The following is a 57,671-nucleotide window of genomic DNA, read 5'->3' on the forward strand; positions in this document are numbered from 1 at the left end:
ACAGAACTACCAGCGAGCGCAGCGAGCGGGACTACAGAACTACCAGCGAGCGCAGCGAGCGGGACTACAGAACTACCAGCGAGCGCAGCGAGCGAGACTACAGAACTACCAGCGAGCGCAGCGAGCGAGACTACAGAACTACCAGCGAGCGCAGCGAGCGAGACTACAGAATTACCAGCGAGCCCCCTACCCCACCACCGCCACTTCCTCCTCCTCATCGCGTTCTACCCGCAGGTTATCGATGATGAAGTTCTGGCGGGAGGGGGTGTTCTTGCCCATATAGTAGCTGAGCAGGTCGTCGATGTTGGTGTTGTCGGCCATAACGACCGGTTCGAGGCGGATGCCCTCACCGATGAAGTCTTTGAATTCGTTGGGTGAGATCTCGCCGAGCCCCTTGAAGCGGGTGATCTCGGCCTTGCCGCGCAGTTTTTTCACCGCCTCCTGCTTCTCCTCTTCGCTGTAGCAGTAGTAAGTCTTCTGCTTATCGCGAACCCGAAAGAGTGGCGTTTCCAGGATGTAGAGGTGGCCCTTTTCGACCATATCGGGAAAGAACTGCAGGAAGAAGGTCAGCAACAGCAGGCGGATGTGCATACCGTCCACGTCGGCGTCGGTGGCGATCACCACGCGGTTGTAGCGGATTTCGTCGACGTCGTCCTCGATGTTGAGGGCGTGCTGCAAGAGATTGAATTCCTCGTTCTCGTAGACGACCTTTTTGGTGAGCCCGAAGCAATTCAGCGGCTTGCCGCGGAGTGAAAAGACGGCCTGGGTCTGCACGTCACGGGCCACGGTGATCGACCCGCTGGCCGAATCGCCCTCGGTGATAAAGATAGTGGTGGCCAGCCGGGCTTCCTCGCTCTTGCTCTTGGTGCCGTCACTGAAGTGTACGCGGCAGTCGCGGAGCTTCTTGTTGTGCAGGTTGGCCTTCTTGGCGCGCTGGTTGGCCAGCTTCTTGATGCCGGCGATCTCCTTGCGCTCCCGCTCCGACTGTTTGATGCGTTTCTCCAGCGCCTGGGCGATTGTGGGATTCTTGTGGAGAAAGTTGTCCAGCTTCTCCATCAGGAAGTTCTTGAGGAAGGTCTGGACGGTAGGCCCTTTCGGTCCCATATCGGTGCTGCCGAGCTTGGTCTTGGTCTGCGACTCAAAGACGGGTTCTTCCACCTTGATGGCGATGGCCGCAATGACGCTGGCCAGGATATCCTTGCGGTCGTAGTTCTTATTGTAGTGCTTCTGCAGCGTCTCCACCAGGGCCTGCCGGAAGGCGATCAGGTGGGTACCGCCCTGGGTGGTATGCTGCCCGTTGACGAAACTGAAGTAGTTTTCCCCGTAGGCGTTGCCGTGGGTGATGGCCACCTCGATATCGTGGTCCTTGAGGTGGATGATGTCGTAGCGCAGCTGCTCCACGTTGGTCTTGCGCTCGAGCAGGTCGCGGAGGCCGTTCCTCGACATCAGGGTCTTGCCGTTGAAGTTGATCTTCAGGCCGGCGTTGAGGTAGGCGTAGTTCCACAGCTGGTTCTCAACGAAATCGTTGCGGAAGTGGTACTTTTTAAAGATGCCGGCATCCGGGACGAAACTTACGAAAGTGCCGTTCTCCTCCTTGGTGCCCACCGGCTTGTGCTCCTTGACCAGGTTGCCCCGGGAAAAGTCGGCCTGCTTGAGCTTACCTTCGCGCACGGCGTACACGCGGAAATCATCGGACAGGGCGTTGGTCGCCTTCAGTCCGACCCCGTTGAGGCCCACGGCCTTTTTGAAGGCTTTGCTGTCGTACTTACCCCCCGTATTGATCTTGGACACCACATCCACCACCTTGCCCAGGGGGATGCCCCGCCCAAAGTCGCGGATACGTACGGTGCCGTCCTCGATCACCACGTCGATCTGTTTGCCGTGGCCCATGACGTACTCGTCGATGGAGTTGTCGATCACTTCCTTGAGGAGGATGTAGATGCCGTCGTCCGGGCTGGCGCCGTCCCCCAGCTTGCCGATGTACATGCCCGGGCGCATACGGATGTGCTCCTTCCAGTCTAGGGAGCGAATGTTATCTTCCGTGTATGTGGTCTCTGCCATTTCCTTCCTGCTGTTCTTGGCAGGCAAACATACGAAATCCCCGAAATATTATCAAACAATTTGTTTGCCCGAGTGCATCGGGCATCAACCTTGCCCCGCACCCGCGCCCCGCCGCCCAACAAACATCTGTGGCGTAAGCCCGCTTTTACCGGTGATGTTCCTCACCCACCCTACCGGTCCGACGTATGGCCACTGATTCTTTCCGCTTTCGCTGGTGGTATTTGCTCTTCCTCCTGCCCGTGGTGCTCTACGTCGGGGCCCGGTGGTACGTCGGTCACCGGATCGATCGGGCCATCGCCTCGGCCAACGACTCGGGTAACGTGCTTGCCGTAGCTGATTACGACTACTCCCTGTTCCCCATCGCGCTTTCGGCCCGCGGCATCCGCTTCGAGCAGGACCGCCCCGCCTTCGCCGCCCGCGGTTCCCTCAGCCGCCTGCGGGTGAGTGGCCTCGAGGTATTCAGCCTCATCGGTTCCGACCCGATCGCCCTGAACCGCATCGAACTGTCGGGCATGGACGCCGACGTAACACGCAAACCGGTGCAAAGCAACGACAGTAGTTCTTTAAAACTGGAGGTATCGGCGATCGACCTCGACAGCATCTTCCTGCGCATCGAGGACGCCGCCAACGGGACCTCCCTGCGGCTGGCCGACCTCGGCCTTTCGCTGGAATCCTTCCACCTGCCCTTTCAGCCCACCGGCATCCGCTCGCTGCGCATCACGGCCGACTCGGCCACCTACCGAAAACCGGCGGACGATCTCTCCGTCATCGCCTCCGAACTTACCTACGCCCAAGCCGACGCCTCCACCCGCCTGCAGCGGCTGGTGCTTTCCCGCGGCGGCGACACCCGCGTGGAGGCCCGCGACGTAGCCTTTACCGGCCTCAACGCGGAAGACGTAGACGACCAGATCACCCTCGACAGCCTGACCATCGGGTACCTGGGCGGCGGAGCGCGGGTGCCGGGCGGGTCCGGAGAGGCGCAGGACACTTCCGGTTCCGGTATGCCGGCCCTTCGCGTCAACCGCCTGCACCTCCCGGATATTGACCTGCGCGTGAGTGGCGGATTCGGGACGGCGGACTACGCCGGCTCCCTGAGGGTGACCGGTGTCACCTACCGGGATAGCCTTACCGCCGAGCGGTTGGAGGTGGCGGGAGACAGCATCCGGTACGACAACGGAAAGGACCTGGCCGTGCTGCTGCACCAACTTCAACTGGAGCAGCAAGACCTCCGCTTACCCTTTGCCGGCGGGTCCCTGGGCCCCACCGACATCCGTATCCCGGACTTCAGCGTAGACCAGGGCGCACGGAACATCACCGGCCGGGAGCTCGTGTACCGAAGTACCGCGGGCGACCTGCGCATTGCGGGCGTCACCGTCACCGGCGGCAAGGTAGAGGGACAAGTCGATAGCCTGTTCCTCACCGGTATCCAGCGCGACGCCCTGCTCGGACCGCAACCCAGCCGGGCCGGTCAGCTGGTAGCCGTCGACGCCCGGACGAGGATCAACCGTCCGGACGGCGGCCACTATACCGTCCATACCCCGCGGCTAGTGGCGGACGGTCTTCGGTTCGAGGGGCAGGCCGGAGCCGAGCGGATACGGATGGAAAACGCCTCCTTCGAGCGCTTCGGCTCCGACGGGCGCAAGGATATGGAGGGCACCGGGATCTACGTGGACCAGCGCACCGTCCGCCAGCCGTTCGAGCCGAAGACCTTCGGCCCGGCCAAGGCGCGGCTGGCCCGGCTGCGGATGATCGGCGGGAACGACCTGCCGGTGGATTACGTATTCAACGCAGTAGCCTACGACAGCCGCGCGGGGCGGCTTACCCTCGACAGCCTGCGGCGCGTCAACCGGATCACGCCGGGTGAGCTGTTCGACCGCGAACTGGCGAAGTCCTTCCTGACCTTCGACATCGACGGGCTGCGGGCAACCGGTATCCGCCACGACGCCCTGGTTACCGGCGAGCTCATCTACCTGGACTCCCTGGAGGCGCAGGATATGCGGCTGTCGGTCATCGAGGACCTGTCGCTCACCCTCCCCGACCGCAAGAAGGCCATGCCGATCGAGGCCCTGCGTAAGATCGGCCCGCGCGTGGTCCTTCAGAACGCCCGTTTCAAGTCTACGGATATCTCCTACGGCGTCGTCGACTCCATCCTCGAGCCCAAGACCATTCACTTTCGGGATGCGATGATCCGGATTGCCGGACTAGATACCGAGGTCAGCCAGACCGACTCGGCCACGGCCGTCATTGACGCCACTTTCGAGGGGACGACGCCCCTGCACGCGGAATTCCGCCTGGCCCGCTCGGCCGGGGGGCGCGACTACGCGGCCACGGGCGAACTGGGCAAGTACGACCTCAGCCGGGTCAATCCGCTCATGCGGGTGGCGGCCGACGCCATCATCGACGAGGGCGTGATCGAACGGCTCACCTACCGCAGCCTGATGCAGAACGATACCGTTACCGGCACCATGGACCTGGTATACCGCAACCTGGACCTTAAGGTAGTGGGCAACGGGGCCTGGATCAAGAATCTGTTGTCAGGGGTGGTTGTCAAAAATGATAATCTCCGCGGGGAGGATTTCCGGGAAGGTCAGATCTTCTCCCCCCACGACCCGACGAAGAGTTTTTTTAACTCCTACTGGAAGGGCCTGGTGAGCGGTATGAAGAGCTCGGCGATGTCGGACATCGCGCTGCCCGAGGAACTCGACTAGCCCAGCTCGCTGCCGGCGTCGGCCAGCACATCGCTCTCGCGGGTGAGCACCTTGTCGCGTTTAAGTCGCTTGGTATCTACGTCGCCGTTGCGGCTCAGCAGGATGGCGATGGGACGGGTCTGGGGGAATTGCGCGCAGATGATAATGATGGCTACGGTGATCGGCACGCTGAGCAGCATACCCACGATCCCCCACAGCATGGACCACAGGATGAGGGTGAGCACCACCACCAGCGGACTGATGTTGAGCGAGCTGCCCATAAGCCGCGGTTCGACGATGTTGCCGACCAGGATCTGCACCGCGGTCACGCCGATCACTACCACCAGGAAGGGCGTGAGCGTATCGAACTGGACCAGGGCCAGCAGGGCGGGAAGGGCCGTGGCGGTGATGGACCCGATCGTGGGTACGAAATTGAACAGGAAGATCAAAAAGGCCCAGAACAGGGAGTAGTCGAGGCCGATGATAGAGAAGATAACGAAGCTCAGCGCCCCCGTGGCGATACTGGTGAGGGTCTTTACGCCGAGGTAGGTGCGCATGGCGGCGTTGATCTCGGCCAGTGTGCGGGTGAAGCGGGTGCTGCGGCGCATGTCGAGGCCCAGGGCTTCCATCTTCTTGGGAAAGGTGCCCTGCTCGATGAGGAAAAAGATCACGTAGAGGAGCACGAGCGCGATGCCCTTGGCGGCGCTGGTCACGCCGGCGAGTACGAGCGCGAAGTTGCCGAGGATCTGCTGTCCGAGCTCGAGGTCACCAACTGAGGGCGGCGGCCGGTTGATGCCGAGGCTTTCGTAGGCGTTGGCGATCTGGGCTTCGATCTTAGGCAAGTAGACGCCGCTCTCAAGGATGAAACCATTGACGGTGTTGACGATCATGTCCGATATGGCGTACAGCGCCAGGCCGATGAAGATGAGGGACATGGTCAGGGTGATGCCGTTGGGCAGGCGCGTACCCACGAAGGGGAGGTGGCGAAACTGGTTGTTCAGTGCGTTGACCAGGTACCACAGCACGAGCGCCATGAAGATGGGCACCAGGTAGCTTTTGCCCACCACGATGAGGGTCAGGACAAGGCCGATACTGAGCAGCCAGGCGGCGACGCGAAAAACGGACATCAACAACGGGGGGTTTTGTGCAGGGGTAACGATCAAACACCCCCGATTGTGTTGCTAAACCTCGCCCCCTTCCGGGGAGTTACTTTACACACTGAGCGATTTATCGCTATTTTCGCCGGCCGACCCCTTCGCGGGTTGCCACCAAAAATCTAAACACATACATGAGCGGATCCAAAATTACCATCTCCAACGGCAAACTAAGCGTACCTAACGACCCCATCCTACCCTTCATCGAGGGCGATGGCATCGGTCCCGATATCTGGGCCGCCGCCAGCCGCGTACTCGAAGCCGCCGTGGAGAAAGCCTACAACGGCGAGAAGTCCATCGTCTGGAAAGAAGTACTGGCCGGCCAGAAGGCCATGGACCAGACCGGAGAATGGCTCCCCCAGGCTACCCTCGACGCCATCGAGGAGTACCTCGTATCGATCAAAGGCCCCCTCACCACGCCCGTAGGCGGCGGTATCCGCTCCCTCAACGTGGCCCTGCGGCAGAAACTCGACCTCTACGCCTGCGTACGCCCCGTGCAGTACTTTACCGGCGTTCCCAGCCCGGTCAAGAACCCCCAGGACGTAGACATGATCATCTTCCGGGAGAACACCGAAGACATCTACGCCGGCATCGAATTCGCCGAAGGCACCGACGAGAACAAGAAGTTCCTCACCTGGCTGAAAGATACCTACCCCGACAAGTACGCCAAGGTCCGCTTCCCCGACACGGCCGGTATCGGCATCAAGCCCGTCAGCCAGGAAGGTACCCGCCGCCTGGTCAAGGCCGCCATCCAGTACGCCATCGACAACGGCAAGGACAGCGTGACCCTCGTCCACAAGGGCAACATCATGAAGTACACCGAGGGCAGCTTCCGCGACTGGGGCTACGAGACCGCCGCCAAGGACTTCGGTGCCACCCCGCTCGACGGCGGCCCCTGGCACGTACTGAAGACCGACGACGGTAAGGAGATCATCATCAAGGACGTCATCGCCGACGCCATGCTGCAGCAGATCATCCTACGCCCCAAGGAGTACAGCATCATCGCTACCCTGAACCTGAACGGTGACTACATCTCCGACGCCCTCGCGGCCCAGGTGGGTGGTATCGGCATCGCCCCCGGCGCCAACATCAACTACACCACCGGTATCTCGATCTTCGAGGCGACCCACGGTACGGCCCCCAAGTACGCCGGCCAGGACAAAGTGAACCCCAGCTCGGTCATCCTCTCCGGTGAGATGATGTTCCGCTACATGGGCTGGCCCGAAGCCGCCGACCTGATCATCAAGGGCATCGAAGGCGCCATCTCCAAGAAGCGCGTCACCTACGACTTCGAGCGGCAGATGGACGGGGCTACCCTCCTGAAGTGCAGCGAGTTCGGCGACGAGATCATCGCGAATATGTAAAAGTGAATCTGAGCTGATTTTTAGATTCATCGTAAGGGTCATCGTCTTTGGGCGGTGGCCCTTTTTTGGGTTGCGGGTTGCGGGTTGCGGGTTGCGGGTTGCGGGTTGCGGGTTGCGGGTTGCGGGTTGCGGGTTGCGGGTTGCAACAATATGTTTATTTGTAATATTAGTTAATATTTTTGTTTTATATTTCCCTCCCCATTGCCTACCACTTACCAGAGAAAATGAGTCAATCTTACCAGGACCTTGAGGTCTACAAGCAGTCGCTCGGGCTGTTCTTGCGCGTACATGAGTTTAGCCGCAAATTGCCTAAGCTTGAAACCTACGAATTAGGGAGTCAGGTCCGGCGGTCTGCTGATTCTGTGAATAGCAATATCGTGGAGGGATACGGACGGAGGCGGTACAAACGCGACTTCCTCCGATTTCTGGTCTTCGCCCATGCCAGTAACGACGAGACGGTAAACCACCTCAAGAAGATTGGGATGCTATACCCCGGCCTCCGGGCGGAAGCAGAGGAGTTGCAAGCCGGCTACGATACGCTTGGGCGACAGATCCATAGTTTTAGTTCGTACGTGGCGGTAAAGTGGAAAACTCCAGCTTAGCCCCGCAACCCGCAACCCATACCCTATCCCACCGAACGCCCCACCAACTCCCGCACCGTCAGCGAAATCAGCAGTTGCTCCTCCTTGTCGTTGAGGTCGTCCGGGATGAATTCGAAGGCCCGCTGGCTTAAGGGGTCGCCGGTGGTCGTGGGCAGGGTCGACAGCGCCCCTACCTCGCGGTTGCCTACGCTGACGGGCAGGTAGTTCTCTCGGGCGGTATTCTCGATGCGGGCCAGCTCCTTGCCGCTACGGGCGCCCAGAAGGGTATTGTTGGTGATGGTACCGACCGGCTGTCCGTCAATCTCCAGGCTGGTCTTGCCCTTTTCGGTCCAGTAGACATAATCGTGCTCTGCCGTACGGGCGTACAGCAATTCGTTCACCTGCTTGCCCAGGTAGCGGCGGTAGCTGTAGCTGACCACCGGTTCGTGGAAGATCGTAGTAAAGGTTCCCTTCGCGGTGGTTCCCGTACCGCGCTTGACGACCTGCTTGTCCTGGGTAAGACTGAAGAGGTCGAGTTCCTCGCGGTTCATCTTGACCAGATCGTTGCTCCAGGTATTCATATCCTCCTGAATTTCCCATAACACGCGCCCGCGCTTTTTCTTCGACGGCATGCGGTTACGGCTCCACTGGTTGAACATGTAGACAAGCAGGGACACCAAGAGGACGGAGATGATGAGAAGGACAATCATACCAGGGAAACACCGGTGGCCAGGGCTTGTGTTGAACGCTTGGTAGAATTGCCACGGCCATTCGTCGGTTCCGGGGCGCCAGCCGATACGTTAAAGCGGACTGGATTGCCGAACCCAAGTCGTCCGCCCGGCATTTGAAATACACTGAGCCCCCTAACTGATACCGACTTGAAAACCACTATTGAACAACAGGGCAACGCTACCCTGATCTACCTGACACCGTGGGAATGGATCCCCAACAGCGAACTGCCCGTCATCGTCTACCCCCGTGCCTTTTCCGACGCCAAACCCGGCATCAAGGACCGGGTCGCCAAGCGCCTGCAGACCAGCGGCTGGGGCAACACCTGGGTGGCCGGCATCTACCCCTACCCACACTACCACAGCAATACCCACGAAGTACTGGTGATCCTGAATGGTCACTGTACCGTCCAGCTCGGGGGCCCGGAAGGCTACGACCTGGAGGCCGGCACGGGTGATGTGATCGTCCTGCCCGCCGGCACCGGCCATGCGTGCTATACCCAATCCGACTATCGCGTCTTCGGGGCCTACCCCGGCGGCCGCAGTTGGGACCTGATCACCGGAGCCGCCGAGCACCGGGAACCCGACAACCTGCCGGTCCCGGAGCAGGACCCCCTCGGGGAGCGGGGCATACTTCGGCAGGCCTGGGCACGGGTCACGGCTACTGCCCCCTAACCGCGGGCAGGTTGTTGGTAGCCATTTCCGGATAGTCCGGCCGATAGTTGGAGGTCGGATAGCGGCTCTGCGCGTGTACCGCCAGGCCCCGGCACGTTCCCCGGGCGTCAAACTCAAATGACAGCCCCGTGCCAGTGTCGTAAAGACGGACCGAATCTCCGGCTACGGCGAAGGTGGACAGGGGTCCCTCCAGATTATAGCGGCTTTCCAACTCCTCCCGTTGGCTACCCACCCCGATACCGTAGGAATCGTGAAACTTCCGGGCAGTGGTGCGCGCGACCTGTAAGTCCTTGCGCATGTTATCCGTAGGCTCGAAGGTGAGAATCAGGACCAGCTCGGCGCTGTCCGCCCCGTCCGCCAGGCGGTAGGTGGAAACGGTCGTGCCCGCCCCCGAATCGCTGAACGTTGGCGTACCTATCGTATTCGCGACCGAATCCATTCGTTGCAGTACCGTGAGCGGCCCCAGGCGGTGCCCCGGCACGATCAACAGCGTGCTGTCAACCGGGCGCTCCGGTGCGGCGGTTTCCTGCGTTGCGCTGGCTACCGTGTCGGTCCCGCAGGCGGCACAAAACAGGGCAAGGCCCGCCAGCGAGGGGAAGGCTATTGATCGCATCATCCACCTACGTGTTTGACGCCGAAGTGTTCCATCACTAGGGCATGGTTGATCATGGCCCCGGCCCGCGTACCGGCACCGGTGGCAAAGCTTACGGTTCGCATCCTGGTCGTACAGTCACCGGCGGCGTATATGCCGGTGACGGAAGTCATGTCAAATTCATCGACGTGGAGCATGCCGTGTTCCGTAAGCTCGCAGCCCGCCTCCTCCGGCAACGGGCACTTTTGCCGGAGCTCGGGATGAAGGTAGAGGGCGGTGATCGCCTCCTGCGTCCCACTGGCCAGGGCCACGCCGGTAAGCTGACCACCCTCGTGGAGCAGTTCGCGCACGGGTTCTTGCACGATCCGCACCTCGCACGCCTCCAGATCGGCCGGATCGAAGGCGGCCGGCCCATTGGTGAACAGCGTCAGGTCACTCGTCCAGTTCCGGATCAGTTGCACCATGTTGACGGTATGCTCTCCATTCATCAGGATGCCGGTGGGTTGCTCCCGGATCTCGTACCCGTGGCAGTACGGGCAGTGGACGACCGACTTCCCCCAGCATTCCTGCATCCCCGGAATGTCCGGCAACCCGTCGTGCAGCCCCGTCGCAAACAGCAGCTTCTTGGCCCCGTATCGCTCGCCAGCGGTGGTGGTAACGGAAAATTTTCCGTCTTCACCGGAGAGCTCCACCGCGCGGTCCCGCACCAACGCAACCGTAGCGTAGGCCAGCACCTGGCGCCGTGCGGCGTCCGCGATCGTACCGGGCGCTTCCCCGTCGTGGGTAATGAAGTTGTGCGACGCCGGGGCGTAGCGGTTGCAGGGCTCCCCCCCGTCAATGATGAGCGTACGCCGCAGCGCGCGGCCCAGGGTCATACCGGCGGACAGTCCGGCGTAGCTGCCGCCGATGATGATTACTTCGTAGGAATTGGACATACCGTGATAGTTTCCGTAGGAACACCACTTAACGCTATTCAGTTGCATTAAGGAAAACACTGATACTGCTTCCTAACGCCGGGTCCGGTAAACGGGTGCGGCCCACCGTCACTTTCGTGCTACTGGCAGTGTACTTTCCGGGTTACCACCGCAAGCGCAGCCAGCGTTACCCTACCGTTTCCCTTCGTAAAACTGCACCACCTCGGGGTCCACCATCACGTCGCGTATCGTCAGGGGCTGACGGAGCACGATACCGTCCAGCGTACGGCAGCGGCTGAGGGCCACGTAGGTCTGCCCGTGCTCGAAGGCCCCCGAGCGGCCCAGGTCGACGATGATGCGATCGAAGGTCTTGCCCTGGGCCTTGTGAATGGTGACCGCCCACGCCAGCCGCACGGGTAGCTGCCGGTACGTTCCGAGGGTTTCGGTGGCGATCTTGCGCAGGTCTTCCCCGTCGGTGGTGTAGCGAATAATGTCCCACTCGTCGTACTCCACCTCTACCTCTACCGGGCGGCCCTGCTCCACGATCTCCAGTACGACCGACTTCGACTTACACTCACGGACCGTGCCAATGGTGCCGTTCACAAAGCGGCGGTCGCTATCGTTACGCAGGGTCATCACCTGGGCCCCCACCTTGAGGCGCAGCAGCTGGGGTACCGGAAACAACTTGTCGGGGAAGTTTCCCTTCACCTCGGCGGTATAGAGGTGTTCGGGACTGTCGAGCGCCTCCAGCGCGTTGGCGTTGATGCGGGTGACGGTGGCGTTGCGGGCGGCGAGGGTGAGGTAATTGCTACCCTCCTCGGGTTCGAAATCGGGCAGGCAGCGGGCGTTGAGGTCGGCCAACTCGTCGTGGTCGATGGTCGCGTTGCGGATACTTTCGAGCAGCCGCAGGAAGTAACGGCTGTCCTGCCGGTACACCTGCCGCAGCTCGATCATCTCCAGGTCGATGTAATCCAGGCAGTCGGCACTGAAAAAATAGGCGCTGGCGTAGCGCAGGCTGAAGAACTCCCGCTCCGTATCGCTGCTTACGACCGGAGGCAACTGAAACAGATCGCCGAAAAGAATCAGCTGTACGCCGCCAAAGGGCTCCCCGCTGCCGCGGTTCAGCCGCAGCCCGTAGTCGATGGCCTCCATCACGTCGGCCCGTACCATGCTGATCTCGTCGATCACCAGCGTCTCCAGGTTCTGAAAGACCCGGTGATTACGGCGGTTGGGCCGGATGTCCTTCGACTGCAGCAGCCGCGGCGGGAAGTTGAAGAAGCTGTGGATGGTTTGCCCGCCTACGTTGAGCGCCGCCACCCCCGTCGGGGCCAGTACCACCACGTTGCGCCGGGTACTGCGCTTGAAGATCTGCAACAGGGTCGATTTGCCCGTACCGGCCCGCCCCGTCACGAAGAGGTGGGCACCGGACTCCATGCGCTCCAGCGCGTAATTAAAATCGTCGGACAAGACCAGGGGTTCGGGCATGGCGCGAAGGTAGTGCGACGGGCAGGGATACTTCTCGGGTACGGAACCTGCCCTACCCCGGCACTGCCGGAAAGCCCGCCCGCCGGAAGCCGAGCTCATGAACAAACTAATCGATGCGTATTGATTTTTTGCTCACTACCCTCCCGGTAGCCGTATCGGCCATCCTCCTCCTGGAGAAGATACTCTGGTACGGATTACACACCTCCGCCGGACCGCTCCCGCAGGCCGGAACGTGCGCAACGGTGTTGCCATTCCTGAGTCAGGGGGATACCCTGACCTGTGGAATGCCGATCTTTGCGGCTCCTATCACAGCAGTACCATGCGTGTCCCCCCTGGTCGGCCCGGCCCTCGCCGGCGCCACGTAACGGTGGGACGCGTATCCAGCTACAGATCTTTACGGCTGGATACGCGGTAGCGAGCGATGGGTCGACGTGGGCCCTCCACGCGCCGAAACACTCTGGCGGGCATGGAAACCGGCTTCCATGCCCGCCTATACCAACCTGACCAACGTGGACATCGCGGCGCTGGTAGCCTACATTAAATTAAGCCCGCCCGTCAGGTGATGAGAAGTGGGCCGCAGGTGTCCGTCAGGTGTGTTTTATCGTCCCATTTTTACCTTCGTCCCCGTCATTGGACCGCACACCACCCAACAAACGTGTTCACTTGAACCCTCGCTAGAATTAATTTAATGTCGGCCAAACGACTCATATTACCGGTATGTGCTTATCTTTCACGAGATATCCTAAAAACAGGCCGTTTGCCGCACCGGGCTGATTTGGGCGGTTGCAGAAAATTCGTCAGCGGGTTACTTTAGTTGTCAATGTCTGACACATCGTTCAACATGCGTTTTTACACCTTACCCTACATATTCTACGCCTGCATCGCCCTGACCCTGGTCAGCATTGCCTTCCTGTCCCGGGCGGAAAATTCCTATGAATTTAGCAGATTAAGACCCTGGAGCGTTGCGGACCTGACCGAGGTTGCGTCCCATCCCAATCCGGAGCGCGGTGCCGAACTCTGGAATCGCTACGTTTGCTGCAGCTGCCAGGAAATGGCGTCACCCACCAAAAGCATCTCGCCCCCAGTGGCGGAGGTGCGATCGAACTGGCCCTACTACGAGCGGGAAGAACTACTCGCCATCCTCCTCAAGAGCGGTGAGCAGATCCGGCAGGGGAAACCCGAGGGCACCCAACTCTGGGAAGCAGTCACGCCCGCAATCCTGACCACCATCTCCGACCTGTCGTACCGCGACCTGCAGGACATGCTGGCGTACGTGTCCATCACCGGCTAGTCGCCCGACGCCGTACCTTTGCGGTATGCACACCTCACGCTTTTTCCTGCTGCTGGCCGGCGTTACGCTGCTGGCGGTAGCTGGCGTAGCCCTTAGCCACTGGTTGTTGCCCATCGGCTACGCGCTACCGTTTTCGGTGGCTACCCTGCTGCTGTTCCTGTTTCTGTGTACCGTGATCTTTTTCCTGGGCCGGCGGAGCGCGGGTGCGGCGAATCGCATGTTATTCAGCAATGTCTTTCTGGCTGCCACCATGGCGAAGATGTTCCTGTGCGGCATCCTGGTGGTGGGCTACGTGATCCTGGGCGAACCGGAAAGCAAGCTCTTCATCGTCCCCTTCTTCTGGCTGTACCTGGTGTACACCGGCTTCGAGGTCTACTTCCTTATGAAGGTGAGCGCGATCGTCGCGCGGCCTGAGCCCGCCGAATCATAGGCGGTAATTTACCCCTAGCTTCAGGAAGGTCGACGGAATAGATCCCCAGGCGCGCCGTCGTCGCAGGTCGGCCGCTACGGAGACCCCGATCCGCTCACCCTGCGAAGCCAACTGCACCGAGTAGTACCCAGTAATATTTCCGCTGACGTTGGCCCCCGAAACGTTACTCCAGATCTTCCTGTAAACGGTATACCCCAGCCCTATCCGCAGGGAGTACACCTTGGGGCGTACCGTATAGCCCGCCAGTAGCTGACCGTACAGCAGCAGGCGGTTGGATTCGCGCTGAAAGCGCTCCTTGTAGTGCGCGCGCACCACGCCGAGCCCCGTCAGCAAGCGCAGGTGACCCGCCCCCCACAATCCGTAATCCCACAGGTACCCCAATGCAGCCGACGGGGTGGTTGCATTGACATCATCCCCCGTGGCTAACACTAGGTCCAGGCCAAGCGCGTGGTAACTCGCGACGGAGGCCTTCGATCCGGCCGCAAACCGGTCTGTCACGGGGGTCCGTTGACAGTCCGCCGCCGGCCGGATCACCTCCAGCATCCCCCGGTCGTGGAAGCCGGCGCCCTTTGCCGCCGTGACGGCCGCCGCGCAATCCGCGACCACGTAGGCCAGTACATTGCGGTAGCGACGGGATACCTCCCGTTACCCGACTGGCTCACCGTCCAGCAAGTCCAGTTGGTAAAGCTCCCCGCCCTTCTCGATCAGGTAGAGGTAGGGCTTACCGCCGTCCGCCCGCATATCGTATTCGCTGGACCGCAGATCGACGCGCAGAAGAGTAAGGTGCCCGGCGAAGAGCACGCGTCCCAGTCGCTGAACGACTGGCCTCGTGCCGGTTTCATCCGCCGAAAGCTTCACCGCTACCGTTCGGTACCGCTCTCCGTTGTGAAGCCGCAGGCGGTCGATCTCGCCGATCGGGTAATGGCGGCTGCGCCGGCCCGCGCGGTTCTCCGCGACGACTTCCCGAATGTAGGAGCCGGTAACGGGCGCGCGCAGCGACGCTACGTGTACGGTCCCGTCGGTGAGAAAGAGGGTGTCCTGGGCGCACAGCCCACCCGCGCAGAGCAGGCTGACCAGCAGAAAAAATAGTCTCATGCAACAGCGTGGGTATGATTACGAATCGTTGCGGCAAATGCGGCAATCGATCACCGGGTCTGGTGTAGCACAAAAACGCGAACCCGCCGACGGTAGTGCCCCGCCCGGTCACTTTGGCACCGCCCCGCACCGGGTCGCGGCCCCAAAGCCGTACTTTGCGCCGATGCAGTACATTCTTTTGGCACTCCTGACCCTGGGCCTGACGAGCTGCGGTTCCGACGCACCGGCCCGGGCGGGACAACCCACGCCCGTAGCCCCCACCGCCGTAGACCCCGCACCCGCGGCCCCGCCCGCCTCCGCTCCCGCAGACAGCCTGTTCGGCCTCCCCATCTATACTTACATCACCGGGCAGTTCGACCCCGCCGAACAGGAAGCTTTCGTGCGGGTGGACGATACGTACACCGACGGCGACCCCTACCTGCTGCACCGCGACGCCTACGCGGCCTTCGAGCGGATGCACGCCGCCGCCCTGGCCGACGACGTACGGCTCACCATCGTCTCGGCCACCCGCAATTTTGCCCGGCAGAAGCAGATCTGGGAAGCCAAATGGAACGGTCAGCGGCTGCTCGAGGGTACCGAGCGTGCCAACGAGGTCTACCCGGACCCCGCCGAGCGGGCCCGCGCTATCCTGCGGTACTCCAGCATGCCCGGCACGAGCCGCCACCACTGGGGCACCGACATGGACCTCAATGCCCTGAACAACGGCTACTTCCGGGAGGGGAAGGGCAAGAAAATATACGACTGGCTGACCGCCCACGCCGCCGACTACGGCTTCTGCCAACCCTATACGGCCAAGGGCCCCGACCGCCCCTCCGGCTACGAAGAGGAGCGGTGGCACTGGAGCTACGTGCCCCTGGCCACCCGCCTGACCGACTACGCCGCCACCCGGCTGAACGACGCGGACATCAGCGGGTTTGCCGGGGCGGAGGCCGCTCCGCGCATCGAGGTGGTCAAAAACTACGTGCTCGGCGTGAATCCCGCCTGCAAGCAGTAGGGCTTAGCGGCTGCCCGTCAGGGGCTTGCGCGCGGTGCGGGGTAGTATACGCGCCGCGGCACGACCGGCGGGTAAACTTATGGCGGGGTTGCCCGCGTTTACCCATACACACAAGACTTGCCTATGGAACTTTACGACATCAACCGCTACGCCCTCATCGTTACGCCCAGCGAAGCCTTACTGCGGTGGGCCATCCGTGAAGATCCGACCGTCGAGGAAGAGATCGACTTCGACGACACCTCCGACCTGACGACCGTGTACCTGCTGCCCGACTTCGACGAGATGGAGGAGGCCGAGGAATGGCTCTACAAGAACTTCATGCCCATCCTCGAAAACCTGCTCGGCGAGTGGGTAGAGGACGACAGCAACTGGCCGGATAACCTGGCCTTTAATCACTTCGAGAAATTCAGCGACTACACGATCACGAATATGGTGATTGACACCCAGGACGCCAGCTACGACCAGGAGGACGAAGATTAGTATGCATTACCAACGCCCCCCCGAGGCCATCGCCGATCTGGTCAACCTGAAGCCGGATCCGCTGATGCTCTTTGGCCCCGACCGTGACTACATCATCATCGCCGACCGGCCGATGTACCCCGGGATCGAGGAACTGCGGGAGCCGAAGGTGAAGCTCGCCGGCCGGCAGATCAATCCGGCCTCCTTCACCCCCCACGGTACCCGGGGCTTTCACCTTCCGCGCCTGCGACAGGTGTCCGCCGGTACCGACCGCCCTTTCGAGGGGCTGCCGGAGGGGGCCATGTTCCGCTATTTCTCCTGGTCGCCGGACGGCAACCGGATCGCCTTTTGTCTGGTGACGGATACCGGGCTCCAGCTCTGGACCTGCGAGCGGGATACCCTGGCGTGCCAGCCGGTGGGCGACAACGACGTAAATAACAGCCTGGGCGGCTCGCCCTACGACTTCATCGGCAACGACCGCTTCCTGATCAAGCGACGCCCCCCCGGCGCCGTGGAGCCCCGCCGCCCGGACAACGTCACCGGGCCCGTGGTCCAGGACTCCTCCGGCAAGGAGGGGGCCAACCGCACCTACACCAACCTGCTGCAGAACGACCACGACGTCGCCCTGTTCCGCTACTACGCCACCGGTCAGCTGTACCTCCACCGGCTCGACACCGGCCACGAGAGCCCCTGGGCCGAACCGGGCATCATCGCCGGCCTCGGCGACAGCCCTAACGGTAACTACTTCCTGATTACCTACGTGGTCGAGCCCTTCAGCTTCAACGTACCCTACGACAAGTTTGCCGATCGGGTCCTGCTCCTCGACCGAGAGGGCAACGTCCTGCGCGAGCTCGCCCGGCGGCCCGTCGTGGAGCACCTGCCGCCCGCCTTCGGGGCGGTCATCACCCAGCCGCGGCGCTTCAACTGGCGGAGCGACCACCCCGCCCAGCTGTACTGGACCGAGGCCATCGACGGCGGCGACCCGCGGCGCGAGGTAGCCTACCGCGAGCAGCTGTACTACCTGGAAGCCCCCTTCACCGGCCCGCCGCAGCCCAGCATTCGGCTGCCCATGCGCTTCGGCGCGTTACGGTGGGCGCGCGGCGACCTCGCGATCGTCGTCGACTGGGAGTGGGCCACCCGCCGGCAGGTTACCCGCCGCTGGTACCCCGACGCCCCCGAGCGCGAGCCGGAGGTGCTCTTCGACCACAACTGGGAGGACAACTATAACGATCCCGGCAACGTGGTCACCGTTTCCCTGCCCAGCGACCACAGCGTATTGCTCACCCGCGATAACGGCGAGACCCTGGTGATGGTCGGCAACGGGCACCGGCCGGAGGGCCCCCAGCCCTTCATCGATGCCTTCAACCTGCACACCCATGATAAAGTCAGGCTGTGGGAGAGCCGTCCGCCCTACTTCGAGCGGCCGCTGTTCTTTATCGACGAGGACCCCGACTATTTCCTGCTCGCCCGCGAGCAGGCCGGCGAGCGACCCAACTTCTTCCTCCACCACCTGCTGTCCGGGGAAGAGGTGCAGGTCACCGACTTCCCCCACCCCTACCCCCAGCTCCGGGATACGGGCTACGAACTGCTCACGTACACCCGCGCCGACGGCGTACAACTCAGCGGGGAGCTGCATACCCCCGCCGACTTCGAGCCCGGCCGCGACGCCCCCCTGCCCATCCTGATGTGGGCCTACCCCCAGGAATACAAGGACGCCGACAAGGCGGGGCAGGTGCTCACCAGCGCCCACCAGTTTCGCCGCATCAGTCCGCTCTCTCCCCTGCCCTTCCTGGCGGCCGGCTACGCGGTCTTCGACGACTTCGCCATGCCCATCGTGGGCGAGGGCGACGAGGAGCCCAACGAAACCTTCATCGAGCAGGTCCGTATGAACGCCGAGGCGGCCGTGCGCAAGCTGGTCGACGCCGGCGTAGCGGATCCGCGGCGCATCTACGTGGGCGGCCACAGCTACGGGGCCTTCATGACGGCCCACCTGCTGGCGCATACCGACCTCTTCGCCGCCGGGATCGCCAGGAGCGGGGCCTTCAACCGGACGCTTACGCCCTTCGGCTTCCAGGCTGAGGAGCGCACCTTCTGGCAGGTACCGGATACCTATGTGCGCCTGTCGCCCTTCGTGCACGCCGACAAGATCGACGCCCCGCTGCTGCTCATTCACGGCGAGGAAGACAGCAACAGCGGCACCTACCCCGTACAATCCAAGCGCATGTTCACGGCCCTGGACAACCTCGGCAAGACGGCCCGCCTCTGCCTGCTGCCCTACGAAGATCACGGCTACGCGGCCGAGGAGAGCATCCTGCACATGCTCTGGGAGATGCACCGCTGGATGGACCTCCACCGCAAGCCCCGCCCGCGCCGGCGACAGGAAGGGGCGGGGACGCAGGTGCAGAGCCGGTCCTGATGTGAAGGCCAAGCGGTAAGTTTACGGCAAACACCTCTCCGTGCGCCCCCTCCAACCGTTCGTTTTCCTTCCCCTGCTGTGGCTCTGTCTGGTGGGTTGCCGCAGCGCCCTGGTCTTTACCGACCCCGACCTACAGAAGTGGGAAAAGCTTACCCTGGACTTTGCGGGCCCAAGCACTTCGGAAACCGCCGCGGACAATCCCTTCGTCAATTACCGCCTCGACGTCACCTTCACCCAGGGGGAGTACAGCATCACCGTGCCGGGCTTCTACGCCGCCGACGGGCGGGCCGCGGAAACGTCCGCTATTGGCGGCAGCGTATGGCGGGTACGCTTCCGCCCCGACCGTACGGGGGAATGGTCCTATACGGCCCGCCTCGCGCGGGGCGACAGCATTTACCTGCAGAACGCCGAAAGCGGGCGGACGGTGGAGCGCTACACGGGGGCCTTCTTCGTCGGCGACCCCGCGCCCGGGGAGACAGGCCGCCTGATCCGCGACCACCCCCGGTATTTGCGGTGGGCTGAAACGGGGGACTACTTCATCAAGACCGGCGTGGACAGTCCCGAAAACTTGCTGGGGTACGCCGACTTCAACAATACGTACCGCCACGACAGCACCTTCCGGGCGGGGGAAAGCTCGACCTCCGGCCTGCACCGGTTCGCGCCCCACGTGGCCGATCACCGGCCGGGTGACCCCAGCTGGCAGGGAGGTAAGGGGCGGGGCCTGATCGGCGGCATCAATTACCTGGCCTCCGTAGGGGTGAACAGCATCTACTTCCTGACCCTCAACATCGACGGCGACGGCAAGGACGTCTGGCCCTACACCGATCACCGCGAACGCTTCCGCTTCGACGTGAGCAAACTGGACCAGTGGGAGATCGTCTTCGACCACGCCGACAGCCTTGGCATGATGCTCCACTTCGTCCTCAACGAGACCGAGAACGAAACGCTGCTGGACGGCGGTGATACCGGTCCGCAACGAAAGCTCTACTTCCGGGAACTCGTCGCCCGCTTCGGACACCACCGCGCCGTAACCTGGAACCTCGGCGAGGAGAACGGCCCCAACGACTGGTCGGGCGCCTACCAGTCGACCGCGCAGCAACGCGACGTCCTGGCCTGGTTCGCCGCCAACGACCCCTACCGCAGCTATACCGTGCTGCATACTCACCCCGGGGAGGCGGCCTTCACCGCGATCTACGAACCGCTGCTCGGCAACCGCGACCTCGGGGGACTGGCCCTGCAACTGGGCGACCCCTACACGGCCAATGCGGTGACCGAGCGGTGGCTGCAGCGGTCGGCCGCGGCGGGCGCCCCCTGGATCATGACCCTCGACGAGGTAGGCCCCTGGTGGCGTGGACTGGATCCCGACGCCGCCACCCCGAATAACCAGGACAGTCTCCGTGCCCTGACCCTCTGGGGCAACCTGCTGGCGGGCGGAGCGGGGGTGGAATGGTACTTCGGCGCCCGTAGCCCGCACAACGACCTCAACTTAGAAGACTGGCGCAGCCGCGACCGCGCCTACCGCTGGTCGGCCCACGCCCGGCAATTCTTTCACGACCACCTGCCCTTCTGGGACATGGAGGCCCACAACGAGCTCACGGGCGGCGCCGAGTTCTGCTTCACCAACCCCGGCGAGGTATACGCCGTCGGCCTGCCCTTCGGTCAGCCGGCTACCCTCGACCTGAGCGGGGCGGGCGGGGAATACATGGTGCAGTGGTTCAACCCCCGGACGGGCGAACTGGAGGACGTGGGCGAACTGGTACACGCCGAGGACGGCGAGGTGGAACTGGTACCGCCCGGCACGGGCGACTGGGTGGCGGTACTGAAGCGCCGCTGAGGCGGCCCTACCGGAAGCGCAGGCTGAGCACCCCGAATACCGCTTCCTTGATGATCGACTTGTGCATCTTGCTATTGCCGGCGATGCGGTCGGTAAAGACGATGGGTACCTCCACGATGGTGAAGCCCATTTCCCGGGCCGTGTACTTCATTTCGATCTGGAAGGCGTAGCCGATAAAGCGGATCTCGTCGAAGTTCATCCGCTCCAGCACCGGGCGGGTGTAGCACATGAAGCCCGCGGTGGGGTCCTTGACCGGCATACCCGTAACGACCCGGGTGAAGACGCTGGCCCCGTAGGAGAGGATGATGCGGTCCAGCGGCCAGTTTTTGACGCTTCCGCCCTTGGTGTAGCGGCTGCCTACGGCTACGTCGGCCGGCCCGTCGTGGCAGGCCGCGCGCAGGCGGATCAGGTCGGCGGGGGTATGGCTGAAGTCCGCGTCCATCTCGAAGAAGTAGCGGTAATTCTCGGCGCGCTTCAGGCCCCAGCGGAAGCCATCCAGGTAGGCCGTGCCAAGACCAAGCTTACCGGCGCGTTCGAGCAGGTGCAGCCGGTCGGGGTAGCGCAGTTGCAGCTCCCGGACTACGGCGGCCGTGCCGTCGGGCGAGCCGTCGTCGACGACGAGCAGGTGGAAGGGCTGCGACAGACCAAATACCGTATCCACCATCCGCGTTATGTTCTCGCGTTCGTTGTAGGTGGGAATGATGACCAGGCTATCGCTCAAGAAGATTAGAATTGAGCGGCCAAAGATAGGACAGCCTTATGATAGATGTAAGCCGCCAGGATATGGCCGGAGGAAAGTCACGCCGCGCCGGACTGGCCGCCCTGCTGCTGTGGCTATCCGGGGTGGTCCTCGGCCAGGGGGCCATCAGTGGCTTCCCCGTGGCTGAGGGGGAGGTTTCCGTAGCCCCCGCCTGGAGCGTCGAGCGCTATTCCGAATACTTCGGCCCCGACGGTACGGTCGAGGACCGTGACGTACGGACGCTCAGCTACAGCCTCTTCGTGGAAGCCGGCATGAACGAGCAGACCGCCCTCGTTGCTACCCTACCCTACCTGCGTACCAACGACGACCCCGGCAGCCTGCAGGACGCCAGTCTCTGGATCAAGTACCGCAACCTCGACCAGCGCACCCCCGCGGGCGCCCACCGGGTATTCACCGCCGTAGGCCTCAGCTTTCCGGTCGGAAATTATGCGACCAGCGGCCCGACGGCCATCGGGCAGCGGGCGTCCGTCTTTCAGGGGAGGCTGGTGTACCAGTACCAATTCGATAGCGGATTCTTCCTGCACGCCCAGTCGGGCATCGATTTCCAGTTCGCCCCGGAGAGCCGCGCCAACTGGCCGCTCCTGCTCCGTAGCGGCTACGGCACCCGCTACTACTACTTCGAGGGGTGGCTCGAATTCGTTACTACCCTCGAGCCCGGACCGGCCGTTCGCTCCGCCACCGCCGGCACGGGCAGCAGCTGGCGGCGCGTGGGCGGTACTCTCTACGTACCCCTGCTTCCGTGGGCGGGCCTGGTCGGCGGGGGCGCCTACGTGCTGGGCGGGGAGTACATCGGCCGGAGTACCCGGTACAATCTGGGGATGGTGGTGAAACTTGTCCCGAAGTGAGATGCACATCCGATGTGGTCCACATCGGATGTGGCTCGTATCCGGTGCCCCCGCCCTACCCGCTTACCCGACTGTTGAGGATCTCCGCCACGTGCATCACCCGTAGCGGCAGCTTTTCCCGCCGAATCAGCCCCTCCATGTGCATCAGGCACGACATGTCGCCACTCGTGATCACCTCAGCGTCGTGCCGCAGGTGGTCGGCGATCCGGTCGCGGCCCATCTTGGTGGACAGTTCCGGCTGGTTGACGCTGAACGTGCCCCCGAAGCCGCAGCACTCGTCCACGCGGTCCAGCGGCACCAGTTCCACCCCCTCTACCATGTCGAGCAGGTAGCGGTAGTAGCTGAAGTCGGCCCCGACGCGCTCCGATCCCGAGCCGAGCCGTAGTCCCCGCAGGCCGTGGCAGCTGTTGTGTATGCCTACCCGGGCGGGGAAGCGGGCGCCTTGCAGTTCCTTCACCCCGACTACGTTGACCAGAAAATCGGCAAGCTCGAAGGTGCGTTCCCGCACGGAGCGCACCGCCTCACTGTCCTCCAGCACGTCGTAGTGGTGGTTGATGTGGTACACGCAGCTGCCCGAGGGGCACACCACGTAGTCAAAGTGGCCGAAGGTCTCGACGAAGTGCGCGTAGATCGGCCGGGCCTCCTGCTCCATCCCGCTGTTGGCCAGGGGCTGTCCGCAGCAGGTCTGCTCCCGCGGGTACACCACCGTACAGCCCAATCGCTCCAGCAGCTGCAGGGTGGCGATGCCCGCCTTAGGGTAGAACTGGTCGATGTAACAGGGAATGAAGAGGCCTACGGTCATGATCGGGGGGTTAGACCACGAAAGGTAACAGTCGCCGGCCGGGAGGGCATCCGGTATTGTCCTGCTTCCCCGCTATCACCCCTCCGCCGAGTATTCGAACTGCAGCTTTTCCAGTTGCAGCAGGAGCCCGGCGAGCGCTTCGCGGACCTCGTCCAGGTTGGCGGATACGACCCGGGCGTAGTCGGCATCCACGAAGAGGTGATCGGCGATGCCCGCCAGCTGCGCGGGGCCGTGGTCGGCGATGGCCGCTTGCTGCTCTTCCAGGTAGGTACGGAGTTTGGTGGCCCGGTCGTCCCAAAATTCCCGGAGGATACGGTGCGGTGCCTTGCGGATCACCTCGTGGCGCTCGGTGAGCCGCGTCTTGAGACGAAAGACCGTATCCGTACCGTTGAAGTTCACCTCGATGGTGTTCTCCCGCGGCCCCTTGCGGCCCCGGATGCGGTTGACGAGGTTGCGGTCCTCGTCGTAAAAATTCACGCTGCTGTAGTCCGCGTCGCTGAGCCCGCGAAACTGCTCGATGGTGACCAGCACGCCCCGGAACTGGCTCAGGTCCTTCTCCAGTTCGTAGTAGCTCTCCTGTACCGGCAGCAGCTGCTCTTCCTCGTGGGTGAGCTTGATGCGGGTCTCCTCGTGGACGTCGGCGGCGAACTCCCGGATCTCCTTCTTCAGGTTGCCCAGGTTGACGGCCACCGAGTAGCCGTGCTTGCGCACCGCGTCGACGATCATCTCCCGGATGGTCTCGCGCTGTTCGGGCCCGTTCCACAGGCAGTGCTCGAGCAGGAAGCAGTCCATCAGGTTTACCCGCCCGCGGCCGTGCAGGAAGGCGCTGGTGCGCAGCAGGCGCACGGCTTTCTTCCAGCGGCGGTCGTAGATCAGCAGCGGACTGGCCGCGTGGTTGGGCTGGGCGTTATACTGCTCGATCTTGTAGAGCAGCAGCTGCAGGGTATTGAGCACTTCGGCGGGCACCTCCACGGCGTCGATCTCGCCGGACCAGCGGTCGAGCTCTTCCTCGCTGAGTTTGGTCGCTTCGGGGATGTTATCCTCGTAGACGTCCTGGGTATCCACCACCATCTTCACGAAGTTGCGGTACTCGCTGATCTTGCCGAGCTCCAGCCGCACCAGGAAGCGGTCCCAGATCGGGGCCAGGTTGGCGCTGCGGGGCGGCAGCTCGTTGCTGGCGGTGATGATGCCGCGGATGTTCACCTTCAGGTCCTCCTCCCCGTTGCGGTAGATCTTCTCGTTGAGGATGGTCAGCAGGGCGTTCTGGATGGCGGGGCCGGCTTTCCAGATCTCGTCGAGAAATACGATGTTGGCGCCCGGCAGGTAGCGATCGGTGAGGCGCTCGTACTTGTCCTCGTCGCGCAATTTCTTGATGGAGATGGGGCCGAAGACCTCGTCGGGGGTCGAGAACTTAGACATCAGGTACTCGAAGCTCACCCCGTCGCGGAAGGCGTACTTGAGGCGGCGGGCGATGAGGCTCTTCCCGACGCCCGGGGGGCCGAGCAGGAAGATGCTCTCCCCGGCGACGGCCGTCAGCAGGGAGAGGCCCATGGCGTGGTCGCGCTCGTAGAGGCCGGCCGTGAGGGCCTGGAGGAGCGCCTCGGTGCGGAGCCGGAGGTCTTGTGCGCGGGTTGCGGTCATGCGGGGGTAACGGCGGGGCCGCCGAATGGGTTGGGGGAAAACACAAGAACGGCTTCCGGAGCCTAGTGTCCGAAAGCCGTTCGCGGGACGGGAAGCCGAGGCTTCCCCCGGTGACGAGAACTTACTTCTCGCCGTATTTCTCGAGGCGGTATTCCGCCTTCAGCTTCTCTTTCCGGCGCTTGACGCTGGGCTTGGTGAACTCACGGCGGTTGCGCAGCTCGCGGATCACACGGGTATTGATAGACTTGCGCTTGTAGCGCTTCAGGGCGCGGTCGATGTTTTCGCCCTCACGTACATTGATAATTAGCATTAAGCGTTGCTGTTTTTAGAATTGGAGCGCAAAGGTACGGACTATTTCTTGATCGCGCAAGCCATTTCGAGGATGGTCCGCCCGGCTTCGGTGCGGTACTGCAGTTTTTCCACGTCTACCCGGCGCAGCAGGGCTTTGGGGTCAGGTGCGGCCGTCTTTTCCGTCGGGGTGCTGTCGTAGGGGGCGGGGGCAGCGGCGGGCGCGGACGCGGGTGCGGTGACGAGCTGGGCGATGAGCTCGTGCAAGCCCAGGTTAACCAGGTCGTCGGAGACGGCGAAAGTACCCTCCACGCGACTGCCCTCGAGGTCGGCAAAGTCGGTGTTCATCAGGTGTTGCAGGACGGGGTGCATACTTATTCGGCTTTAAGGTGTAGGTCGAGAATGAGTCGGTTGGCTTCGCTTTTGACGGACAGCAATTGTACGAGCGGTACCAGTTGCTGGTACCCCAGATCGGTCATCAGCGCGGGTACGTGCAGGCGCAGGTAGTTGCTGGTCAGCTCCACGCCCTTGGGCAGCTTGCTCTCGATCATCCCCTGCAGCAGGCTGATGAGCGAGCGGTCGAGGAAGCCCAGCCCGTCCTTAATATCGAAGCGGAGCCACGGCTGGTCAGGAAAGCTGACGGGCAGGCCGGGAGCGAAAAGGATCTGCCGCGAGACCGTCCCGAGAACCGGGGCCTGTGCCTTGACGAAGACGCGGAAGCAATTGCGGGCGTTGGGGTCGATCAGCAGCTCCCGCACCGGCGTGTTGGCCGGGCGCGCGGCCAGCAGCTCGTTGAGGAGAGCCCGGGTGAGCGGCAGGGTGATGCGCAGATCCGTACCCGCCAGGGCGGCGGAGGGGTTATCGAGGGCGGCGGCGACCAGGTTGGCGGGAAAGGCGGACATGCTCCGTGAACGCCGTTCGGCGGCCGGAGTTCGGGCGGTCCCGGCGGCCGATCGCTCCCCGCACTCAGGGCCGGCGGGGCCGAACTCTATGGTTCCCCCCGTTTATTCGACGATTCGGGTACTTACCTCTATCCTTTTTCTGAACGGACTTCGGCAACGCTCGGTTATACCTAGTGTAACCCCCGTACCTATGAGATTGATTTACACTGCCTTACTAATATTGCTTTGCACCTGCGTCCGCGCCCAGACTGACGGCACCTCGCCGCCGGAACTCGCCCCCAATACGGGCGGCGTGGGCGGAAAGCTTACCGAGGCCGGCAGCGAGGCTCCGGTGGGTTTTGCCAACGTCGCGGTCTATAGTGTGGAAAACGGCGAAATGGTCGGGGGCACCACCAGCGATATCGACGGCAATTTTACCCTGAAGAACCTCCCCTTCGGCGACTATCGCCTGGAGGTCTCCTTCATCGGCTACGAAGATGAGGAGATGCTGCTGGAACTCAACAACGGCGAGCGCTTCATCCAGATGGGCAAGATCGACCTCAGCCAGGGCGGGGCCACGGACCTCGACGAGGTGGTGGTGACCGCCGAGCGCGCGATTATGGAACTGGGCCTGGACCGTAAATCCTTCAACGTGGAAAAGAGCGTCGCCTCCAGCGGCGGCTCCGCCGAGGACCTGCTGCGGCAGATCCCCAGCATCAACGTGGACCTGGAGGGTAACGTGAGCCTGCGGGGCAGCGGCGGGGTCCGCTTCCTGATCAACGGCCGCCCGAGCGGCCTGGTGGGCACCGATCCCACTTCCTACCTGAAGTCACTGAGCTCCAGCGCCATCGAACGGGTGGAGGTGATCACCAACCCCGGCGCCGCCTTTGACCCCGAGGGTACGGCGGGCATCATCAACATCGTACTGAAGAAAAAGCAGGACGACGGCTTCAATGCCTCCATCAACCTGAATGCGGGCACCGGAAACAAATTTGACGGCAACCTCGACCTCAACTGGCGCAAGGGGAAGTTCAACTCCTTCGCCGGCGTGAGCGCGCGCTACGACGAGCGCTTCTTCCGCGGCTACCGCGACCAGTCCGGCACACTCGGCGACAGCCTATTTAGCCGTTACTTCACCTTCGAGGGCGACCGCCTGAACCGCTCGCAGATGTTCAAACTGGGTACCGAGTATGCCCTTTCCGACCGCGCCTCGATCGGCATCCAGGGTAACTATCAGCTAGAGACCGGCAGCAACTCGAACCTGCGGACGACCCAGTTCTTCGACAGCGAGAACACCCTCGACCGCACCAGCGTCCGCAACGAAACCGAACCCAGCGACGAAACCGACTACGAGATCCAGCTCAACTACAATCAGACCTTCCGTAAGGAAGGCCGGCGCCTGACGGGCCAGCTGCAGTACAGCCAGAACGACGAGAGCGAAATCGAGAACTACTACGAGGTCATCACCGACGCCTTCGGCGCTCCCTACGCCCCCGACGGGCGGCAACGCTCCCCTACCCTGGAGGACCGTACCCGCTTCCTGGGGGAACTGAACTACGAGCAGACCTTCGGCGACTTCAAGTTTACCACCGGCTGGCGCTCCACAATCGAGCAGCTGGAAACCGACGCCGCCTTCCAGATCTTCGGCGGTGGTGACTACGCCACGGTGGACAGCCTGAGTAACCTCTTCCGCTACGACGAGGAAGTACACGCCCTCTACGCTACCATCGGCGGCAAGGTGGGCAAGGTGACCTTCAACGCCGGACTGCGGGCCGAGCAGGCCTACACCACCAGCAACCTGCTGGAGCCGAACCCCGAGGTGTTCAACAACGACTACTTCAGCCTCTACCCCAGCGTGTTCGCCGGGTACAGCTTTACGGAAAACACTACGCTGCAGGCCAGCTACAGCCGCCGGGTGGAACGCCCGCGCGCCTGGGCGCTGAACCCCTTCGTCGACCGGGGCGATCCCTTCAACCTTCGCAGCGGTAACCCCTTTCTCCTGCCCGAGCGGATCAACAGCTTCGAACTGAACCTGCAGCAGCAGTACGGCAAGGGCACCCTGACCGGGGGCGTCTACTTCCGCCAGCTTACCGACATCATCAGCCGCATCACCCGCATCCAGGAGGGCGGCGTAAGCCTGAGCACCCGCGCCAACCTGGACCGCGGCCGCAACTACGGCGTGGAACTGATCGGCACCTACCGGCCCACCAACAAGCTGGACCTGACCGTGAGCGCCAACGGTTACCGCAGCGAGATCATCGGCAACAGCGACGACGAGAACATCGACCAGAATGGCTATCTCTTTAGCGGCAACGTGCAGGGCAGCTATAAACTGCCGTGGGACGTGCAGGCCCAGTTCACCTATTTCTACCGCAGCCCCGGCGTACGTCCCCAGGGGCGGATCCAGGCCATGCAGAGCCTTGACCTCGGCTTCCGCAAGGATATTCTGGACGGTAAGGGTGCCGTCACCCTGCGGGTATCCGACCTCTTCAATACGCGTCGGTACAGCTACACCACCGAGACCGGCGGCATCACTACCGTCAGCGAGTTCCAGCGTGAGAGCCGGATCGCCTACATCGGCTTCCAGTACAGCCTCAACCAACTCGGCCGTGGCGACCGCGAAGAGCGGCGCGGCGGCGACGGCGGTGGGATGAACGACGACTTTTAGTAAGCATGCGCTGTCTGGTATTCCCCCTGCTGGCGCTCCTGCTGCTGCCGGCCTGCGGCCCCGACACGGGTGAGCCGCAGGCCGGCAGCCTCATGGTAGGCGACAGCCTCGTACAGCTGGCCCTGCCGGCGCCCGGCGCGACCGTCAGCTCCCCGTTGCGGGTGGAGGGGGTTGCCCTCGGATACTACTTCTTCGAGGCCAGCTTCCCGGTCCGCCTGGAAGACGGTAACGGGAAAGAACTGGCCACGGCACCGGCCACCGCCGCCGGCGACTGGATGACCGAGGACTGGGTCGGCTACTCGGCTACCCTCGAATTTGCCGCGCCGGCCACGGAGACGGGTACCCTGATCCTAGAACGCGACAACCCCTCGGGGCTGGAGGGCAATGCCCACCGGCTGCGGGTACCGGTACGCTTCGCTTCGCCTTCCGAGTAAATACCCGGTGGCGGATATCAACGCACCACGAACCGCTGCCGCCCGACCGGCTGACCGTTCCGTAGCACGACTAGCAGGTAATTGCCCCGGGCCAGCCCGTCCACCGGGAGGGTGGCGCGCTCCCAGACCCCGGCCTGCAACAGGACCCGCTGCCCCAGCGAAGAATACACCGCCAGCGTATAGGCCGTCGTGGCCTGGGGTAGCTCCACGGTGAGGGCCGCGGTAACCGGGTTGGGGTACAGCAGTATCGGCAGATCGATGGCCGCCGGGGACGGGCGGACGGGCGATAGGATGACCGCTTCGTCGCGGAAAGCGCCGCAGCGTACCGTCGCCGTGCTGACGTAGACCAGCGCCACCCGGCGCGGTCCTCCCAGGCTACCGTAGTCTTCCGGTGAGAACGGGCTGCCGGCGGTGTACGCGGGTCCCGGGTCGGCATCGAGGCCCGCCTGATCAACGCCGCAGTCCGGGTCGTCGCCGTAGTCGACCGGGGTGGACACCTGGAGGTGGTACAGTCCGCAACTGTCGCGGCGCAGGGCGATCAGGGCGGAAACGTCGTCCTGTCCGTACAGCGTATCGAGGCGGGCGCCCGGCTGCCGGTCGAAGGCCACGGGCAGGCGGGGCCGGGAGAAGGTGAGGAGCGTATCGACGGCCACCGGGGTCGTTTCCTGGCCGCGTTCGTAGATAGCGGCCCGCACGTCGTAGGTATAGGCCTCGGCATTGGAAGCGTCTACCGCCAGAATCTCCACGGTAGAAAACCGGCCACCGAAGGGCCGGTCCGCAGCAAAAGGGGCGCCCACCGTGCTGCTGTTGTACACGTCGATTTGGAAGGTATCACCGACCGCGGCCAGTCCGTACGTCTCCGGGGCGGGCAGCTGCACGCTGCCGGCGATCGCGCTGCTGCCGGCCAGCGTCAGGGGAGGGCTCCCATCCTCAATCCGGTACAGCCGTGGCGTAGAAACCAGATCGGTACTCTGGCCAATCACCAAAGAATCCCCTATCCGCTCACCGGATGCGGTAGAAAAGGCGATGACCTTCAGCCTGTCTTCGACGCCGAGTACCGTACCGGGCGCGTCGGAGATCACTTCGGCGTACAGCGTGGTGAGGTCGTCGTCGCGGGCCAGCCAGCGTTCGCCGACCGGTGCGGCCGGGTACAGCAACAACTGGTCGGTACTATCGAAGCGGACCATGGTACTCTCCTCGGTCTGACAAACGGAGTAGCCGAAGGGCGAGGGCACCTTGGCCACGCAGCTGACCTCCTCCCGTACCTCCAGCGAACCGTAGAGGGTATCGCAGCCCATGGCGTCGACCCGCGCCCCGAAGTATTGGGTGGTGAACAGATCGCTGTCGTTGTCTGCGTAATCGGGGTTCTCGTACAGGTACTGTACGCCCGGTCGGAAGAGCTGGTAGTCGAACTGGGCCAAGAGGCCGGCGGGGACGCAGGTGCAGAGCAGGAGGAGGAAGCGGAGGGTTTGTAGGTACATAGGGGGTAGCGTAGGCGTGAAAGGAGCAGGCGGGGATAAGATAAGACCAAGGCGAGCGGCGCCGGCGACCGGTAGCTGAAAATTTGTGACTGGTCCGGAATTTTCGGAGGATTATTCAGCCGGGGCGCTGCACCGTAAAAGCGGAACCAAGGCCAGGGCGGGGAACTCTTCGGGAGGTTCCGGCTCCGGTTCGGCAGGTCGTGATTGAACGTTTTCCGATCGGCGGTTTACTAACAGAAAACAGCCTCCATGCTCAGTTTCCTCTTCGCGCATCTGCTGCTCCTGGCCACTACCCCGCCCCAGCCCTTCCGGGATCTCAGCCGGGAGTTGCACCCGGGACCTTACTACGGCGAGCAGACTGAAAGCTGGAGGCGCCGCGCTACGGACGACTGTGCCGACGACAACGACTGGTTGCAGTATTTCCTCTACGCCCGCTACGCCAACCGCTTTGACCACGGCACCTACGACCTGGCGGAAATCGAGCGGATGGCCCTGGCCCACACCGCCCCGGAAGGCTTTGCGGCCAACTACCTTCGGTACATGCAGGCCGACATCGGCCGGGGACGGGTGCCCCTGATGCGCGCCTACGCGGCCGAACCGGAAAACCCCTACGCACTATCCTCGGTGCTGGGGTACGCCATGCTGGAGGGAGATACCGCCCTGGCCCGTACGGTAAGCGAGCGGATCGACCGCCTGTTCCCCTACCCGGCCGGCCTCCTGGATTTTAACTACAACACCCTCGTCAGTGTGGCCCCGAACGGTATCCTGCTGACCTTCGGCGACGCCGATACCTATCCGGCCTGGGTGCTGCAACGGGTACACGGGGTGCGCAATGATGTTTTGGTCGTGAATTACCACCTGTTCAACCAGCTGGATGATTACGCGTCCCTGGTGTTCCGGGCGGCGGGCGTGGCCCCGCCGCCCACCGCCCACCTGCGGGACAAACTGGAGCGACTGCGGCAATCTCGCCATCCCCTCCACGTGGCGGCAACGGTGGGCGACCGCCTGGACCGCCTGGAATTGCCGCAGTCGGACCTCTACCCCACCGGGCTGGTGTTTCGGGTATCCGACGCGCCGGTCGAGAACCTGGCCGTTACGCGCCGGCTATACCGCGAGGAGTGGCGGCTCGACCGGCTGCGGTTGCCGCTGAGCGACTCGCCGGCGGATCGCGTAAGCCGGGAGTTGGCACCTAATTACCTGGTCTCCCTCATCGAGTTGGTGCGGCAGGACCGGCAGGGCAACGACCAGCCCGACGAAGCCCTCCGGAGCCTGATCGACACGATCGCGCGGGCGCACGGCCTGACCGCCCGCGTGGCCGGCCTGCTCGGTGAAGGCGCTGAAGCCGAACCCCAATTGGCCAGCCGGGAGGTAGCCCTCACCGCGGCGGAACTGTTTGACGCATATGCGTACGGCTCCGTCCCCCGCCGGCCACGCGGTAGGGAGGGCAGGGACTTTGTGCCCGACTACTTCATGAAGGAAAAGGAAGTAGCGAACGGGGAATATCAGTTGTTTTTGGAGGACCTGCTGCGGCAGAAAAAGTACGATTACCTCGACAGCGCCCGCAGCGAAAGGGTAGACTGGCTGGCCCTGCTGCCCGATAGTCTTTCCACCTTGCCGGAAGCGGAATTGTATGTCCGTGGCCGTCCGGAAGCGGCCGATCACCCCGTAGTCAACATTTCCCACCGCGGCGCGGAGCTGTACGCCTATTGGCTCACGCAGGTGTACAATCAGGACCCGAAGCGGGAGGGGGGCCGCAACGTACGCTTCCGCCTGCCCACCGCGGCGGAATTCGAACGGGCGGCCCGGGGCGGCAAGCAACACGCGCCCTATCCGTGGGGGGGGCCAGATTACCGCAACGCCCGGGGGTGCATTCTCGCCAACCTCAACGCTACCCTGCTTGATGACGACTGGACACGGGGTAATCCGGCCACTCAACCACAGCTGACATCGAAAGACCGGGAGCGAGGTTGCCGGGACGACGGCGCGTTGCTTACGGCGCCAACCGACAGTTATTATCCGAATGATTTCGGACTTTACAACATGAGCGGCAACGCAGCGGAAATGATCGACGTGCCCGGGCAGACCATGGGCGGCAGCTGGCGCGACGGGCCCGAGGCACTCCGGATCGGCGTGATCACAGAGCGCACGCTGCCCAGTCCGACCACCGGTTTTCGCCTCGTCATGGAATACGTGGACTAGTGGCGCTACCAACGGATCGCGAACTGCTTATCGATGCGGCCGGAGGGCGGGAAAGCGCCTTTGCCGAGCTCTACGGCCGGTACGCGGGGGAGCTGCGCGCGTATTTCGTGCGTAGCCTCGACGGCAACGTTGTGGCGGACGACCTCGTACAGCAGGTATTCATCCAGTTGCTCGGCAGCCGGGCCTTCCGGGAACCGCAGGCGGGCCCGGCGAAACTGGACAAGCTCCTGTTCACCATCGCCAAGAACCTGCTCCGCAACCAACTGCGCGACGACCGGCGCAGGAACGACCGGGAACTGGCTTACCACGGTCCAATGGACGAGGCGCCGCCCGATCGATCGGTGGATACCAAACGTCTCGAGGAGGCCATTTCCAACCTGCCGAGTCACCAACGTCAGCCGCTGCTGTTGCGATTCCGTCACGGCATGCAGGTGCAGGCCATCGCCGACTTGCTGGACTGCGCTCCGGGCACCGTTAAAAGTCGCCTGCATTATGGCCTGAAGCGCCTCGCCCATCTATTACAACCGCTGGCAAAGCCCGATAAAGAGTCTCCGCGATGAACTACCTCGATTACCTGCTCACCCATACCTACGAGCAGCTGCCCGCTACCATACGAAATGAGGTCACCGAGCGCGACTATAGCAGCCGCAGATCCGTTGCCCTCGGCCTGCGCGCGCGCGCCGTCGATCTGCCCCCGGTACTCCGGCAAGCCTACCGACGGACGGTGGCGGTCCGGCCGCGCGCCCGCCGCCGATTCTACTGGGTGGCGGCGGCCGGCTGGCTGCTGGCGATCGCCGCGGGCGTCCTCCTTCTCGGCCATCAACCCCGGCTGGAGTACGTCGCCCGGGTAAGTCCGCCGGTGATCGAGCGGGATACGGTGGAAGTGACTCGCCACGACACCGTGGTGCGGGTGGTCTACCGGGACCGCCTGCTCCGCGATACCTTCATTGCACCCGCGCCCGCGCCCACCTACCTCGTGGTGCACGATACGGTTTACCGGGCCCCGAAAGTGCCCTATCCTGTGGGTACGGTGGCGGTTGACCCCGCCGGGTTGTCGCTCCTCGTCGGCAGTCGCGGAGACTAACCGGGCGAACAAGCGGCCTTAATTTACCTTAGTGCCACAAACTACCCACCACATGAAGAAAATCGGTATTCTCTACGGGCGCGAACGTTCTTTCCCCCCCGCCGTCATCCAGCGCATCAACGACAAGAACGTCGACGGCATCCGGGCCGAGCCCGTCAAGATCGACAAGGTGGGCCAGGGCCTCAACCCCGGTTACGCGGTGATCATCGACCGCATCAGCCAGGACGTACCCTTCTACCGGGCGATGCTGAAGAATGCCGCCGCCACCGGCACCGCGGTGATCAACAACCCCTTCTGGTGGAGCGCCGACGAGAAGTTCTTCAACAACGTACTGAGCGTGGGCCCCGCCGGCGTACCCGTGCCGAAGACCGTACTGCTGCCGAGCGCCCAGCTGCCCGACGACACCAGCGACGAGAGCTTCACCAATATGGCCTACCCGCTCGACTGGCAGAGCATCTTTAACTACATCGGCTGGCCCGCCTTCATGAAGCCCCACGCCGGCGGCGGCTGGAAAAGCGTGTACAAGCTTGACGGCCCCGACCAGCTCTGGAAGGCCCACAAGGAAACCGGTCAGCTCGTCATGATGCTGCAGGAGGCCATTGACTTCACCAGCTACTTCCGTTGCTACTGCATCGGTCGCAAGTACGTGAAGATCATGCACTACGAGCCCCGCAACGAATTTTTGGACCGCTACAAGGTGCAACACGACGTGAGCCAGGAACTCCTGAACACCATCCACGACTACGTACTCAAGCTCAATAACTGGCTCGGCTACGACTTCAACACGGTGGAATTTGCCATTCGTGACGGCATCCCCTACGCCATCGACTTCTGCAACCCGGCCCCCGACGCCGACAAGTTCAGCGTGGGCGATGAGAACTTCGAATGGGTCATCGAGACCAGCGCGAACTACGCCATCGAGCGGGCCCAGCAACAGGAACCCGGCCGCGACAACCTGACGTGGGGCGAGTACATCCGCAAGGCGGTGGACGGTAGCTATGCGTTTGGGAAGTAGGGGCTCGCTGCGCTCGCGGTAGAGGACAACCCTGGATTCTACCGTGAGCGAAGCGAGCTCTACCGACAAAGCCCTCTACTTAATACTGTCCACAAACAGCTTGTGATCCAGCGATAGCCGTCCCGGGCCCGCGATCAGGATAGCGATGGCCACTACGGCGTAATTCAGGGGGTTGGCAATCCTACCCCAGGGATCGCCGGCGGCGTAGTGAACCAGCAGGGCCGCCACCAGCATAGTGATGATGTAGGGAATCGTAGCCAGCCGAGTGAAGAGTCCCAGAGCAATAAGTACGCCGCACACGAATTCGGCCACGGCCGCCAGGATCAGGCTTAGTGTGGGACCTACCCCGATCGGGTCGCCGAATTCAAAGTTACCGGCGAACACCTTCATCATTTTCGGCCAGCCGTGGGCAAAGGCCATCTCCAGGCCGAACCAGACGCGCAGGAACAGGAGTGCTACGTCGATATTTCCTTTAGTCATAGGTGGGTTAAGTTAAGGGGTCGGGAGCCAGAAAATGCTCGCGGATGGAGTTCCAGAGCGCGGCAGCGGGGCGGTTGTCCCCCTCCGCCTTGGTTTCTTCAATGTAGGACAGGCTGTCGGCAAAGAGGTAAGACACCCCGGCCAGGGTAACGGGCGTATAGTTTGCGACGTGCAGGTGCAGTCCCAGCAGATCGGGGGTATAACCGAACAGGATCACCCGGTGAACGCCGAGCCGCCGGATGAGCCCGGAGAGGTCCAGCGACCGGTCGGCGGGCCACTCAAGCAGGTGAAGCTGCCGGCCCGGCTCGCGGTAGCCGGCCGCGCCCAGGATCCGCTTCAGAAAGGCGCGGCGGGCCAGCTCGCCGTGGTATACCACCAGCAGGGGCAGATCGCGCGCCGGCCCCAGAAGCGCCAGGGCGGCGTCGGGACCGGGCTGGCCGATGAGGTCGAAGGGAAGCACGGAATAAAGGTACGTGGCGCTTGGTAGACACCGTAACTTTTCCCCTGCTTACCTTTATCGCAAATTCAGCCCCGATGACCACCACCAGCCCTATCCGCGTGGAGCGCGTCCAGCAGTCGCGCCTCGAAGACGTAGACTTCAGCAACCTGCCCTTCGGCAAGATTTTCAGCGACCACATGTACGTCAGCGACTACCGCGACGGCGAGTGGACCGACGACCGCATCATCCCCTTCGGTCACTTCACCATGCACCCCGCCAGCATGGTCCTGCACTACGGACAGTCCATCTTCGAGGGCATGAAGGCCAGCGTCGACCAGGACGGCACCCCCATGCTCATGCAGCCCCGGGAGCACGCCCAGCGCCTCAACGCCAGCGCCCGCCGCATGATGATGGCCGAGTTCCCGGAGGACCGGTTCGTGGAGGCCGTCAGCCGGCTGGTCAAGCTCGACCAGGGCTGGATTCCGCCCCAGGAAGGCAGCGCCCTCTACCTGCGCCCCTACATGTACGCCACCGATGAGTTCATCGGCGTACGGCCCAGCGAAACCTACCGCTTCTGCATCTTTACCGCCCCGGTAGGCCCCTACTACGCTAAGCCCGTGCGTCTGGTGGTTGAGGAAAAGTACGTCCGCGCCGTCCCCGGCGGAACGGGCGAGGCCAAGTCGGGCGGCAACTACGGCGGTAGCCTGCTGGCGGTCCACGAGGCCAACCAGCGGGGCTTCGACCAAGTCCTCTGGATGGGCGTCGAGAACAAGCAGCAGATCCAGGAAGTGGGTACGATGAACGTCTTCTTCGTCATCGACGGCGAGGTGGTCACCCCCATCACCGACGGCGCCATCCTCAAGGGCATTACCCGTAAGATGTTTATCCAGATCCTGAAGGACAAGGGCATCCCGGTCAGCGAGCGCCTCGTCACCATCGACGAGATCGTGGCCGCCTCCGATGCCGGCAACCTCCAGGAGATGTTCGGGGCCGGTACCGCCGCCGTGGTCAGCCACGTCGCCGAGCTGCAGTACCGCGACCGGCTCATCACCCTGCCCCCCGTGGAGGACCGCAAGATCGGCCCCATGCTCAAGCGGCACATCGACGGCCTGCGCGTCGGCTCCGTGGAGGATACCCACGGCTGGCTCGTCCGCGTCTAACCCCGCCGTACAACGCTGCCTCCGGCAGCGCCAGTACAACGCTGCCTCCGGCAGCGAATACCGTCACGCCTACCCCGCCGCAAATTTTACCCCGATGGAAGAAAACATGCGCATCGTACGCACCATTCCCGGCCCCGCGGACGCACACTTAATCACATTTTTCCACCAAGGCGGAACTACCGACTTAGTGGAAGCCAATCGGGCGGAATTCTCTCTAGGCGGAGATTCCCTCCTCTTCGTGTTTACCCTGCGTACGCATACCCTGCACCTGAAAATTACCCGCAGCAACTTACGGCACGGCGGGTACGGCTACATTCGCTTGCATACCGAGTTTTCAGCCCCCGAAGACGAAGAATCAGACTTAACAACACAGTCCGCCTACGGGAATAATGTAGTTCTCGGATTCGCTAGTTCCCCGGGGCAGGGCGACTACGCCAACCGCGTACTGGACGTTTTCGGAATTTTCCACACCTTCGCCGAGGAAGAAGTCCAGCACGCGGTAGTTATTGCGTTCGACGGCGGCGACGTTATCGTAATCGAGCAAAATGATGCCCCGGAAGGCTTCAACGTGCAGTTCAATCCCCCCAACTGGATGCCGATGCTCGTTCTGAACCCGCTGTAGGGTAAATTCCGGCTACCGGTCCACCGCCTGCCGAAGTCCCGCGCTCATCCGTACCTCCAGCGTATCTCCCGTCCCCCGCACGAGAAAGTAGCCATCCAGCTCCGGGTGCCCCTCGATCAGCCGCAGCGCGCCCTCCGGTCCCAGCACCATACAGGCCGTGGCGTAGGCATCGGCGGTGGCGCAGTCGGCGGCCAGGATGGTGGCGCTCAGCAGGTCGTTCCGTTCCACGTAGCCCGTGCGCGGGTCGATGGTGTGGCTGTACTTGGCCCCCTCCACCTCGTAGAAGTTCAGGTAATTACCGCTGGTGGCGAGGGCCCGCCCGCCGGACAACGGCAGCGTACCGGCGGGCGCGATCGTCTCCGCGTTCTCCTCCGGCGCCCGGATGGCCACCCGCCAGGGTTGCCCGTTCTTGCTGCCCCCGCCGCGCATTTCGCCGCCGATGTCGATCAGGTGATTCGGGCGGCCGAGGCTGTCCAGCAGCGCCGAGATCAAATCCACGCCGTAGCCCTTCGCGCTCGCGTTCAGGTCCAGCTCCACGCCCGGCCGCGCCTTGGCGAGAAAGCCGTTTTCGTAAGATACCAGCCCGAACCCCACCCGGCCCCGGACCGCCGCGAGCTCGGCCGTATCCACCACGCTCGTTTCCCGTTTGGTGCCCGTCCCGAAGCCCCAGTACTTCACCAGCGGAGCTACCGTAGGATCGTAGGCACCTGCGGTAGCGGCTACTACTTCGGCGGCCAGTTCCAGGTTGGGGACGAAGTGGACTGTACCCGCCAGGGTCACGCCGGAGTCGCTGCGGTTGAAGCGCGAGATCGTGCTTTCGGCCACCCACGGCGAGAGCTCTTCGTTGTAGGCCGCGAGCAAGCTGTCTACGCTCTCCTGGAGCCCGGCGATTGAGCCGCCGAGGTAGGTAATACGGTAGTAGCTGCCCATGGCCTCCCCGGTGATGCGGGTGGGAGTCTGGTAGCCGTCGGGCTCGGGAGAGCCACACGCTACCAGGGTAACTAACAGCAGAAGAAGGGCGGGAACGCGGGTACAGAGCTTCATGGTAGCGCAAAGGTACTGTGGCTACCTGCGACGGGAGAATACCGCGACCCTACTTAGTCTTCGGCGTTGAGCCGGGTGATCAGGTCCGCCTCGTCCTGCCGGTAGGGCGTTCCGTCGGGGCGGAAGACGTCGTGGAACCACTCGTCGGGTTCGCTTCCGTCTTCAATGGGCGTGTTCCAGGCGTAGATGGTATTGGATTTACCGGCCACCAGTCCCCAGTTGATGGCGCCCACGTTGTGCTCCTTCAACATCGGAAGAATGTTGGCAAAGCGGCTGTTGCGCGTCCGGGCCATATACTCGGTACAGATCATGGGCCGGCCGTGCGTCGCGAGCAGCTGCAGCGTTCTCAGGTGGTGATCGGCGTCTTCGTACTCGTGGTAGGTAAGAATATCCGAATTCAGGGCCTGGAAGGTGTTGAGCTCCTGGAAGTCCCACCGCCAAAGGCCGGCGGTGAGTGGCTGACTCGGATTTACCTCACGCGCCCAGGTAAATACCCCGGTCAGCAGCGGCAGGGAAGTGGTCAGTTTCCCGGAGTTTCCCGGCTCGTTGTAGAGGTCCCACATCAGTACCCGATCGTCGTCCTTGAAGGTAGTAATGATGTCCTTCACGTAGGTCTCCAGGGCGGGGAAGTTCTCTTCGTTCTTCGAGGCGGGGTCGCCGGGGTCCTGCATCCAACCGGAGTTATGGGTCCCGGTGATGGGCTCGGGCTGGGTGCCGATTTTAGGCTCTTTACCCCACACGTCGTCAAAGATGACGAACATGGTCTTGATGCCGTGCTTGTCGGCCAGGCCCAGGTAGGTGTCCATCCGCTGCTTGAAGCCCTCCGGGTCGGCCTTGTACGCCAGACTGTGCAGGTAGACCCGCATGGTGTTAAAGCCAACACCCTCCGCGTAGCCCAGTTCCCGGTCGATGGTCTCCGGGTCAAAGGTGGCCTCCTGCCACATTTCCAGCTGGTTGATGGCGGTGCTGGGATTGAAATTGGCGCCGGTGAGCCAGTCCTGTTCGGCGTACCATTCGGCGGCCCGCTCCTCGGACCAGGGCGTACCCACGATCTCGGTAGCCTGACCGTAAGCAGCCACGGCCATGCAGAATAGGAGTACAGTTAGTAGTATAGACTTCATGCGTAGTAAATTTTCGTTGGGCGGTTATTTGGTCAGGGGGTGGGGCTGCTCGTCGGTGGTGGGTCCCTTGACGATCAGCTTGCCGTCGGGCAGGATCTCCAGCTCGTCCATGAAGACCACCCGCTCGTCGCCGGTCTGCCGGGTCCGGCCGTGGTAGACCGCGTACATCTTATCACTCCCCTCGAGAAAGAGGACCATATTGTGTCCGGTGCCGGTGACGTCGCCGCCCGCCTCCACGTTTTTTTCCAGTACGGGGTTGTTCGTAGCCTTCGTGAAGGGGCCCAGCGGGTGGTCCCCGGTAGCGTAGCCCACGGCGTAGTTGGGGCCGGCGTAGTGGTTGGCCGAATACATGATGTAGTAGGTGTCCCCGTGCCTGAAGGTAAAGGAACCTTCCGTCCAGCGGCGGTTGATCTCGCCGGAGGTGACGGAACGGCTCTCCCACTCCGCGTTCTCGTTGTCCATATCCACGGGGGGGCGCAGCAGTAGTTTCGGCTCGCCGATCACGGACCGGAAGTCCGGACTCAGCTCTACCCCGTACACCCAACTCTCCTCGATCTCCTCGTACAGGCCCTGCTCCCGCGCCCAGTCGGCCACTTCACTCTCTACCGGATGCTCGTAGCAGGCGCGGGAGTAGTACAGGTAGAAGGTGCCGTCGTCGTCACGGAACACGTTGGCGTCAATAACGGGGTAGCCGGGCTCGAATAGCGGCTGGTTTTGCAGGTCGGTGAAGGGACCGGTCGGTTCATCGGACACCGCTACCCCGATGTGGAAATTCTCCCCCTCGTTGGTCGGATTGTGCTTCCAGTTGGCGCTGTAGAAGAGGTAGTACTTACCGTCGAATTTGTAGCATTCGGGGGCCCAGAAGGCACTTTCGTTCCAGCTGTCCTCGGTGTTGCCGTAGTAGACCTGCCCCCGGTCGGTCCAGTTGACCAGGTCGGTAGACGAATAAACCGCGAAGCCATCCTTCGCCCCGCCGCCGGTGCCGTAGAGGTAGTAGGTACCGTCGCCGTTGTCCAGGATGAAGGGGTCGCCGAATTCCACGTCCAGCGGATTAGCAAAGGCGGGCGAGTCGGTGGCTGCCACTTCCGCGGTGGACGACCGGGGGCTGCACGCCGTAACGAGCAAGAGGGCGACGGCAGCAGGGAGGGACAGCAGGAGATAACTTCTCACGAAAAGGACCATTTTGGAAAGATAAGGCGTAGACACAAGGGTTAATTACTCACCGGAGGGTACGGGCAGGGACCGACCGAGGGCGACCGGGTCCCCCAGCACCGGCAGGCCGTCGGCCGACCAGGTGAAGGGCTGCATGCGCATACTCCGCTCGTCGCCGCAGCCCTGCCCCGCTTCCGGGTTGGCGTGGTAGAGGATCCAGTTTTCGGTGCCGTCGGGAGAGGAAAAGAAGGAATTATGGCCCGGCCCGTAGGCCCGGGCGGCGGCGTCGCTGGTGAAGAGGGGGTTCTGGGCGAGGCGGCTCCAGCTCTCCGGCAGCATCGGATCGTCACCGATGGTGAGCTCCATAGCTCCCAGGCTGTACCCGTCTGTCCAGCAGCCGCCGGCGGAGTAGAACATGAACAGCTTGCCCTCGTGCTGAATGAACTGCGGTCCTTCGACTACCCGCGGATCGGTTCCGTTCTCTTCCCAGGCGGCTTCCGGCTGTAGCAGGCGGACGCGCTCGCCGCTTACCGCGGTCGGTCCGTCCATCTTCGCCAGGTAGATGTCCTGCTGCACGTTGACGTCCCCCTCCCAGCCCGACCAGGCGAAATACCACTCTCCCCCGATGTCGACGGGGCTGCCGTCGATGGCCCACTTGTCGTCCGGCAGTTCCAGCTCACCGCGGTCCTCCCAGTTGTCGGACAGGGGATCCGCGTCCGTATTGGCCAGCACCCACATCCGGTGGTTGTCGTTGTTGCCGTCGCTGGCGGCGTAGTACACGTACCAGGTTCCATCGATGCGGTGGATCTCCGGCGCCCAGATCTGGGCGGAGTTCATGCCGCTGGCGGGCGGATTCCAGACAACGCGCGAGCGGGCGGCCGCGGTCCGCAGTCCGGACATTTTATCCGTCTCGATCAGGGTGATGTTTCGGCCGGTGGTGTAGGTCACGTAGTAGGTATCGCCCTCCTGGAATACCCAGGGATCGGGGCCTACCTGGTAAACCGGATTCACGAAGGTCGCTTCCGGGTTGGGTTGCGGATCGGGCGTCGGCGTTGCCGGGTCCTCGGGTGGATCGCAGGCTAGTAGTCCGAGGCAGACGATCAACAAGCAGGCAGGAAGAGAAGAATAAGGCATAGGTTGGGATATGGGGCGCGGGGCGGTTACCAGTTGGGGTTCTGTACGAGGTTGGGGTTGATGTCCAGGTCGCGCTGCGGGATGGGCAGCAGACCGTGCTTGCCGACCTGGTAGTTGGCGAAACCGGGGTCGCGGTCCGCGAGGCCGGGCCCCAGGTCTCCCCAGCGCTTGAGGTCGTTGAAGCGGTGTCCTTCACCGGTCAGCTCCGTCAGCCGCTCGTGCTTGATCTGCTCCAGGAAGGCGTCGGCGTCCAGTCCGGGGCGCACCTCCGAGAGGGGCGGCAGTCCGGCCCGCTCGCGCACGCGGTCCACGTAGGCGTAGGCCTCGGAGGTGCGCCCGATAGCGTTCAGGCTTTCGGCGTACATCAGCAGGACGTCCGCGAAGCGGATGAAGCGGTAGTTGTTGGGCGACCGGAATCCCTCCTCGTTCTTGTAATCGTCGTTCAGGAACTTGCGGAAGAATACGCGGTCGCTGTCGCCGTAGCGATCGATCCACGGGGTACCGTAGACGATGGAGGCTTCCGGTCCGGCGGGGTCGGTATGGTCGTAGAGGTAGGTCGCGGCCAGGCGGGGATCGCGGGAACCGTCCGTGGTCGTCTCTTCCTCGAATTCACCGACTACCCAGCGCAGGGCTTCGGCGTCCGCGAATCCGATGCCGGGAGGTGCGTAGAACTGGGCAATGGAAGTGCCGTAGTTATGGTTGGGCGTCTGGGTATCCTGGTCGGTGAACTCCAAAGGGTTATCGGCGTAGCCCCACTCCAGCACCGATTCCACGTTGAATTCGGTGAGCGCGCTGAAATTATCGGCGTAGTTGGACGTCAGGTCGTACAGGTCAGCGCCCTCCCCCGTAAAGAAGAAGTCCAGGGCATCGACCGCTTCGGCGTACCGCCCGTTTTGCATGTACGCCTTGGCCAGGAGGGCCAGCGCGCCCCCCCGGGTGATGCGGCCGACATCGTCAGGACCGTACTGCAGCGGCAGATTCGCGGCGGCGTAATCCAGGTCGGCGATCACCTGTTCCCACACCTCGGCCTCGGAGGAGGTCGGCGGCAAGTCGTTCGGGCTGGAGGGGGTCAGTTGCAGCGGTACGTTGCCCCACAGGCTGGCCAGGTGATAGTAGTGCATACCCCGGAAGAAGTGTGCCTCGCCCAGTACCCGGGCCTTGAGGTTCTCGTCCATCTCGATGCCGGGCACGTTGGCGATCACCTGGTTGGCCCGGAAGATGCCGACGTAGTTGTCGGCGTACACGTCGGTCATGGGACCGAAATTGGAGTTGGGCTGGATGAAGTTATTCAGGGCATTGGCCAGTTCGCTCCAGGGGCTGTTGCTGGTGCCTACGTCGGCGCGCACGTCGTAGAGCATGGGCTGCCAGCGCGAAAACCCGGTACGGTGCAGCGTGCTGTAGGCGGCGTTGATGCCCTGCACGGCGTCGGTTTCGTCCTGCCAGAAACTGTCGTTGGTGATCTGGTTGGGGTTGATGATTTCCAGCTCGTCCGCGCAGGAAGCGAAGGTCAGAACGAAGAGAAGCAGGTATAGGGGGAAGCGATTCATGATTCGTTATTTTCGGTGAAGGAGCCGGGGCGGGGCCCCTCCTAGAAATTCAGGTTGAGACCCAGGGAGACGATCCGGCTCGACGGCCAGTTGCCGTTGTCCACGCCCCGCTCCAGAATACCATTGCCCTGCACGTCGGGATCCAGGCCGGTGTACTTCGTAAGGGTGAGGAGGTTCTGCCCCGTCACGTATACCCGCAGGTTGCTGATGCTGAGCCGGTCCAGCGCGGCGTCGGGTAGCGTGTAGCCGATCTGCAGGTTGCGCAGCCGCAGGTAGGAGCCGTCCTCCAGCCACCGGTCGGTGTTGCCGCGGGCGTTGTCGACCAGGCCCTGGTCGTTAGTGGCGATACCGATGCGGGGATCGTCGGTATTCGTGTTGTCGGGGGTCCAGGGGTTGACGTCGGAGCGGAAGTTGGTATTCTGGTAGCCGTCCAGCTGGCTGCGCACTGAATTGTACAGGGTGTTTCCAAAGATGCCGATGATCTGGGCCGATACGTCGAAGTTGGCGTACGACAGTCCCAACTGGCTGCCCAGTTGCAGGCTCGGCCACGGCGATTCGCCGGTGAAACTGCGGTCCTGATCCGTGATCTGCCCGTCGCCGTTCACGTCGACGTACCGGATGTCGCCGGGGCGGGCGAAGGGCTGGATAAGGTTGCCCTCCACGGCGTGGGCGTCAATTTCGCTCTGGTTCTGGAAGATGCCGTCGGTCTGCAGCAGGTACCACTCGCCGAGCGGCTCACCGACGCGGGAGCGCGTCAGTCCCGTCTGGATGTAGTCGATGCCGTCACCGCGGTTGCCGACGGCCTGCACGGTGTTGTTGATGGTGGTCAGGTTGAAGCCAATGTTGAACTGCAGCCGGTCGAGCTGCTGCCGGTAATTGGCCTCGAATTCGAAGCCGGTATTGCGGATGGAGCCGGCATTCACCGGCGGGCTGCCCCCCAGGTTGCCGAGGTAGGTGGCTATGGGCAGGTTGGTGACGAGGGCGTCCTCGGAGAGGATATCGTAGTAGTTGGCGGAGAGCGTGAGGCGGTAGTCCAGAAAGGCGGCCTCCACGCCGTAGTTCTGCGACTTGCGGTTCTCCCAGCGGAGGTCCGGATTCACGAGGCCGGCCTGGTAGGCGCCCACCTGCACGGTACCGAGGATCGCCCGAGGGTTGTTGTTGATGGTACCGCGCCAGTCCCAGGACCCGAGGGTGACGATGCCCAGCGTACCGTAGGAGGCGTTGAACTTCAGATCGTCGATCCACGGCACCCGGAAAAAATCTTCCTTGCTGATGCGCCAGCTGCCCGCGATGGAGGGAAACACCCCGGTGCGGTTGTCGCGGCTGAAGCGGCTGTCCTGGTCCACGCGTCCGGTCAGGGTGAGGTAGTACTTCTGGGCGTAGTTGTAGTTGACCCGGCCGAGGAAGCCGATCGTGCGGTAGTCGGTCGTGACGCCGCCCTCAGCCAGGGATTCGCCCGTGGCGGAGTTGATCTGCTCGAAGGGGTCGCCACCGCTTTCCACGATGTCGCTGCGGGAAGCGAAGGTGTAATTGCGCTTCGTTTGCTGGTCGGAAGTACCGATGACCGCACTCAGGGCATGATTGCCAAAGGTGCGGTCGAAGTTCAGGGTGTGCTCCATGAGCAGACTCGAGAACTGGGAGCGGTTGTCCTGGATCGAACTCGGCCGCACCGCGGCGTTGAACTGGGTCACGCCGTAGCGCCGCAGCCCTTTGGAGAAGTCGTCGCTGTTCTCCAGGCCGACATTGAACTTGTACCGCAGCCCCTTCACCAGCTCCACCTGTACGTAGGCGTTGCCGATAAGCTTCAGGAAGTTGATCTTTTCGCGAAGCAGGTCGGTCACGGCCACCTGGTTCTTGGCGTAGCTGACGGCGTCCACCGTGCCGATACCCCATCCGCCGGGGTTGGTATCGGAGATGTAGCGGTCGCCCCGCACCGGGATGACGGGCAGCATGGTCACCATGTCGTAGAAGGGATTGCCGGTGTCGAAGCCACCGAGCGGCTGGCGGATGTTGTTGTTGGTCAGGACCAGGTTCTCCCCGATCGTGATGCGGCCCAGGTCGAGCGTACTGTTGACGCGGAAGGCCGTGCGGTTGAATCCGCGGCCGATGATCACGCCCTCGTTGCGGAAGTGGCTGCCCGAGACAAAGTACTTAAGGTTATCGGATCCCCCGGAGGCGGACAGGTTGGCGTCCAGCGTGCTGCCGGTACGGATCACCTCATCCTGCCAGTCGGTATCGATGGTGGGATCGAAGTCCGCCGCTACGGAAGCCGGCGGTTCGAGGCCCGAGTTTTCGTAGCTCGTCCGCTGCAGGGCGGCGAAGCCCGCCGCGTCCATCACGTCCCAGCGGCGGGGAATTTGCTGGATACCCGTCGTCACGCTGAGGGCGGGGCGGATCGGCCCCTTCCGCCCCGACTTGGTGGTGATGATGATCACGCCGTTGGCGGCGCGCGAGCCGTAGATGGCCGCCGCGGAGGCATCCTTGAGGATCTGGACGCTCTCGATGTCGTTGTTGTTGAAGGTCACGTTGGCGTCGGCGATCATGCCGTCGATCACGTACAGCGGATTCGTATTCACGAAGCTGGCCGCCCCCCGGATCTCGATCACGGCCCCCGCTCCCGGAGCGCCGCCGTTACGGACGGTAATTCCCGAAGCCAGACCCTGAAGGGACTCCGCCAGCGAATTGGACACCGTCTTGTTGATCTGTTCGGCGGGCACTACCGCGGTGGCCCCCGTCAGGTCGGAGCGCTTGACTTCCTGGTAGCCGATGACGACCACCTCGCCCAGGTTGCTGATGTTCTCACTGAGATTGATCGTGAAGTTGGTTTGCCCCGCCACCGCGAGCGTTCGTGGCGTGTAGCCTACGTAGGTCACCTGCAGGCTATCGGTTGGGTCCACGCCCTCCAGCGTGAATACCCCGTCGACGTCGGTGACGGTGCCCTGCGTGGTACCCTTCACCGCTACGGTGGCACCGATAAGGGGGCCTTCGGCGTCGGAAACAGTGCCGGATACCGTCAGCAAATCCTGAGCGAGAAGATTGCCTCCGCCCAAAAACAGGCACACCCATAACAGGGCCAGGGAAATAGATCTTGATTGCATGATGTAGACTTATAGCGAGTACAAAGACAGCCAACCACACTATTAGTGATCGACGGGCTGAAAAACAGCCTTTTATTCTGCGACGCAAGGTATTGGGCAGCCTTTGTTCCCTACCTGCGACCCGTCCCAATCCATCGACCATACGTTGCAGGACAACGTTTCGTCGCGCTTCCGCCCCGAATTGCAACGAATCGTGGCAGTGATGCAACGGATCGTGGCGGCTGCGCGACCGGCACGTTCACGGCACCCGCGCCCCGCCGCCCGGTCTATCCGTAATTCGATACATTAGCCTGAATCCACGCCGGACCAACGGAAGGTGGCGATACAACAATGAGCAAGGTGAACCCCGAACCGGCAGATTACGGGCTACCGCATCGTTTGCGGACCGTGGCACTGGCATGGCTGCTTTTGATGGGAGCGGTCAACCTGCTCACGGCCCAACCCTACTACTTCAAGCACTACGAGGTGACCGAGGGGCTGTCCCACAACACGATCCACTGCGCCGCCCAGGACGAGCTGGGGTTCATGTGGTTCGGGACGAAGAACGGTCTGAACCGCTTTGACGGGTACGAATTCCGGTGGTTTCAGTCCGACTCGTCCGCCACCGGGAGCCTGGGTAGCAACTTCATTGAGTGCCTGGAGATCGCGGACGGCCGGCTGTGGGTGGGCACCGACGACGGACTGTTTCGCGGCAGCCCGCGCAGCGACACCTTCGGCCCGGTACCGAGCACCGCCGGGCTGCCCATCCTGGATATTGCCCCGGCCCCGGGTGGCGAGGTGTGGGTAGTGGCCGACCAGGCGCTACAGCGGATCGACCCGGTCACCGGGGCGCGGAAGGGGCGGTACGACCGCCCCGACCTGCTGCCCGCCCTGCGCGTGACCGCCTCGGCGGCCGGCTCGGTCTACCTGGCTACCGACCGGGCGCTCTTCCGCTACCGCCCGGCGGAGGACGCATTCGAGCCGCTGGGCGTGACCTTCCCCGTGGACACCGATTATCCCTTACAGTTCTCGGCGCTCTATCCCCTATCGGAAAGCAGCCTGGCGGTGGGCACGGTGAGTCACGGCGCCTTCCTGGTCGACCTGGTGTCCCGGACGGCGGTGCCGCTTACCGGGGAGGCCGAGGGCCGCTACGTCCGTGATTTCCTCCAACGCGGCAACACCCTCTGGATCGGCACGGAAAACGGCGTCTACCTCTACAACCTGCTTTCGGGCGCGGTCCAGCATCTACAGAAGCAGACCGGGCACCAGTACGGCTTACCGGACAATGCGATCTACAGTCTCTTCGCGGACCGGGACGAGGGGGTCTGGATCGGCACCTACTTCCGCGGCATCAGCTACTACAGCCCGGCGCTCGCCGGGTTCCGGAAGTTCGTCCCCGTGCCCGGCGAAAACTCGGTCAGCGGCAGCGCGGTGCGGGAGCTGCGGCAAGACGAGGCCGGGCGTATCTGGGTGGGCACCGAGGATGCCGGCCTGAACCGCTACGACCCCGCCACCGGGCAATTCACCCACTTCGCGCTACAGGCGGCCGATGCCCCGCAGCCGGTCTCCAATATCCACGGCATCCTGGTGCGCGACGACGAAGTGTGGGTGGGGACCTTTCAAACCGGGCTGTTCGTCCTGGATGCGGCCACGGGGGCGGTCAAGCGGCACCGGATGGCGGGGGCGGAAAGCGGCCTGCGCAGCAATTTCATCTATTCGCTGTACCAACTGCGCGACAAGACGGTCGTGGCCCTTACGGCCTCGGGCCTGCAACGCTACGACGCGGGCAGCGACCGCTTCGTACCCCTCGAGGGCTTTTCGCCGGATTTCTTTTACACCTCCTTCCTGGAAGACAGCCGCGGCGGACAGTGGGCGGGTACCTACTGGGACGGGCTATACCACTACGATCCGCGCGAGAAGCGCGTCACGACCTACCACGCCGGCGGCACGGAGAACCGCCTGGGCAACGATGCGATCAACGGCATCTTCGAGGACAGCCACCGCAACCTCTGGGTAGCCACCGAAAACGGGCTGAACCAGATCCGCGCCGAAAACGGCAACGTCCTCCGTTTCGGAAAGGCGGACGGCTTCCCGAGCAACGTCTTCTACAGCCTGCAGGAAGACGCTCGCGGCAAGCTGTGGATGAGTACGGCCAACGGCCTGGCCTGCTACCACCCCGAATCGGGGCGGGTGGACACCTACGGCACGGAAAACGGCCTACCGAGTAACCAATTTAACTATAACTCGGCCCTCACGGACGCTGCCGGCCGGATGTACTTCGGTACCGTGCGGGGGTTCGTTTCCTTCGACCCCTACGACATCCGGTTCAATAAGCAGGAGCCACCGGCGGAGCTGGTCCTCAGCGACCTGAAGTTGCCCGGCGCGCCGGCCGACGAAGCCGCGGCGGCCTACCGCGCGGCGCAGGCGACGGGGCGGGTGGAGTTGCCCTACGCCCGTTCCACCTTCAGCTTGTCCTTCTCCGCGCTCGACTACGCCTCGCCGGGGCTCACGGAATACCAGTACGCCCTTTCCGGCGGACAGGACGGCTGGGTGGACCTGGAGCACGCCCACCAGATTCACTTCACCGACTTCCGGCACGGCACCTACGATCTGCAACTGCGGGTGCGCCGGCACAACAGCGAGTGGAGTCCCCCGATCGCCTTCCTGAGCCTGCGGGTAGCCCCCCCCTGGTGGCAAACCGGATGGGCCTACGCGGCATACGCCGTGCTCGGCACGACGGTACTGCTGGTACTGCTGATGCTCTACCACCGCTACAACCGGGCGCGGTCCGACCAGCGGCAGCGGCTCTTCGAGCACGAAAAGGAAAAAGAACTGTACCGGGCCAAGATCGAGTTCTTCACCAATATTTCCCACGAGATCCTCACCCCCCTCACCCTCATCCAGAACCCGGTGGAGAAGGCCCTCCGCGGTACGGACACCAGCGACAGCCTGCACCCCACCCTGACGATGGTGCACCGCAATACCACCCGGCTGGTGAACCTGGTGCGGCAGCTGCTCGACTTCCGCAAAATGGAGATGGAAGACCTGTCGCTGTCCTTCGTACGGACGGACGTCACCGCCCTCGTGGGCGACCTGCTCGAGCGTTACGCCCTAGAGGCGGAGGAGCGGGAAACGACCATGACCTTCCCCCAGGTGGATCCCGTCTACGCCTATATCGATGCGGAGGCCTTCCGCAAGATCGCCGGCAACCTGCTGGAGAACGCCCTGAAGTACGGAGAGCGGCGGGTCGACTTGCGGCTGGAGGCCGACGGCGAGTTGTTCCGGTTTACCGTCAGCAACGACGGAGCCCCGATTCCGGTCGCCGAACGAAAGAACATCCTGCGCCCCTTCTACCGGCTGCCCGAGCACGCCGCCCGACCCGGGACCGGGCTGGGCCTGCCCCTGGCGCACGCGCTGGCCGAACTGCACGGGGGAACATTGGTGCTCGATCCGGACCCGGAACGCGGAACGCGCTTCGTGGTTACCCTTCCCCTCCACCACCGCGATGACTTCGAGCTCACGCCCGACCGGGTCGAACCCGATGACGTCCTCCCGCAAGTCACGCCCCCGCTCGTTGCTCCCCGGCCGGGAGAGCCGGTGACCACCATACTACTGGTGGAGGACAACCCGGACCTTCTCGGCTTTATCGCGAAGGAACTTTCCGACCGGTACGCCATTCTGCGGGCCTCCGACGGCGTCGAAGCGATCGCGGTTCTCGAGCACCACACCGTGCAGCTGGTGGTCAGCGACGTCAAGATGCCGCGCATGGACGGGTTCACTCTCTGTGCCACCCTCAAGTCCGACGTCAAGCACAGCCACGTACCCGTCATCCTGCTCACCTCCCAGAATCAGTATACCGCGGAGCTTACCGGCCTGGAGCGCGGAGCGGACGCCTACGTGACCAAGCCCTTCGCGATCGAGTACCTGCAGGCCCGTATCCGGAACCTGCTCGACAACCGGGCGCGCATCGTAGAGCACTTCGGCCGCACGCCGCTGGCCCACCTGCAGAGCATCGCCCAGTCGCCGGTCGATGAAGACTTTACCCGGCGGCTGGACGCCGTCATCCAGGAGAACATCACGGATCCCGACCTCAACGTGGAGGCGCTCGCCGAACGGATGCACATGAGCCGCTCTACCCTCTACCGCAAGATCAAGGACATCAGCGGCGCTAACCCCAACGAGCTGATCAACCTCGTGCGCCTGAAGAAGGCCGCCGAACTGCTCAAAACGCGGCGCTACAAGGTGTACGAAGTCGCGGACATGGTCGGCTACAATTCAGCGACCAGCTTCGGACGGAACTTCAAAAAACAGTTCGATGTATCGCCCGGCGACTACGCCAAGTCGGATGACCTGGTGACATAAAAAAAGCCGTCGGTTGCGCAGTGCGCAACCGACGGCTTCCCGAAAGGAGAACGATCGACTCTACTACCAGCCCGGCAGCAGGTTCAGCCCGAAGCTCCAGCTCGCGCCGTCGATCAGCGGACGGGCCAGGTAGGGCTCCACCACCAGCTGTCCGAAGACGTTGACGCGGGCGCTCACGCCGGCGGTGAAGATGGGCCGTACGCCCGGGGTGACCACGGTGGGCTGCCCGGTCAGGGGGTTGATTAGCACTTCACCGTCCTTGTCCAGCGTGTAGGTCGCGCCACCGAACTGGCTGACGTCCGTGAACGCCATACCGCCGTCAATGAAGAAGTTGAGGTCGCTGAAGAGGAACTTCGACTTGATCAGGGCTATCTGCTCCGGACCGGTAAAGGGTACGCGCAGCTCCAGGTTGGAGACGAACAGCTTGCTGCCGACCAGCTCGTTGAGGTCGCGGCCCGCCCCCTGCAGGGTGGTCACGGCATCGTTGGCGTTTAGGCCGCGCATGTACCAGGGGCTGCCGACGTACAGCGGGAAGAGGGTGTTGCCCCCGTCGCCGTAGCGACCGTAGTGCAGGGCGCGGAAGGCCAGGGCTCCCTTGCCGAACCACAGGTACTTGCGGTAATCGGTGTTGACCGCCGTAAAGTTGAAGCGGCCCAGGTACTGGTCCACCCCGAAGCGGTACCGGTGGCCGCGGATCGGGGCCGTCATTCCCATGTCGGAGTTGTCGCCCACCAGGGCCACACCGGCGTTGTAGAGGTTGAAGGTCTCCTGCTCCAGCTCACGCTGCCGCTCGGGCTGGGCGTTGACCTGAATGGGATAGTACGTCACCGGGTTGTAGTAGCGGGCGTAGCGGTCGACCCGGTTGTTGTAGATGCTGGCGCTGATGCTGCCCTCGAGGCGTACGTTGGTGTTGAACGGCAGGGAGGCGAAACCGCTGACCTGGTTCTGGTACAGCCGGCTGATCAGGTAAGGCGCGTTGATCAGGTCGACGTAGTTGCCGTCCCCCACCTGAATGCTGTCGCGGAAGGGGGCCTCCACGCCGAAGTTGCGGTAAGGGATGCGGCTCAGGCTAAAGCCGTAGTTGATCCGGGTCTTGCGGTTCACCCAGGCCAGGCTGCCGCCGAAATCGGTGATCTCACCATTCAGGCTCAGGGCCGTGAAGAGCTGGTTGTTGCCCAAGATGTCACTGAAGAGCAGCTGCACGCCACCGGCCAGGCCGGTGGTGGTACCGAAGACCTGGTTACTGCCCACCCCGGCACCGGCACCGCCGGTGGCGTAGTCGAGCTTGAATTTGGGCGCGTAGGGCCGCCGGGTGATCTGGTCGGAGGTGATCACGTCCTGCTTGTCCATGTGGGTGAGCAGTTCGTCCACGATGAGGTTGGCGCGGCGGTTAAGGCGCGGCAGGGTGGCCGGCGTGAGGTCCACGGAATCGCGGGCCACGCGTACCGCTTCCATGTTCTTCACCATGGTGCCGTAGATCTTGTAGCCGTTCTGGTTGAAGTAGGTATAGAGCAGGCGGTTGTTGCTCCGGTCGATGCTCATGGCGGGGGCGTAGTGGGTGATGCCCGATACGCCGGTGATGAGGTCGGTGAGGCGGTCGACGGTCGCATCAGCCACATGGTAGCGGTACACGTTGCGGAAGCCGTCGCGGTTGCTCAGGAAGTAGAGGTTACCGTCGGCTCCCTCGATGGGGTTCAGGTTGTCGGCACCCGGGAAGACGTCGATCTCGCGGCTCTCGCGGGAGGCCACGTCCAGGGCGGCGAGGTTGAAGCGCAGGTTGCCGTAGGGGCGCTCCTTGCGCTGGATACCGCGGGCGTCGGTACTGAAGTAGATCGTGGTGCCGTCGGCCGACCAGCTCGGGTGGATCTCGCTGTATACGTCGTTGGTAAGCTGGGTCACGCGTCCGCTGCGCACGTCGATGCTAAAGAGGTCGGTCTGTCCATCCACGAGGCCGGACACGACAATGGATTTTCCGTCCGGGCTCCAGGCCGGGAAGGTGAAGGCGGGTACCTCGTCGAGGCGGATCTCCCGTTCGGCCTTGCCGGATTCGACGTCGGCGATGATGAGGCTGTTCTGCCCCTTGCTTACGGCTACGTAGGCGAACTGCTTGCTGTCGGGACTCCAGGTACCGCTGTTTTCGATGTAGCTGATCTCATCGATGTGGCTGCCCAGCTTGGAGGTGCGGATCTTGCGGATCTTTTCACCGGTGCGGGCGTCGGCCAGGAAGAGGTCGATGCTGAAGAGGTCCTGCTCCGACAGGTAGATCATGTACTTGCCGTTGGGGCTGATCTCGGGCGACACGTTGATGCGTCCGCCGTTCTTGCCGGGGCCCACCAGCTCCTTGCCCACGTAGCGGTCGGCCTTGGCTTCGCCGATCTGCTCACCGTAAGTCTTGCGCAGGGCATCCTCCCACAGGTCGCTGAAGGCGTCGAACTCGTAACCGAGTACCAGTTTCGTGGCGCGCTCAAGCCCGAACTTCGCCGTGGCGCGGAAGTAGGGATTGATGACGTCATCGCCCTGCAGGCCGGTGACGAACGACCAGAAGGCCTGTCCGTAGCGGTAGGGGAAGTACTTGCCGCTGCTCAGGTCCTTGAGGCTGGGGATGTCGTCGTTGAGCACGGCGTCGCGCATCCACATGGCGGTGAAGGGGTCCACGGAGCCGATACTCAGGTACTCGGCGAGGCCCTCGACCATCCAGAGGGGGATCTTCTGCAGGTCGCGGAGACTGGTAGAGTCGCCCCGGATCACCATGTCGTACTGGAAGGCGTGGACTAGCTCGTGGCCCAGGACGTGGTGGGTCTGGGCGTTGGTGTGCGCCACGGGCAGTACCACCCGGTTCTTGAGGGCCTCGGTGACCCCGCCGGTGCCGGAGCCGATGGCCCCGCTGATGGCGTTGGTCTGCTGGAAGTCCGCGTGGTTCGCGTAGATGATCATCGGGTTCTTGAAGTCGATCGTATCGCGCAGCACGAGCTGGTGCACGCGGTACCATTCCTCGCTGTCGTTCAGGAAGTTCTTCAGCCACTCCTCGTTGTCGATGTAGGTGTACAGCTCGAAGTGGGGCGTCTGGTAGACGTCGTAGTCAAAGTTTTCGTAGTTGGGCTTATTACGACCGAAGGAGTTGAAGCCCTGGGCGGTGGTGAGCACCGGCAGGCAGAGCAACAGGGCCAGCAGATGGAGGGTTATCGTTTTCATTTTACGCACTAATCTTGGGGAATACTTTCACTTTATTAACACCTGGCAGACGGGCCTCCCCCTAAGCCACGTTTGTCGGCCAGGCTTAACAAAATGTTATTTTAGGGGGGCCGGGCGGCGGGGCGCGGGTGCCGGGGGGGGTTGAGTTGCCGCGCAATTCCGGGTGGAGGACCTCCGGTCCGAGCGGGCTACATAATATCCTGCCGCTGGCTAACCCGCGCTTCTAAATCGGGCCGCAGGCCCTCAACCCGTTGGTGTGAATTATCGCGCAAATCCGGGTGGAGGACCTCCGGTCCGAGCGGGCTACATAATATTCTGCCGCTGGCTAACCCGCGCTTCTATATCGGGCCGGAAGCCCTCAACCCGTTGGTGTGAATTATCGCGCAAATCCGGGTGGAGGACCTCCGGTCCGAGCGGGCTACATAATATCCTGCCGCTGGCTACCCGCGCTTCTATATCGGGCCGGAGGCCCTCAACCCCGGGGGGTTGAGTTGCCGAGCAATTCCGGGTGGAGGACCTCCGGTCCGAGCGGGCTACATAATATCCACCGCTCGCTACCCGCGCTTCTAAATCGGGCCGCAGGCCCTCAACCCGTTGGTGTGAATTATCGCGCACATCCGGGTGGAGGACCTCCGGTCCGAGCGGGCTAAATAATATTCTGCCGCTGGCTAACCCGCGCTTCTAAATCGGGCCGGAGGCCCTCAACCCCGGGGGGGGTTGAGTTGCCGCGCAATTCCGGGTGGAGGACCTCCGGTCCGAGCGGGCTAAATAATATTCTGCCGCTGGCTAACCCGCGCTTCTAAATCGGGCCGGAGGCCCTCAACCCGTTGGTGTGAATTATCGCGCACATCCGGGTGGAGGACCTCCGGTCCGAGCGGGCTGCATAATATCCACCGCTGGCTACCCGCGCTTCTATATCGGGCCGGAGGCCCTCAACCCGGGGGGGGTTGAGTTGCCGAGCAATTCCGGGTGGAGGACCTCCGGTCCGAGCGGGCTAAATAATATTCTGCCGCTGGCTAACCCGCGCTTCTAAATCGGGCCGGAGGCCCTCAACCCGTGCCGCAGGTCCTCAACCCGGGGGGTCAGCGTTGCCGTTACTTTATCGCCGCCACGCCCTCATTGGTCATCACCACCGGCTTGATCGTACCGTCCGCGTTGAAGTACATGCGGTCGATGCAGGTGACCCGGTGGTCGCGGCCCTCGTTGGGGATGGGGCGGCGGTGGTAGACGATGTACCAGTCGTCCGTATCCGGCACGTGGGTGACGGAGTGGTGACCGGCACCGGTAGCAATGTCCGGATCGGAGGAAAGGATGGTGCCTACCCGCTTAAAGGGCCCGAGCGGGCTGTCGGACATGGCGTAGGCGACGTGGTAACTATCGTTGGTCCAGCCGCCCTCTGACCACATGAAGTAGTAGGTGCCGTTGCGCTTGAACATAAAGGGGCCTTCCACGTAGCCTTCCGGCGTCACGTCGTGAAAGAGCTGTCCGTCTTCCCAGGGCAGGAAGCCGGTGTAGTCGTCGTTGAGCCTACCCACGTTGCACTTGCCCCAGCCGCCGTAGAACATGTAGTCGGTACCGTCGTCGTCACGGAAGACAAACTGGTCGATCGGCTGGGCATCGTGGTAAAAGCTGTCGATAAGCGGCTTGCCCAGGTGGTCGGTGAAGGGCCCACCGGGGCTATCGGCCACGGCCACCCCAATGCCGCCGTAGTGGTTGATGTCGTTGTCGGGGTCCCAGCAGCAGGTGCGCGAGGGGCGTTGCACGTCATTCCCTCCGAAGAAGAGGTAGTACTTGCCATCCTTTTCGATGGCCGCCGGCGCCCACATGGCCTGCCGCACCCAGGTCACGATCGAGGTGTCCAGTACGTGGGGGTGTTTCTCCCAGTGCACCAGGTCGGTGGAGGAAAAGGCATCGAGAAATAATTGGTCTTCGTAGCCGGCCGAGTAGGTGGGGTAGATCCAGTATTCCTCCCCGAAGCGGACGACCTCGGGATCGGCGTACCATCCTTCGAAAATAGGATTGCCGGACATTTCGCCCGCACTAGTGGCCGTCGTGACGGTATCGGAGGTGGTGCGTCCGCATGCGAGCAGGGCCAGCAGCGGCAGGAAGAGAAACTGTTTCATACCGCCAATATAGTAGCTGGCGCACGCAAATACGGTAGAGGTTAATCGTTTTAGCCGGCGGCGCGCAGGTGCAGGGAGGCGTGCTCCCGCGGCGGTAGCCTAATCTTGGCAGGAGAGCCTGACCGATAGCGGGTCTTTCCTATCCAGTCAGGGTGACCCGCGCTACGGTGGTGGCTAGGAGTGGGAAGTGATTGCGGGTCCCGGGTTATAGGGATTAAGGGGGAACGGCCCGGCACCCGTTTTTCTAGCCGGTGAGCGGCCCCCTATTCCCTCACCAGGAAAAGCAAATGGATGCGACCCAAACAAAACCGATATTGCCGATCCCCCCGATCCCACCGAATAAATATTCGCCATTTGCCGGCCGGATAAAACCCGGTACACATATCAATAGCCCATATACACCGCACCCGCGCCCCGCCGGCCCATTTGTCGACGGCTACTTTGTGTTAGCCTTAAACCCGGCGGACAAATAGCCGTTGGAACCCCCAATGAGCGAATCCACCTTTGACTACCCCGAGCGCTACCTGCCCATCGCCGAGCACGGCATCATCGGTAACCTCCATACCACGGCGCTGGTCAGCGTGACCGGCAGCATCGATTTCATGTGCCTGCCGCGTTTCGACTCCCCTACCGTCTTCGGCCGGTTGCTGGATGCCGACAAGGGTGGTTACTTCGCCTTCGAGTGCGTCACCGACAACACCCAGCACAAGCAGCTCTACCTGCCGGGCACCAACATCCTACTCACCCGCTACCTGAGCGAGGACGGTATCGCCGAGCTGACCGACTTCATGCCCATCGTCGGGGGAGAACGGGACTTCGCCATTTTCCGCCGCCTGAAGGGCGTCCACGGCAACCACACCGTAAAAGTGAAGGTGGCCCCCCGCTACAACTACGGCAAGGTGGGGTGTATCGTAGAGAAGAACCCCGAGGGCCGCGGCTACCTCATCCGCGATCCGGAAGGTACCCAACCTACCATGCTGCTGATGTGCGACGTGGAACTGAACATCGACGAAGAGGGCCTCAGCGCCACCATCGACCTCCACCAGGGCGATAACCTTGACTTCGTGCTGACGCTCAACGAGGGACAGGACTTCGACAAGGACTTCATGGAGTGCTTCACCGCCTGCCGTACCTACTGGAACGACTGGTCGGCCAAGTGCAAGTACGACGGCTTCTGGAAGGAGGCCGTGCTCCGCTCCGTGCTCACGCTCAAGCTCCTCACCTCGGCCCGCTACGGCAGTACGATCGCCGCGGCTACCTTCGGACTGCCCGAAAAGATGGGCGGCAGCCGCAACTGGGACTACCGCTACACCTGGATCCGCGATGCGGCCTTCACCATGTACGCCTTCCTGCGGCTGGG

46 protein-coding genes and 1 pseudogene (1 of these 47 running past the window's edge) are annotated in these 57,671 nt (G+C 63.0%); 22 read left to right on the forward strand and 25 right to left on the reverse strand.

All coding sequences use genetic code 11. The features are described from left to right. Window positions 1-245, forward strand: a pseudogene (locus DQG19_RS21310) (hypothetical protein); the annotation flags it as partial. Here DQG19_RS21310 and DQG19_RS07545 read toward each other — a convergent pair. Then, complete coding sequence (locus DQG19_RS07545; RefSeq protein ID WP_116125647.1) at window positions 187-2,061, reverse strand: DNA topoisomerase IV subunit B; 1,875 nt, start codon at window positions 2,059-2,061, stop codon at window positions 187-189. The pseudogene DQG19_RS21310 and the gene DQG19_RS07545 sit on opposite strands and share 59 nt — an antisense overlap. A gap of 185 nt (window positions 2,062-2,246) precedes the next feature. Here DQG19_RS07545 and DQG19_RS07550 point away from each other — a divergent pair, with 185 nt between their 5' ends. Beyond that, a complete protein-coding gene (locus DQG19_RS07550; protein ID WP_157974384.1) occupies window positions 2,247-4,769 on the forward strand; it encodes a hypothetical protein in 2,523 nt (840 codons plus the stop codon). On the opposite strand, the gene DQG19_RS07555 is transcribed toward DQG19_RS07550, so the two are convergent. Beyond that, entirely contained in the window at window positions 4,766-5,875 is a 1,110-nt protein-coding gene (locus tag DQG19_RS07555; protein ID WP_116125649.1) for an AI-2E family transporter, read from the reverse strand. The genes DQG19_RS07550 and DQG19_RS07555 overlap by 4 nt on opposite strands. A 161-nt stretch (window positions 5,876-6,036) precedes the next feature. On the opposite strand from DQG19_RS07555, the gene icd reads away from it, so the two are divergent. Together icd and DQG19_RS07565 are read left to right on the forward strand one after the other, a co-directional pair. Beyond that, a complete protein-coding gene (gene icd, locus DQG19_RS07560) occupies window positions 6,037-7,266 on the forward strand; it encodes an NADP-dependent isocitrate dehydrogenase (RefSeq protein WP_116125650.1) in 1,230 nt (409 codons plus the stop codon). A 224-nt stretch (window positions 7,267-7,490) separates the two neighbouring features. Then, window positions 7,491-7,868 carry a four helix bundle protein gene (locus DQG19_RS07565; RefSeq protein WP_116125651.1) on the forward strand — a complete coding sequence of 126 codons (378 nt, stop codon included), beginning with the start codon at window positions 7,491-7,493 and terminating at the stop codon, window positions 7,866-7,868. Window positions 7,869-7,891: 23 nt separating this feature from the next. Here DQG19_RS07565 and DQG19_RS07570 read toward each other — a convergent pair whose 3' ends face one another. Next, entirely contained in the window at window positions 7,892-8,557 is a 666-nt protein-coding gene (locus DQG19_RS07570; protein ID WP_116125652.1) for a hypothetical protein, read from the reverse strand. Window positions 8,558-8,725: 168 nt separating this feature from the next. Between DQG19_RS07570 and DQG19_RS07575 the strand changes: the two genes are divergently transcribed. Continuing rightward, a complete protein-coding gene (locus DQG19_RS07575; protein WP_157974385.1) occupies window positions 8,726-9,250 on the forward strand; it encodes a cupin domain-containing protein in 525 nt (174 codons plus the stop codon). Here DQG19_RS07575 and DQG19_RS07580 read toward each other — a convergent pair. From DQG19_RS07580 to DQG19_RS07590, 3 genes are all read right to left on the reverse strand, one after another. Beyond that, on the reverse strand, window positions 9,237-9,866 hold the full coding sequence (locus tag DQG19_RS07580) for a hypothetical protein (protein WP_116125654.1): 630 nt from the start codon (window positions 9,864-9,866) through the stop codon (window positions 9,237-9,239). The two genes, DQG19_RS07575 and DQG19_RS07580, sit on opposite strands and share 14 nt — an antisense overlap. Further along, the gene (locus tag DQG19_RS07585; protein WP_116125655.1) at window positions 9,863-10,777 is read right to left on the reverse strand and encodes an NAD(P)/FAD-dependent oxidoreductase; all 915 of its coding nucleotides are present in this window, start codon (window positions 10,775-10,777) and stop codon (window positions 9,863-9,865) included. Before DQG19_RS07585 ends, DQG19_RS07580 begins: the two co-directional genes overlap by 4 nt. 171 nt (window positions 10,778-10,948) lie before the next feature. Next, window positions 10,949-12,241, reverse strand: a complete 1,293-nt coding sequence (locus tag DQG19_RS07590) for an ATP-dependent RecD-like DNA helicase (protein ID WP_116125656.1) — start codon at window positions 12,239-12,241, stop codon at window positions 10,949-10,951. An 841-nt stretch (window positions 12,242-13,082) separates the two neighbouring features. Between DQG19_RS07590 and DQG19_RS07600 the strand changes: the two genes are divergently transcribed. Both DQG19_RS07600 and DQG19_RS07605 read left to right on the forward strand, forming a co-directional pair. Next, a complete protein-coding gene (locus tag DQG19_RS07600) occupies window positions 13,083-13,532 on the forward strand; it encodes a hypothetical protein (protein ID WP_116125658.1) in 450 nt (149 codons plus the stop codon). A 25-nt stretch (window positions 13,533-13,557) separates the two neighbouring features. Continuing rightward, on the forward strand, window positions 13,558-13,962 hold the full coding sequence (locus DQG19_RS07605) for a hypothetical protein (protein WP_116125659.1): 405 nt from the start codon (window positions 13,558-13,560) through the stop codon (window positions 13,960-13,962). Here the strand turns inward: DQG19_RS07605 and DQG19_RS07610 are convergent. Both DQG19_RS07610 and DQG19_RS07615 read right to left on the reverse strand, forming a co-directional pair. Further along, a complete protein-coding gene (locus DQG19_RS07610) occupies window positions 13,957-14,568 on the reverse strand; it encodes a hypothetical protein (protein ID WP_116125660.1) in 612 nt (203 codons plus the stop codon). The genes DQG19_RS07605 and DQG19_RS07610 overlap by 6 nt on opposite strands. A 39-nt stretch (window positions 14,569-14,607) precedes the next feature. Continuing rightward, window positions 14,608-15,057 (reverse strand): hypothetical protein, encoded by a 450-nt coding sequence (locus DQG19_RS07615; RefSeq protein WP_116125661.1) that lies wholly within the window; start codon window positions 15,055-15,057, stop codon window positions 14,608-14,610. A gap of 163 nt (window positions 15,058-15,220) precedes the next feature. Here DQG19_RS07615 and DQG19_RS07620 point away from each other — a divergent pair, with 163 nt between their 5' ends. From DQG19_RS07620 to DQG19_RS07635, 4 genes are all read left to right on the forward strand, one after another. Then, the gene (locus DQG19_RS07620) at window positions 15,221-16,051 is read left to right on the forward strand and encodes a M15 family metallopeptidase (protein ID WP_116125662.1); all 831 of its coding nucleotides are present in this window, start codon (window positions 15,221-15,223) and stop codon (window positions 16,049-16,051) included. A gap of 123 nt (window positions 16,052-16,174) precedes the next feature. Further along, window positions 16,175-16,531: a hypothetical protein gene (locus DQG19_RS07625; RefSeq protein ID WP_116125663.1), complete on the forward strand. Its 357-nt coding sequence runs from the start codon at window positions 16,175-16,177 to the stop codon at window positions 16,529-16,531. Between the two features lies 1 nt (window position 16,532). After that, window positions 16,533-18,926 (forward strand): alpha/beta hydrolase family protein, encoded by a 2,394-nt coding sequence (locus tag DQG19_RS07630; RefSeq protein WP_116125664.1) that lies wholly within the window; start codon window positions 16,533-16,535, stop codon window positions 18,924-18,926. A 40-nt stretch (window positions 18,927-18,966) separates the two neighbouring features. After that, on the forward strand, window positions 18,967-20,760 hold the full coding sequence (locus tag DQG19_RS07635) for a DUF5060 domain-containing protein (RefSeq protein ID WP_116125665.1): 1,794 nt from the start codon (window positions 18,967-18,969) through the stop codon (window positions 20,758-20,760). A gap of 7 nt (window positions 20,761-20,767) precedes the next feature. Here DQG19_RS07635 and DQG19_RS07640 read toward each other — a convergent pair whose 3' ends face one another. Further along, window positions 20,768-21,481, reverse strand: a complete 714-nt coding sequence (locus DQG19_RS07640) for a polyprenol monophosphomannose synthase (protein ID WP_116125666.1) — start codon at window positions 21,479-21,481, stop codon at window positions 20,768-20,770. Window positions 21,482-21,519: 38 nt separating this feature from the next. Here DQG19_RS07640 and DQG19_RS07645 point away from each other — a divergent pair, with 38 nt between their 5' ends. Continuing rightward, window positions 21,520-22,365 carry a transporter gene (locus DQG19_RS07645; RefSeq protein WP_116125667.1) on the forward strand — a complete coding sequence of 282 codons (846 nt, stop codon included), beginning with the start codon at window positions 21,520-21,522 and terminating at the stop codon, window positions 22,363-22,365. Between the two features lie 55 nt (window positions 22,366-22,420). Here the strand turns inward: DQG19_RS07645 and DQG19_RS07650 are convergent, their stop codons facing one another. The 5 genes from DQG19_RS07650 to DQG19_RS07670 form a co-directional block, all read right to left on the reverse strand. After that, on the reverse strand, window positions 22,421-23,167 hold the full coding sequence (locus DQG19_RS07650) for a (Fe-S)-binding protein (RefSeq protein WP_116125668.1): 747 nt from the start codon (window positions 23,165-23,167) through the stop codon (window positions 22,421-22,423). A gap of 75 nt (window positions 23,168-23,242) precedes the next feature. Then, a complete protein-coding gene (locus tag DQG19_RS07655) occupies window positions 23,243-24,808 on the reverse strand; it encodes an AAA family ATPase (protein WP_116125669.1) in 1,566 nt (521 codons plus the stop codon). 121 nt (window positions 24,809-24,929) lie between these two features. Then, complete coding sequence (rpsU, locus tag DQG19_RS07660; RefSeq protein WP_104419187.1) at window positions 24,930-25,118, reverse strand: 30S ribosomal protein S21; 189 nt, start codon at window positions 25,116-25,118, stop codon at window positions 24,930-24,932. Window positions 25,119-25,159: 41 nt separating this feature from the next. Further along, a complete protein-coding gene (locus DQG19_RS07665; RefSeq protein WP_116125670.1) occupies window positions 25,160-25,468 on the reverse strand; it encodes a hypothetical protein in 309 nt (102 codons plus the stop codon). 2 nt (window positions 25,469-25,470) lie between these two features. Then, on the reverse strand, window positions 25,471-25,998 hold the full coding sequence (locus DQG19_RS07670) for a hypothetical protein (RefSeq protein WP_116125671.1): 528 nt from the start codon (window positions 25,996-25,998) through the stop codon (window positions 25,471-25,473). Between the two features lie 190 nt (window positions 25,999-26,188). Between DQG19_RS07670 and DQG19_RS07675 the strand changes: the two genes are divergently transcribed. Further along, complete coding sequence (locus tag DQG19_RS07675; RefSeq protein ID WP_116125672.1) at window positions 26,189-28,645, forward strand: TonB-dependent receptor domain-containing protein; 2,457 nt, start codon at window positions 26,189-26,191, stop codon at window positions 28,643-28,645. 5 nt (window positions 28,646-28,650) lie between these two features. Further along, complete coding sequence (locus DQG19_RS07680) at window positions 28,651-29,079, forward strand: Gmad2 immunoglobulin-like domain-containing protein (protein WP_116125673.1); 429 nt, start codon at window positions 28,651-28,653, stop codon at window positions 29,077-29,079. 17 nt (window positions 29,080-29,096) lie between these two features. Here DQG19_RS07680 and DQG19_RS07685 read toward each other — a convergent pair whose 3' ends face one another. Next, window positions 29,097-30,560 (reverse strand): T9SS type A sorting domain-containing protein, encoded by a 1,464-nt coding sequence (locus DQG19_RS07685; protein ID WP_116125674.1) that lies wholly within the window; start codon window positions 30,558-30,560, stop codon window positions 29,097-29,099. Between the two features lie 249 nt (window positions 30,561-30,809). Here DQG19_RS07685 and DQG19_RS07690 point away from each other — a divergent pair, with 249 nt between their 5' ends. Genes DQG19_RS07690 through DQG19_RS07705 form a run of 4 tightly spaced genes read left to right on the forward strand, consistent with a single transcriptional unit; the run spans window position 30,810 to window position 34,858 of the window. Beyond that, window positions 30,810-32,759, forward strand: coding sequence for a formylglycine-generating enzyme family protein (locus tag DQG19_RS07690; RefSeq protein WP_116125675.1), 1,950 nt, complete (start codon window positions 30,810-30,812; stop codon window positions 32,757-32,759). Further along, window positions 32,759-33,319, forward strand: a complete 561-nt coding sequence (locus DQG19_RS07695) for an RNA polymerase sigma factor (RefSeq protein ID WP_157974386.1) — start codon at window positions 32,759-32,761, stop codon at window positions 33,317-33,319. Before DQG19_RS07690 ends, DQG19_RS07695 begins: the two co-directional genes overlap by 1 nt. Next, window positions 33,316-33,843, forward strand: coding sequence for a hypothetical protein (locus DQG19_RS07700; RefSeq protein WP_116125677.1), 528 nt, complete (start codon window positions 33,316-33,318; stop codon window positions 33,841-33,843). The genes DQG19_RS07695 and DQG19_RS07700 overlap by 4 nt, the downstream gene beginning before the upstream one ends. 52 nt (window positions 33,844-33,895) lie before the next feature. Then, window positions 33,896-34,858 carry a RimK family alpha-L-glutamate ligase gene (locus DQG19_RS07705; RefSeq protein ID WP_116125678.1) on the forward strand — a complete coding sequence of 321 codons (963 nt, stop codon included), beginning with the start codon at window positions 33,896-33,898 and terminating at the stop codon, window positions 34,856-34,858. Window positions 34,859-34,933: 75 nt separating this feature from the next. Here the strand turns inward: DQG19_RS07705 and DQG19_RS07710 are convergent, their stop codons facing one another. Then, window positions 34,934-35,338, reverse strand: a complete 405-nt coding sequence (locus DQG19_RS07710; RefSeq protein ID WP_116125679.1) for a DoxX family protein — start codon at window positions 35,336-35,338, stop codon at window positions 34,934-34,936. Between the two features lie 7 nt (window positions 35,339-35,345). Continuing rightward, entirely contained in the window at window positions 35,346-35,798 is a 453-nt protein-coding gene (locus tag DQG19_RS07715; protein WP_116125680.1) for a hypothetical protein, read from the reverse strand. 74 nt (window positions 35,799-35,872) lie between these two features. Here DQG19_RS07715 and DQG19_RS07720 point away from each other — a divergent pair, with 74 nt between their 5' ends. Both DQG19_RS07720 and DQG19_RS07725 read left to right on the forward strand, forming a co-directional pair. After that, window positions 35,873-36,937 (forward strand): branched-chain amino acid aminotransferase, encoded by a 1,065-nt coding sequence (locus DQG19_RS07720; RefSeq protein WP_116125681.1) that lies wholly within the window; start codon window positions 35,873-35,875, stop codon window positions 36,935-36,937. A gap of 94 nt (window positions 36,938-37,031) precedes the next feature. Then, window positions 37,032-37,559, forward strand: a complete 528-nt coding sequence (locus tag DQG19_RS07725) for a hypothetical protein (protein ID WP_116125682.1) — start codon at window positions 37,032-37,034, stop codon at window positions 37,557-37,559. 12 nt (window positions 37,560-37,571) lie between these two features. On the opposite strand, the gene DQG19_RS07730 is transcribed toward DQG19_RS07725, so the two are convergent. From DQG19_RS07730 to DQG19_RS07755, 6 genes are read right to left on the reverse strand one after another with little or no spacing between them, the layout of a single operon-like run. Beyond that, entirely contained in the window at window positions 37,572-38,603 is a 1,032-nt protein-coding gene (locus DQG19_RS07730) for an FAD:protein FMN transferase (RefSeq protein ID WP_116125683.1), read from the reverse strand. A 53-nt stretch (window positions 38,604-38,656) separates the two neighbouring features. Continuing rightward, window positions 38,657-39,724, reverse strand: coding sequence for a cellulase family glycosylhydrolase (locus DQG19_RS07735; RefSeq protein WP_116125684.1), 1,068 nt, complete (start codon window positions 39,722-39,724; stop codon window positions 38,657-38,659). Window positions 39,725-39,748: 24 nt separating this feature from the next. Then, window positions 39,749-40,906, reverse strand: a complete 1,158-nt coding sequence (locus tag DQG19_RS07740) for a glycoside hydrolase family 43 protein (RefSeq protein WP_116125685.1) — start codon at window positions 40,904-40,906, stop codon at window positions 39,749-39,751. 33 nt (window positions 40,907-40,939) lie between these two features. Next, complete coding sequence (locus tag DQG19_RS07745; RefSeq protein WP_116125686.1) at window positions 40,940-42,010, reverse strand: family 43 glycosylhydrolase; 1,071 nt, start codon at window positions 42,008-42,010, stop codon at window positions 40,940-40,942. A 26-nt stretch (window positions 42,011-42,036) separates the two neighbouring features. After that, on the reverse strand, window positions 42,037-43,557 hold the full coding sequence (locus tag DQG19_RS07750; protein WP_116125687.1) for a RagB/SusD family nutrient uptake outer membrane protein: 1,521 nt from the start codon (window positions 43,555-43,557) through the stop codon (window positions 42,037-42,039). Between the two features lie 41 nt (window positions 43,558-43,598). Further along, window positions 43,599-46,655, reverse strand: coding sequence for a SusC/RagA family TonB-linked outer membrane protein (locus DQG19_RS07755; RefSeq protein ID WP_116125688.1), 3,057 nt, complete (start codon window positions 46,653-46,655; stop codon window positions 43,599-43,601). A gap of 387 nt (window positions 46,656-47,042) precedes the next feature. Here DQG19_RS07755 and DQG19_RS07760 point away from each other — a divergent pair, with 387 nt between their 5' ends. Continuing rightward, the gene (locus tag DQG19_RS07760) at window positions 47,043-50,996 is read left to right on the forward strand and encodes a hybrid sensor histidine kinase/response regulator transcription factor (RefSeq protein WP_198661683.1); all 3,954 of its coding nucleotides are present in this window, start codon (window positions 47,043-47,045) and stop codon (window positions 50,994-50,996) included. Between the two features lie 63 nt (window positions 50,997-51,059). Here the strand turns inward: DQG19_RS07760 and DQG19_RS07765 are convergent, their stop codons facing one another. Together DQG19_RS07765 and DQG19_RS07770 are read right to left on the reverse strand one after the other, a co-directional pair. After that, a complete protein-coding gene (locus tag DQG19_RS07765) occupies window positions 51,060-54,188 on the reverse strand; it encodes a PD40 domain-containing protein (RefSeq protein WP_116125690.1) in 3,129 nt (1,042 codons plus the stop codon). 1,094 nt (window positions 54,189-55,282) lie between these two features. Then, window positions 55,283-56,311 carry a glycoside hydrolase family 43 protein gene (locus DQG19_RS07770; RefSeq protein WP_116125691.1) on the reverse strand — a complete coding sequence of 343 codons (1,029 nt, stop codon included), beginning with the start codon at window positions 56,309-56,311 and terminating at the stop codon, window positions 55,283-55,285. A 488-nt stretch (window positions 56,312-56,799) separates the two neighbouring features. Here DQG19_RS07770 and DQG19_RS07775 point away from each other — a divergent pair, with 488 nt between their 5' ends. After that, window positions 56,800-57,671 carry the 5' portion of a glycoside hydrolase family 15 protein gene (locus tag DQG19_RS07775; RefSeq protein ID WP_116125692.1) on the forward strand. The gene runs 928 nt beyond the window's last position, so 872 of the gene's 1,800 nt are visible here — the first part of the coding sequence; its start codon is at window positions 56,800-56,802; its stop codon lies beyond the right edge, outside the window.

Origin of the sequence: Lewinella sp. IMCC34183 (assembly GCF_003390915.1) — a bacterium.
Lineage (GTDB): Bacteria > Bacteroidota > Bacteroidia > Chitinophagales > Saprospiraceae > Neolewinella.

Bases quoted from the DNA above. Each gene is read 5' to 3' on its own strand.
- DQG19_RS07650 (WP_116125668.1), bottom strand. From the start codon at position 23,167: ATGACCGTAGGCCTCTTCATTCCCTGTTACATCGACCAGTTCTACCCT.
- DQG19_RS07550 (WP_157974384.1), top strand. From the start codon at position 2,247: ATGGCCACTGATTCTTTCCGCTTTCGCTGGTGGTATTTGCTCTTCCTC.
- DQG19_RS07750 (WP_116125687.1), bottom strand. From the start codon at position 43,557: ATGAATCGCTTCCCCCTATACCTGCTTCTCTTCGTTCTGACCTTCGCT.
- DQG19_RS07690 (WP_116125675.1), top strand. From the start codon at position 30,810: ATGCTCAGTTTCCTCTTCGCGCATCTGCTGCTCCTGGCCACTACCCCG.
- DQG19_RS07665 (WP_116125670.1), bottom strand. From the start codon at position 25,468: ATGCACCCCGTCCTGCAACACCTGATGAACACCGACTTTGCCGACCTC.
- DQG19_RS07630 (WP_116125664.1), top strand. From the start codon at position 16,533: ATGCATTACCAACGCCCCCCCGAGGCCATCGCCGATCTGGTCAACCTG.
- DQG19_RS07745 (WP_116125686.1), bottom strand. From the start codon at position 42,010: ATGCCTTATTCTTCTCTTCCTGCCTGCTTGTTGATCGTCTGCCTCGGA.
- DQG19_RS07555 (WP_116125649.1), bottom strand. From the start codon at position 5,875: ATGTCCGTTTTTCGCGTCGCCGCCTGGCTGCTCAGTATCGGCCTTGTC.
- DQG19_RS07600 (WP_116125658.1), top strand. From the start codon at position 13,083: ATGCGTTTTTACACCTTACCCTACATATTCTACGCCTGCATCGCCCTG.
- DQG19_RS07720 (WP_116125681.1), top strand. From the start codon at position 35,873: ATGACCACCACCAGCCCTATCCGCGTGGAGCGCGTCCAGCAGTCGCGC.
- rpsU (WP_104419187.1), bottom strand. From the start codon at position 25,118: ATGCTAATTATCAATGTACGTGAGGGCGAAAACATCGACCGCGCCCTG.
- DQG19_RS07685 (WP_116125674.1), bottom strand. From the start codon at position 30,560: ATGTACCTACAAACCCTCCGCTTCCTCCTCCTGCTCTGCACCTGCGTC.
- DQG19_RS07765 (WP_116125690.1), bottom strand. From the start codon at position 54,188: ATGAAAACGATAACCCTCCATCTGCTGGCCCTGTTGCTCTGCCTGCCG.
- icd (WP_116125650.1), top strand. From the start codon at position 6,037: ATGAGCGGATCCAAAATTACCATCTCCAACGGCAAACTAAGCGTACCT.
- DQG19_RS07655 (WP_116125669.1), bottom strand. From the start codon at position 24,808: ATGACCGCAACCCGCGCACAAGACCTCCGGCTCCGCACCGAGGCGCTC.
- DQG19_RS07545 (WP_116125647.1), bottom strand. From the start codon at position 2,061: ATGGCAGAGACCACATACACGGAAGATAACATTCGCTCCCTAGACTGG.
- DQG19_RS07670 (WP_116125671.1), bottom strand. From the start codon at position 25,998: ATGTCCGCCTTTCCCGCCAACCTGGTCGCCGCCGCCCTCGATAACCCC.
- DQG19_RS07585 (WP_116125655.1), bottom strand. From the start codon at position 10,777: ATGTCCAATTCCTACGAAGTAATCATCATCGGCGGCAGCTACGCCGGA.
- DQG19_RS07740 (WP_116125685.1), bottom strand. From the start codon at position 40,906: ATGGTCCTTTTCGTGAGAAGTTATCTCCTGCTGTCCCTCCCTGCTGCC.
- DQG19_RS07625 (WP_116125663.1), top strand. From the start codon at position 16,175: ATGGAACTTTACGACATCAACCGCTACGCCCTCATCGTTACGCCCAGC.
- DQG19_RS07770 (WP_116125691.1), bottom strand. From the start codon at position 56,311: ATGAAACAGTTTCTCTTCCTGCCGCTGCTGGCCCTGCTCGCATGCGGA.
- DQG19_RS07615 (WP_116125661.1), bottom strand. From the start codon at position 15,057: ATGAGACTATTTTTTCTGCTGGTCAGCCTGCTCTGCGCGGGTGGGCTG.
- DQG19_RS07730 (WP_116125683.1), bottom strand. From the start codon at position 38,603: ATGAAGCTCTGTACCCGCGTTCCCGCCCTTCTTCTGCTGTTAGTTACC.
- DQG19_RS07565 (WP_116125651.1), top strand. From the start codon at position 7,491: ATGAGTCAATCTTACCAGGACCTTGAGGTCTACAAGCAGTCGCTCGGG.
- DQG19_RS07725 (WP_116125682.1), top strand. From the start codon at position 37,032: ATGGAAGAAAACATGCGCATCGTACGCACCATTCCCGGCCCCGCGGAC.
- DQG19_RS07605 (WP_116125659.1), top strand. From the start codon at position 13,558: ATGCACACCTCACGCTTTTTCCTGCTGCTGGCCGGCGTTACGCTGCTG.
- DQG19_RS07590 (WP_116125656.1), bottom strand. From the start codon at position 12,241: ATGCCCGAACCCCTGGTCTTGTCCGACGATTTTAATTACGCGCTGGAG.
- DQG19_RS07570 (WP_116125652.1), bottom strand. From the start codon at position 8,557: ATGATTGTCCTTCTCATCATCTCCGTCCTCTTGGTGTCCCTGCTTGTC.
- DQG19_RS07755 (WP_116125688.1), bottom strand. From the start codon at position 46,655: ATGCAATCAAGATCTATTTCCCTGGCCCTGTTATGGGTGTGCCTGTTT.
- DQG19_RS07710 (WP_116125679.1), bottom strand. From the start codon at position 35,338: ATGACTAAAGGAAATATCGACGTAGCACTCCTGTTCCTGCGCGTCTGG.
- DQG19_RS07735 (WP_116125684.1), bottom strand. From the start codon at position 39,724: ATGAAGTCTATACTACTAACTGTACTCCTATTCTGCATGGCCGTGGCT.
- DQG19_RS07620 (WP_116125662.1), top strand. From the start codon at position 15,221: ATGCAGTACATTCTTTTGGCACTCCTGACCCTGGGCCTGACGAGCTGC.
- DQG19_RS07645 (WP_116125667.1), top strand. From the start codon at position 21,520: ATGATAGATGTAAGCCGCCAGGATATGGCCGGAGGAAAGTCACGCCGC.
- DQG19_RS07680 (WP_116125673.1), top strand. From the start codon at position 28,651: ATGCGCTGTCTGGTATTCCCCCTGCTGGCGCTCCTGCTGCTGCCGGCC.
- DQG19_RS07675 (WP_116125672.1), top strand. From the start codon at position 26,189: ATGAGATTGATTTACACTGCCTTACTAATATTGCTTTGCACCTGCGTC.
- DQG19_RS07700 (WP_116125677.1), top strand. From the start codon at position 33,316: ATGAACTACCTCGATTACCTGCTCACCCATACCTACGAGCAGCTGCCC.
- DQG19_RS07705 (WP_116125678.1), top strand. From the start codon at position 33,896: ATGAAGAAAATCGGTATTCTCTACGGGCGCGAACGTTCTTTCCCCCCC.
- DQG19_RS07580 (WP_116125654.1), bottom strand. From the start codon at position 9,866: ATGATGCGATCAATAGCCTTCCCCTCGCTGGCGGGCCTTGCCCTGTTT.